The sequence below is a fragment of the Pseudomonas sp. OVF7 genome (genome assembly GCF_030644265.1).
Taxonomy (GTDB): Bacteria; Pseudomonadota; Gammaproteobacteria; order Pseudomonadales; family Pseudomonadaceae; genus Aquipseudomonas; species Aquipseudomonas gorinensis.
In genome coordinates this window covers 6985242-7041125 of sequence record NZ_CP128996.1, presented here as the reverse complement: position 1 = coordinate 7041125, position 55884 = coordinate 6985242, and the positions used below count along the sequence as shown (strand labels likewise).

At 57.2% G+C, this 55884-nt stretch carries 61 protein-coding genes and 4 tRNA genes (2 of these 65 running past the window's edge); 58 read left to right on the top strand and 7 right to left on the bottom strand.

Translation table 11 applies throughout. The annotated features are described in order from the left end of the window. The 51 genes from QU606_RS32145 to bfr all read left to right on the top strand — a co-directional run. On the top strand, nucleotides 1-850 hold the 3' portion of the coding sequence (locus QU606_RS32145) for an acyl-CoA dehydrogenase (protein ID WP_024072659.1). It extends 332 nt beyond the left edge of the window; only the last 850 of its 1182 coding nucleotides appear in the window; its start codon lies beyond the left edge, outside the window; it ends in the stop codon at nucleotides 848-850. A gap of 13 nt (nucleotides 851-863) precedes the next feature. Beyond that, on the top strand, nucleotides 864-2084 hold the full coding sequence (locus tag QU606_RS32140) for a CaiB/BaiF CoA-transferase family protein (RefSeq protein ID WP_069074937.1): 1221 nt from the start codon (nucleotides 864-866) through the stop codon (nucleotides 2082-2084). A 198-nt stretch (nucleotides 2085-2282) separates the two neighbouring features. Beyond that, nucleotides 2283-3242, top strand: coding sequence for a bifunctional biotin--[acetyl-CoA-carboxylase] ligase/biotin operon repressor BirA (birA, locus tag QU606_RS32135; RefSeq protein WP_069077105.1), 960 nt, complete (start codon nucleotides 2283-2285; stop codon nucleotides 3240-3242). Further along, a complete protein-coding gene (locus QU606_RS32130) occupies nucleotides 3232-3981 on the top strand; it encodes a pantothenate kinase (RefSeq protein WP_024077684.1) in 750 nt (249 codons plus the stop codon). Before birA ends, QU606_RS32130 begins: the two co-directional genes overlap by 11 nt. A 7-nt stretch (nucleotides 3982-3988) precedes the next feature. Further along, the gene (locus tag QU606_RS32125; protein WP_024077683.1) at nucleotides 3989-4435 is read left to right on the top strand and encodes a hypothetical protein; all 447 of its coding nucleotides are present in this window, start codon (nucleotides 3989-3991) and stop codon (nucleotides 4433-4435) included. A gap of 142 nt (nucleotides 4436-4577) precedes the next feature. Further along, a tRNA-Tyr gene (locus tag QU606_RS32120) sits at nucleotides 4578-4662 on the top strand. A 24-nt stretch (nucleotides 4663-4686) separates the two neighbouring features. Continuing rightward, nucleotides 4687-4760, top strand: a tRNA-Gly gene (locus QU606_RS32115). A gap of 26 nt (nucleotides 4761-4786) precedes the next feature. Beyond that, nucleotides 4787-4862 (top strand) — tRNA-Thr (locus QU606_RS32110). A 167-nt stretch (nucleotides 4863-5029) separates the two neighbouring features. Next, nucleotides 5030-5105: transfer RNA gene (locus QU606_RS32105), tRNA-Trp, on the top strand. A 45-nt stretch (nucleotides 5106-5150) separates the two neighbouring features. Beyond that, a complete protein-coding gene (gene secE / locus QU606_RS32100) occupies nucleotides 5151-5519 on the top strand; it encodes a preprotein translocase subunit SecE (protein ID WP_003194658.1) in 369 nt (122 codons plus the stop codon). Between the two features lie 9 nt (nucleotides 5520-5528). Further along, entirely contained in the window at nucleotides 5529-6062 is a 534-nt protein-coding gene (gene nusG / locus QU606_RS32095) for a transcription termination/antitermination protein NusG (RefSeq protein ID WP_003176436.1), read from the top strand. Nucleotides 6063-6178: 116 nt separating this feature from the next. Further along, nucleotides 6179-6610, top strand: a complete 432-nt coding sequence (gene rplK, locus QU606_RS32090; RefSeq protein ID WP_003176435.1) for a 50S ribosomal protein L11 — start codon at nucleotides 6179-6181, stop codon at nucleotides 6608-6610. Beyond that, nucleotides 6610-7305, top strand: coding sequence for a 50S ribosomal protein L1 (rplA, locus tag QU606_RS32085; RefSeq protein WP_003232403.1), 696 nt, complete (start codon nucleotides 6610-6612; stop codon nucleotides 7303-7305). The genes rplK and rplA overlap by 1 nt, the downstream gene beginning before the upstream one ends. A 198-nt stretch (nucleotides 7306-7503) precedes the next feature. Continuing rightward, nucleotides 7504-8004, top strand: a complete 501-nt coding sequence (gene rplJ / locus QU606_RS32080) for a 50S ribosomal protein L10 (protein WP_024077682.1) — start codon at nucleotides 7504-7506, stop codon at nucleotides 8002-8004. A 78-nt stretch (nucleotides 8005-8082) separates the two neighbouring features. Then, a complete protein-coding gene (rplL, locus tag QU606_RS32075; protein ID WP_024077681.1) occupies nucleotides 8083-8448 on the top strand; it encodes a 50S ribosomal protein L7/L12 in 366 nt (121 codons plus the stop codon). 220 nt (nucleotides 8449-8668) lie between these two features. Then, nucleotides 8669-12742, top strand: coding sequence for a DNA-directed RNA polymerase subunit beta (gene rpoB / locus QU606_RS32070; RefSeq protein WP_024077680.1), 4074 nt, complete (start codon nucleotides 8669-8671; stop codon nucleotides 12740-12742). Between the two features lie 64 nt (nucleotides 12743-12806). Further along, nucleotides 12807-17006 (top strand): DNA-directed RNA polymerase subunit beta', encoded by a 4200-nt coding sequence (gene rpoC, locus QU606_RS32065; protein ID WP_024077679.1) that lies wholly within the window; start codon nucleotides 12807-12809, stop codon nucleotides 17004-17006. Nucleotides 17007-17223: 217 nt separating this feature from the next. Next, nucleotides 17224-17595: a 30S ribosomal protein S12 gene (rpsL, locus tag QU606_RS32060; RefSeq protein WP_002555494.1), complete on the top strand. Its 372-nt coding sequence runs from the start codon at nucleotides 17224-17226 to the stop codon at nucleotides 17593-17595. 118 nt (nucleotides 17596-17713) lie between these two features. Next, nucleotides 17714-18184 carry a 30S ribosomal protein S7 gene (gene rpsG / locus QU606_RS32055; RefSeq protein WP_002555493.1) on the top strand — a complete coding sequence of 157 codons (471 nt, stop codon included), beginning with the start codon at nucleotides 17714-17716 and terminating at the stop codon, nucleotides 18182-18184. Nucleotides 18185-18214: 30 nt separating this feature from the next. Further along, nucleotides 18215-20320 carry an elongation factor G gene (gene fusA, locus QU606_RS32050; RefSeq protein ID WP_024077678.1) on the top strand — a complete coding sequence of 702 codons (2106 nt, stop codon included), beginning with the start codon at nucleotides 18215-18217 and terminating at the stop codon, nucleotides 20318-20320. Between the two features lie 30 nt (nucleotides 20321-20350). Next, nucleotides 20351-21544 carry an elongation factor Tu gene (gene tuf, locus QU606_RS32045; RefSeq protein ID WP_010566854.1) on the top strand — a complete coding sequence of 398 codons (1194 nt, stop codon included), beginning with the start codon at nucleotides 20351-20353 and terminating at the stop codon, nucleotides 21542-21544. A 156-nt stretch (nucleotides 21545-21700) separates the two neighbouring features. Continuing rightward, nucleotides 21701-22012, top strand: coding sequence for a 30S ribosomal protein S10 (gene rpsJ, locus QU606_RS32040; protein WP_003186070.1), 312 nt, complete (start codon nucleotides 21701-21703; stop codon nucleotides 22010-22012). 81 nt (nucleotides 22013-22093) lie between these two features. After that, nucleotides 22094-22729 (top strand): 50S ribosomal protein L3, encoded by a 636-nt coding sequence (rplC, locus tag QU606_RS32035; RefSeq protein ID WP_007253310.1) that lies wholly within the window; start codon nucleotides 22094-22096, stop codon nucleotides 22727-22729. Between the two features lie 12 nt (nucleotides 22730-22741). Further along, complete coding sequence (gene rplD / locus QU606_RS32030) at nucleotides 22742-23344, top strand: 50S ribosomal protein L4 (protein ID WP_003210082.1); 603 nt, start codon at nucleotides 22742-22744, stop codon at nucleotides 23342-23344. Continuing rightward, nucleotides 23341-23640: a 50S ribosomal protein L23 gene (rplW, locus tag QU606_RS32025; RefSeq protein ID WP_002555488.1), complete on the top strand. Its 300-nt coding sequence runs from the start codon at nucleotides 23341-23343 to the stop codon at nucleotides 23638-23640. The genes rplD and rplW overlap by 4 nt, the downstream gene beginning before the upstream one ends. 14 nt (nucleotides 23641-23654) lie before the next feature. Next, on the top strand, nucleotides 23655-24479 hold the full coding sequence (gene rplB, locus QU606_RS32020) for a 50S ribosomal protein L2 (RefSeq protein WP_003210080.1): 825 nt from the start codon (nucleotides 23655-23657) through the stop codon (nucleotides 24477-24479). Nucleotides 24480-24495: 16 nt separating this feature from the next. Further along, nucleotides 24496-24771, top strand: a complete 276-nt coding sequence (gene rpsS / locus QU606_RS32015) for a 30S ribosomal protein S19 (RefSeq protein WP_003232420.1) — start codon at nucleotides 24496-24498, stop codon at nucleotides 24769-24771. Between the two features lie 11 nt (nucleotides 24772-24782). Beyond that, nucleotides 24783-25115, top strand: a complete 333-nt coding sequence (gene rplV / locus QU606_RS32010) for a 50S ribosomal protein L22 (protein ID WP_003103908.1) — start codon at nucleotides 24783-24785, stop codon at nucleotides 25113-25115. A gap of 13 nt (nucleotides 25116-25128) precedes the next feature. Next, nucleotides 25129-25815 carry a 30S ribosomal protein S3 gene (gene rpsC / locus QU606_RS32005; RefSeq protein WP_003176422.1) on the top strand — a complete coding sequence of 229 codons (687 nt, stop codon included), beginning with the start codon at nucleotides 25129-25131 and terminating at the stop codon, nucleotides 25813-25815. 12 nt (nucleotides 25816-25827) lie between these two features. After that, nucleotides 25828-26241: a 50S ribosomal protein L16 gene (rplP, locus tag QU606_RS32000; RefSeq protein ID WP_003232424.1), complete on the top strand. Its 414-nt coding sequence runs from the start codon at nucleotides 25828-25830 to the stop codon at nucleotides 26239-26241. Beyond that, entirely contained in the window at nucleotides 26241-26432 is a 192-nt protein-coding gene (gene rpmC, locus QU606_RS31995) for a 50S ribosomal protein L29 (RefSeq protein ID WP_002555481.1), read from the top strand. Before rplP ends, rpmC begins: the two co-directional genes overlap by 1 nt. Before the next feature lie 2 nt (nucleotides 26433-26434). Beyond that, a complete protein-coding gene (gene rpsQ / locus QU606_RS31990; RefSeq protein WP_003176419.1) occupies nucleotides 26435-26701 on the top strand; it encodes a 30S ribosomal protein S17 in 267 nt (88 codons plus the stop codon). Nucleotides 26702-26724: 23 nt separating this feature from the next. Then, nucleotides 26725-27093, top strand: coding sequence for a 50S ribosomal protein L14 (gene rplN / locus QU606_RS31985; RefSeq protein WP_002555479.1), 369 nt, complete (start codon nucleotides 26725-26727; stop codon nucleotides 27091-27093). An 11-nt stretch (nucleotides 27094-27104) separates the two neighbouring features. Continuing rightward, entirely contained in the window at nucleotides 27105-27419 is a 315-nt protein-coding gene (rplX, locus tag QU606_RS31980; RefSeq protein ID WP_007896770.1) for a 50S ribosomal protein L24, read from the top strand. A 22-nt stretch (nucleotides 27420-27441) separates the two neighbouring features. Beyond that, nucleotides 27442-27981 carry a 50S ribosomal protein L5 gene (gene rplE, locus QU606_RS31975; protein WP_003194642.1) on the top strand — a complete coding sequence of 180 codons (540 nt, stop codon included), beginning with the start codon at nucleotides 27442-27444 and terminating at the stop codon, nucleotides 27979-27981. A 13-nt stretch (nucleotides 27982-27994) separates the two neighbouring features. After that, entirely contained in the window at nucleotides 27995-28300 is a 306-nt protein-coding gene (gene rpsN / locus QU606_RS31970; protein ID WP_003176414.1) for a 30S ribosomal protein S14, read from the top strand. Nucleotides 28301-28507: 207 nt separating this feature from the next. Further along, entirely contained in the window at nucleotides 28508-28900 is a 393-nt protein-coding gene (gene rpsH / locus QU606_RS31965; protein WP_017848802.1) for a 30S ribosomal protein S8, read from the top strand. Nucleotides 28901-28912: 12 nt separating this feature from the next. After that, nucleotides 28913-29446 carry a 50S ribosomal protein L6 gene (gene rplF, locus QU606_RS31960; RefSeq protein WP_024077677.1) on the top strand — a complete coding sequence of 178 codons (534 nt, stop codon included), beginning with the start codon at nucleotides 28913-28915 and terminating at the stop codon, nucleotides 29444-29446. Between the two features lie 10 nt (nucleotides 29447-29456). After that, on the top strand, nucleotides 29457-29807 hold the full coding sequence (gene rplR / locus QU606_RS31955; protein WP_003186037.1) for a 50S ribosomal protein L18: 351 nt from the start codon (nucleotides 29457-29459) through the stop codon (nucleotides 29805-29807). Between the two features lie 3 nt (nucleotides 29808-29810). Beyond that, a complete protein-coding gene (gene rpsE / locus QU606_RS31950) occupies nucleotides 29811-30311 on the top strand; it encodes a 30S ribosomal protein S5 (RefSeq protein WP_003186035.1) in 501 nt (166 codons plus the stop codon). A 2-nt stretch (nucleotides 30312-30313) separates the two neighbouring features. Continuing rightward, entirely contained in the window at nucleotides 30314-30490 is a 177-nt protein-coding gene (rpmD, locus tag QU606_RS31945; protein WP_003176408.1) for a 50S ribosomal protein L30, read from the top strand. Between the two features lie 3 nt (nucleotides 30491-30493). After that, nucleotides 30494-30931, top strand: a complete 438-nt coding sequence (gene rplO / locus QU606_RS31940; protein WP_003176407.1) for a 50S ribosomal protein L15 — start codon at nucleotides 30494-30496, stop codon at nucleotides 30929-30931. Next, nucleotides 30932-32260 carry a preprotein translocase subunit SecY gene (gene secY / locus QU606_RS31935; RefSeq protein WP_003176406.1) on the top strand — a complete coding sequence of 443 codons (1329 nt, stop codon included), beginning with the start codon at nucleotides 30932-30934 and terminating at the stop codon, nucleotides 32258-32260. Between the two features lie 27 nt (nucleotides 32261-32287). Beyond that, nucleotides 32288-32404, top strand: a complete 117-nt coding sequence (gene rpmJ, locus QU606_RS31930) for a 50S ribosomal protein L36 (RefSeq protein ID WP_002555468.1) — start codon at nucleotides 32288-32290, stop codon at nucleotides 32402-32404. Between the two features lie 129 nt (nucleotides 32405-32533). Beyond that, nucleotides 32534-32890, top strand: coding sequence for a 30S ribosomal protein S13 (gene rpsM / locus QU606_RS31925; RefSeq protein ID WP_024077676.1), 357 nt, complete (start codon nucleotides 32534-32536; stop codon nucleotides 32888-32890). Between the two features lie 30 nt (nucleotides 32891-32920). Then, nucleotides 32921-33310 (top strand): 30S ribosomal protein S11, encoded by a 390-nt coding sequence (gene rpsK, locus QU606_RS31920; RefSeq protein WP_002555466.1) that lies wholly within the window; start codon nucleotides 32921-32923, stop codon nucleotides 33308-33310. 18 nt (nucleotides 33311-33328) lie between these two features. Next, entirely contained in the window at nucleotides 33329-33949 is a 621-nt protein-coding gene (rpsD, locus tag QU606_RS31915) for a 30S ribosomal protein S4 (protein WP_003176404.1), read from the top strand. A gap of 22 nt (nucleotides 33950-33971) precedes the next feature. Continuing rightward, nucleotides 33972-34973, top strand: a complete 1002-nt coding sequence (gene rpoA, locus QU606_RS31910) for a DNA-directed RNA polymerase subunit alpha (RefSeq protein ID WP_003176403.1) — start codon at nucleotides 33972-33974, stop codon at nucleotides 34971-34973. A 41-nt stretch (nucleotides 34974-35014) separates the two neighbouring features. Then, complete coding sequence (rplQ, locus tag QU606_RS31905; RefSeq protein ID WP_007918448.1) at nucleotides 35015-35401, top strand: 50S ribosomal protein L17; 387 nt, start codon at nucleotides 35015-35017, stop codon at nucleotides 35399-35401. Nucleotides 35402-35638: 237 nt separating this feature from the next. Further along, entirely contained in the window at nucleotides 35639-37087 is a 1449-nt protein-coding gene (locus QU606_RS31900; protein WP_150295741.1) for a catalase, read from the top strand. A gap of 155 nt (nucleotides 37088-37242) precedes the next feature. Beyond that, nucleotides 37243-37707, top strand: coding sequence for a bacterioferritin (gene bfr / locus QU606_RS31895; protein ID WP_015886133.1), 465 nt, complete (start codon nucleotides 37243-37245; stop codon nucleotides 37705-37707). Between the two features lie 67 nt (nucleotides 37708-37774). On the opposite strand, the gene uvrA is transcribed toward bfr, so the two are convergent. After that, nucleotides 37775-40609: an excinuclease ABC subunit UvrA gene (gene uvrA / locus QU606_RS31890; protein WP_024077674.1), complete on the bottom strand. Its 2835-nt coding sequence runs from the start codon at nucleotides 40607-40609 to the stop codon at nucleotides 37775-37777. Between the two features lie 178 nt (nucleotides 40610-40787). Here uvrA and QU606_RS31885 point away from each other — a divergent pair, with 178 nt between their 5' ends. Both QU606_RS31885 and QU606_RS31880 read left to right on the top strand, forming a co-directional pair. Beyond that, nucleotides 40788-42182 (top strand): MFS transporter, encoded by a 1395-nt coding sequence (locus QU606_RS31885; protein ID WP_024077673.1) that lies wholly within the window; start codon nucleotides 40788-40790, stop codon nucleotides 42180-42182. Between the two features lie 9 nt (nucleotides 42183-42191). Continuing rightward, entirely contained in the window at nucleotides 42192-42707 is a 516-nt protein-coding gene (locus QU606_RS31880; protein ID WP_003232445.1) for a single-stranded DNA-binding protein, read from the top strand. Between the two features lie 75 nt (nucleotides 42708-42782). On the opposite strand, the gene QU606_RS31875 is transcribed toward QU606_RS31880, so the two are convergent. Beyond that, nucleotides 42783-43691: a LysR family transcriptional regulator gene (locus QU606_RS31875; protein ID WP_277378802.1), complete on the bottom strand. Its 909-nt coding sequence runs from the start codon at nucleotides 43689-43691 to the stop codon at nucleotides 42783-42785. Between the two features lie 117 nt (nucleotides 43692-43808). Between QU606_RS31875 and tam the strand changes: the two genes are divergently transcribed. After that, complete coding sequence (tam, locus tag QU606_RS31870) at nucleotides 43809-44570, top strand: trans-aconitate 2-methyltransferase (protein WP_069077109.1); 762 nt, start codon at nucleotides 43809-43811, stop codon at nucleotides 44568-44570. A gap of 24 nt (nucleotides 44571-44594) precedes the next feature. On the opposite strand, the gene QU606_RS31865 is transcribed toward tam, so the two are convergent. Further along, nucleotides 44595-45158: a cysteine hydrolase family protein gene (locus QU606_RS31865; protein ID WP_102624515.1), complete on the bottom strand. Its 564-nt coding sequence runs from the start codon at nucleotides 45156-45158 to the stop codon at nucleotides 44595-44597. 96 nt (nucleotides 45159-45254) lie between these two features. Here QU606_RS31865 and QU606_RS31860 point away from each other — a divergent pair, with 96 nt between their 5' ends. From QU606_RS31860 to QU606_RS31850, 3 genes are all read left to right on the top strand, one after another. Beyond that, entirely contained in the window at nucleotides 45255-46226 is a 972-nt protein-coding gene (locus tag QU606_RS31860; protein WP_041161034.1) for a GlxA family transcriptional regulator, read from the top strand. A 171-nt stretch (nucleotides 46227-46397) separates the two neighbouring features. Then, nucleotides 46398-47507, top strand: a complete 1110-nt coding sequence (locus QU606_RS31855; RefSeq protein ID WP_304997995.1) for a DUF3182 family protein — start codon at nucleotides 46398-46400, stop codon at nucleotides 47505-47507. Continuing rightward, nucleotides 47497-48252, top strand: coding sequence for a S9 family peptidase (locus tag QU606_RS31850; RefSeq protein WP_024077667.1), 756 nt, complete (start codon nucleotides 47497-47499; stop codon nucleotides 48250-48252). Before QU606_RS31855 ends, QU606_RS31850 begins: the two co-directional genes overlap by 11 nt. A 287-nt stretch (nucleotides 48253-48539) precedes the next feature. On the opposite strand, the gene QU606_RS31845 is transcribed toward QU606_RS31850, so the two are convergent. The 3 genes from QU606_RS31845 to QU606_RS31835 are packed head-to-tail and all read right to left on the bottom strand — an operon-like array spanning nucleotide 48540 to nucleotide 51539. After that, a complete protein-coding gene (locus QU606_RS31845) occupies nucleotides 48540-49496 on the bottom strand; it encodes a lysylphosphatidylglycerol synthase domain-containing protein (protein WP_304997994.1) in 957 nt (318 codons plus the stop codon). Then, nucleotides 49486-50766 (bottom strand): cardiolipin synthase ClsB, encoded by a 1281-nt coding sequence (gene clsB, locus QU606_RS31840; RefSeq protein ID WP_102624513.1) that lies wholly within the window; start codon nucleotides 50764-50766, stop codon nucleotides 49486-49488. The genes QU606_RS31845 and clsB overlap by 11 nt, the downstream gene beginning before the upstream one ends. Continuing rightward, on the bottom strand, nucleotides 50763-51539 hold the full coding sequence (locus QU606_RS31835; RefSeq protein ID WP_304997993.1) for an endonuclease/exonuclease/phosphatase family protein: 777 nt from the start codon (nucleotides 51537-51539) through the stop codon (nucleotides 50763-50765). The genes clsB and QU606_RS31835 overlap by 4 nt, the downstream gene beginning before the upstream one ends. A 426-nt stretch (nucleotides 51540-51965) precedes the next feature. On the opposite strand from QU606_RS31835, the gene QU606_RS31830 reads away from it, so the two are divergent. Next, nucleotides 51966-54071: a mechanosensitive ion channel family protein gene (locus tag QU606_RS31830; RefSeq protein WP_304997992.1), complete on the top strand. Its 2106-nt coding sequence runs from the start codon at nucleotides 51966-51968 to the stop codon at nucleotides 54069-54071. 98 nt (nucleotides 54072-54169) lie between these two features. Here QU606_RS31830 and QU606_RS31825 read toward each other — a convergent pair whose 3' ends face one another. Then, nucleotides 54170-55884, bottom strand: the final stretch of a protein-coding gene (locus QU606_RS31825) for a DEAD/DEAH box helicase (protein ID WP_304997991.1). It continues 2533 nt past the right edge of the window; 1715 of the gene's 4248 nt are visible here — the last part of the coding sequence; its start codon lies beyond the right edge, outside the window; it ends in the stop codon at nucleotides 54170-54172.

Genomic DNA, 55884 nt, shown 5'->3' with positions numbered 1-55884 from the left:
GATCAACGAATTCGGTACAGAAGCGCAAAAACAGAAATACCTGCCGAAGTTGGCCTCTGGTGAATGGATCGGTTGCTTCGGTCTGACAGAGCCCAACCACGGTTCCGACCCGGGCGCGATGATTACACGTGCGCGCAAGGTGGATGGTGGCTACAGCCTGACGGGCGCCAAGATGTGGATCACCAACAGCCCGATCGCCGATGTGTTCGTGGTGTGGGGCAAGGATGATGCGGGGGATATCCGCGGTTTTGTCCTGGAGAAAGGCTGGAAGGGCCTGAGCGCTCCTGCGATTCATGGCAAGGTCGGACTTCGTGCGTCCATTACTGGCGAGATCGTGATGGACAACGTGTTTGTGCCTGAAGAGAACATCTTCCCCGATGTGCGTGGGTTGAAAGGGCCTTTCACTTGCCTGAACTCGGCGCGGTACGGCATCTCCTGGGGGGCCTTGGGCGCGGCCGAGTTCTGTTGGCACACCGCTCGCCAGTACACCCTTGATCGTCACCAGTTCGGTCGTCCGTTGGCGGCGACCCAGTTGATCCAGAAGAAGCTGGCTGACATGCAGACCGAGATCACTTTGGCCCTGCAAGGTTGCCTGCGCCTGGGCCGTATGAAGGATGAGGGCACGGCGGCGGTGGAGATCACATCGATCATGAAGCGCAACTCGTGCGGCAAGTCCCTGGACATCGCGCGCATGGCTCGGGACATGCTGGGTGGCAATGGGATCTCCGATGAGTTTGGTGTGGCGCGTCATTTGGTCAACCTGGAGGTGGTGAACACTTACGAAGGTACCCATGATGTGCACGCCTTGATTCTTGGGCGTGCGCAAACCGGCCTTCAGGCGTTCTATTAATAGGAGCATGGGCATGGGCGCGCTTTCGCACCTGCGGGTACTGGATTTATCGCGAGTCCTGGCGGGCCCTTGGTCCGGGCAGATTCTTGCGGACCTTGGGGCTGAGGTTATCAAGGTTGAGCGGCCGGGTAGTGGCGACGACACGCGGGCCTGGGGGCCGCCCTTCCTTAAGGATGCGTATGGCGAGAACACCAGTGAAGCTGCGTATTACCTCTCGGCTAACCGTAATAAGGAGTCGGTGACTATCGACTTCACGCAGCCGGAGGGGCAGAAGCTGGTACGTGACCTCGCAGCCAAGTCCGATATCCTGATCGAGAACTTCAAGGTGGGTGGTCTGGCGGCTTATGGCCTGGACTATGAGTCGCTCAAGGAGATCAATCCTGAATTGATCTATTGCTCGATCACGGGCTTTGGTCAAACAGGGCCCTATGCGGCTCGGGCTGGTTATGACTTCATGATTCAGGGGCTGGGCGGGCTGATGAGTCTTACCGGTCGGCCAGAAGGCGATGAAGGTGCCGGGCCAGTGAAGGTTGGCGTCGCGCTGACCGACATCCTGACAGGGCTTTACTCGACCGTGGCGATCCTGGCAGCGCTTGCTCATCGGGATCACGACGGCGGTGGCCAGCATATCGATATGGCGCTGCTTGACGTGCAGGTGGCTTGCTTGGCCAATCAGGCGATGAATTACCTGACGACGGGAGTGTCACCCAAGCGCCTGGGCAATGCGCATCCGAATATCGTGCCTTATCAGGATTTCCCAACGGCAGATGGTGACTTCATCCTGACCGTGGGTAACGACGGACAGTTTCGCAAGTTTGCTGAAGTCGCCGGGCAACCGCAGTGGGCGAATGACCCGCGGTTTGCCACTAATCAGGCACGGGTTGCCAACCGCGCGACGCTGATCCCGCTGATTCGCCAGGCGACGGTCTTCAAGACGACGAGTGAGTGGGTATTGCAACTCGAACGGGTGGGGGTTCCGTGTGGGCCAATCAATGATCTGGCGCAGGTGTTTGCTGATCCGCAGGTCAAGGCGCGTGGTTTGGCGATGGCGTTGCCCCATGCGCTGGCAGGGAGTGTGCCTCAGGTTGCCAATCCGATCCGACTCTCCAAGACACCTGTGGAATATCGCAGTGCGCCTCCACTGCTGGGGGAGCATACAGTTCAGGTACTTCAGGAGGTACTGGGATTGGGTCCGGCTAGCGTGGCTGCTTTAAGAGAGGCGGGGGTTATCTAAATAACGCTTCTTCTATATAGGAGCGCCCGGGTCCCATATAAAACAGTTTGGTGGTTTTTTAATCAATGTTAACTAATTGATAAGAAAGCATTGAATGGTTTATCGCTGCTCCCTTCAGTTCAGTCCTGTGTCCGGCCTTTCTATGCAATGACCTTACGCATGGCTATCATGCGTGCCTCATTGTGAGGCGATACTTGCATGCTGACGTTGTTGAAACTACTGAAAGATGGTCGATTCCATTCTGGAGAGGCGCTAGGTGCTGCCCTTGGTATCAGCCGCAGCGCTGTGTGGAAGCAGCTCCAGCATCTCGAGGCCGAGTTAAATCTACCTATTCATAAAGTCCGCGGTCGTGGGTATCAGTTGGCTTCGCCTTTGGTATTTTTGAATGCTGAAGATATCGTTCTGCATGCGGCCTCTTTGCCTTGGCCTGTCCATATTTTCGATTCCATTGACTCTACGAATGCTGAGGCCTTGCGCCTTGTTGAGGCGAACTGCGCGGCACCTTTTATAGTGCTTGCGGAGCAGCAAACAGCAGGTAGGGGAAGGCGAGGTCGTAAGTGGGTTAGTCCGTTTGCGCAAAATATTTATTACAGTGTTGTGTTGCGTATTGAAGGTGGTCTGCGGCAGTTGGAGGGGCTGAGTCTCGTTGTAGGGTTGGCGGTCATGCAGGCTTTGCGTGACGCTGGCGTACAGGGCGCAGCCTTGAAGTGGCCGAATGACGTCTTGGTTGGACAGAAAAAAATTGCCGGCATCTTGCTCGAGTTGGTGGGGGATCCTGCTGATATCTGTCACGTCGTCCTGGGGATAGGCATCAATGTGAATATGCAGAAGGCCGTTGATGTCGATCAGCAATGGACTTCGGTGCAGCTCGAAACGGGTATTCCGATTAATCGTAATTATCTGGTGGCTCAACTGAGTCTGAGGCTGCAAGGCTATTTGCATAAACATATGACTCTTGGTTTTGCTGGGCTCCAGGAGGAGTGGGAGCAGAATCATGCGTGGCAAGGAAGAGCTGTGTCGCTGATCGCCGGTGTCAATCGAATCGAAGGCGTGGTATTAGGCGTCGACCACCAGGGTGCGTTGCGTTTGAGTGTTGATGGCGCTGAGAAAATCTATAGCGGTGGTGAGCTAAGCCTGAGGTTGCGTGATGATTCTTGAACTCGACTGTGGGAATAGCTTTATCAAGTGGCGCGTACTTGATGTGAATAAGGTGGGTGCCTCTGCAGAGGGGGTTGTTGGTTCGGATGTCGCGTTGATTGAGACGCTGGAAGCGCTTCCAGGGTTGTTGCTGACACGCTGTCGAATGGTGAGTGTACGGGCCCCAGAGGAAACCAATAAGCTGATAGCGGCGCTGGAGGAGGCATTCGGCGTTACCGTATGCTGCGCTGTTTCTTCGCGAGAGATGGCTGGAGTGCGTAATGGTTACGAAGATTTCGAGCGTCTCGGGCTTGATCGTTGGTTGGCTATGCTGGGGGGATTCAAATTAGCAGCTGGCCCTTGCCTGGTTCTGGACTTTGGTACTGCGGCTACCGCAGATTTTATCGCTGCGGATGGTGAGCATCTAGGTGGTTTCATTTGCCCGGGCATGCCGCTCATGCGCAACCAGTTGCGTACCCATACCCGCAAGATACGTTACGACGATGCCGCAGCTGAGAGGGCGCTTGAGCGGCTCTCTCCAGGGCGCACGACCGTAGAGGCGGTTGAGCGTGGCTGTACGTTGATGATCAGAGGGTTTGTGCTGACGCAGTTGGAGTTGGCTCGAGCTTATTGGGGTGATGATTTCACTGTGTTTCTCACTGGGGGGGATGCCGACCTGGTCTGGGATGCCGTGCCGCAGGCTCGACTCGTTCCGGACCTGGTGTTTGTCGGCCTTGCAATGGCATGTCCTTTATCCTGAGGTGTTTATGCGTTGGCTGTTTTTGCTATTGCTCGTACTCAATGCTTTCTATTACGTCTGGCATCAGCAGGAGGCTCCTTTGCGCGCAAAGGATGTCACGCCTTTGAGTCTCTACCGAGGCTCGCAGCAAGATATTCGACTACTGAGTGAGTCCGCTGATGCGATGGTCCGGCGTGACCGGGCAAAGACGCCGGATGCACAAAATACCTGTTTATACATAGGCGGTTTTTCTGATCTGCATCAGGCTCAGACTCTCGAGCAGCGTCTGACGAGTCTGGATATAAAGGTCAAGGTTCAATTGTTGAGCGCTTCTGACGCCTCAGGCTATTGGCTTCGGGTGGCCCCTGAGAGTCGTCGCCTGGCTGACGATCTGCCGTTTGAAAACCTTGCTAAGGAATTCAATGAGTTAAAACATAAAATAATGCTGTGCGAAGGCATTGCAACTAGCGAATAGTTTGCATAGAATGGCGCCCGCTTCGCAGTGAAGACCTTTTAGGTCAACAGGGTGAAGCGAACGTCAACGCAGCTAACCTCATATTTTTACTGAGAAAATGCTTGACAGAAGGTCGGCGTAATGTAAAATGCCGGCTCGCTTAGGAGGGGTTCCCGAGCGGCCAAAGGGATCAGACTGTAAATCTGACGTCTACGACTTCGAAGGTTCGAATCCTTCCCCCTCCACCATTTTTAGCGTGAGCTGCAAGCTCCGCGGGTATAGTTTAGTGGTAGAACCTCAGCCTTCCAAGCTGATGATGCGGGTTCGATTCCCGCTACCCGCTCCAAGTTTGCAGGTTGTGCAAGGTGTTTCGCTCTTGTAGCTCAGTTGGTAGAGCACACCCTTGGTAAGGGTGAGGTCAGCGGTTCAAATCCGCTCAAGAGCTCCATATAACAAGGCAGATATGAAAATATCTGCCTTTGTTTTAATGGCTGCCTCGGCTTGATGGCGTCTGGCCTGACCTGGTTTGGTTTTCTTGGTCATTTCAAGTCTCTTGGGGTTGGTTGTTGTAAAGTCTTTTTCAGGCCTGCATAATGGTCGGCCTGATTTTGTTTTAGGTCAGTAGCTCAATTGGCAGAGCGACGGTCTCCAAAACCGTAGGTTGGGGGTTCGATTCCCTCCTGACCTGCCAGATTCACGTGGTGTGTCTGGCTTTCTTTTCACAGGATCTTCATAGATGACTCCTAAGGCTGAAGCTCAAAGCTCTCGTTTCGATCTGGTCAAGTGGCTTGCTGTAGTCGCATTGGTGGTCGTAGGCGTTGTTGGCAATCAGTACTATTCTGCTTCGCCGATCCTGTACCGCGTACTCGCTTTGCTCGCCCTTGCTGCTGTAGCTGCCTTTGTAGGCCTGCAGACTGCCAAAGGCAAGTCTTTCGCGGTCCTGGTAAAGGAAGCTCGCACCGAAATTCGTAAAGTCGTTTGGCCGACTCGCCAAGAAACCACGCAGACCACGTTGATTGTTGTGGCTGTTGTTCTGGTTATGGCGTTGCTGTTGTGGGGGCTTGATTCCCTGCTCGGCTGGCTTGTTTCCTTGATTGTTGGCTAAGGGTGTCCCGTGGCTAAGCGTTGGTACGTTGTGCATGCTTACTCGGGTTACGAGAAGCATGTTATGCGCTCTTTGCTGGAGCGCGTAAAGCTGGCAGGCATGGAAGATGGCTTCGGCGAAATTCTGGTTCCCACTGAAGAAGTGGTTGAAATGCGGAATGGCCAGAAGCGCAAGAGTGAGCGCAAGTTCTTCCCTGGCTACGTGCTGGTTCAGATGGACATGAATGAAGGTACTTGGCACTTGGTCAAGGATACCCCTCGTGTCATGGGCTTTATTGGTGGTACTGCTGATAAGCCTGCTCCGATCACCGACAAAGAGGCAGAAGCGATTCTGCGTCGTGTTGCTGACGGTAGCGACAAGCCCAAGCCGAAGACATTGTTCGAGCCGGGCGAGGTTGTTCGTGTCACCGATGGTCCGTTTGCTGATTTCAACGGTACTGTCGAAGAAGTTAACTACGAAAAGAGCCGGATCCAAGTGGCGGTGCTCATTTTCGGACGCTCTACTCCGGTAGAGTTGGAGTTCAGTCAGGTCGAAAAGGTCTAGCTGAGCAATCATCCCAACCCCGCAGCCTAGGCTGTGGGGTTTTGTCGTCACTGGGATAAACGCGCAAGTAACCGGGGAGCCTTTCGAGGCGTTCGAACCCGTAATTGGAGTGCCTCATGGCCAAGAAGATTACCGCTTACATCAAGCTGCAAGTGAAGGCCGCTCAGGCCAACCCTAGCCCACCCGTCGGTCCTGCTCTGGGTCAGCACGGCGTGAACATCATGGAATTCTGCAAGGCCTTCAACGCCCGTACTCAGGGTCTTGAGCCAGGTCTGCCGACTCCAGTGATCATCACTGTATACAGCGACCGTAGCTTCACCTTCGAAACCAAGTCGACCCCGGCTTCGGTTCTGTTGAAGAAAGCTGCTGGTCTGACTAGCGGTTCCGCTCGTCCGAACACCGTTAAGGTTGGCACCGTGACTCGTGCTCAGCTGGAAGAAATCGCGAAAACCAAAAACGCGGATCTGACAGCAGCTGATATGGATGCAGCCGTGCGTACCATCGCCGGTTCTGCTCGTAGCATGGGCCTTAACGTGGAGGGTGTGTAATGGCTAAGCTGACCAAGCGCCAAAAGGCTATCGCCGGCAAAATCGAAGCAGGCAAGGCCTACAACTTTGTAGACGCTGCTGCCCTGCTGACCGAGCTGTCGACTGTAAAGTTCAGCGAGTCTGTTGACGTTGCTGTGAACCTGGGTGTTGACCCACGTAAATCCGACCAGGTCGTTCGTAGCGCAACTGTGCTGCCACACGGTACTGGCAAGACTGTACGTGTAGCTGTCTTCACCCAAGGTCCGGCAGCTGAAGCTGCTCTGGCCGCTGGTGCCGATCGCGTTGGCATGGATGACCTGGCCGCCGAAATGAAAGGCGGCGACTTGAACTATGACGTCGTTATTGCCTCCCCGGATGCAATGCGCGTTGTAGGTCAGCTGGGTCAGATCCTCGGTCCACGTGGTCTGATGCCTAACCCTAAAGTCGGCACTGTAACGCCAGACGTAGCTACCGCGGTTAAAAACGCCAAGGCTGGTCAGGTTCGTTATCGCACCGACAAAAACGGCATCATTCACACCTCCGTTGGCAAAGTCGGTTTTGATGCCGTCAAGCTGAAGGAAAACGTTGAAGCCCTGATCGCTGATCTGAAGCGTATCAAGCCAGCTTCTTCGAAAGGTATCTACGTCAAGCGCGTTACCCTGAGCACAACTATGGGCCCAGGTCTGGTCATCGACCAAGGCTCGCTGGACGTATAAGACATAAATTGGCACGAGAGATCGTGCCAATTGAAAAATTGGGGTCCCTGCCTGGCGGGGGCTATCCAAGACCGTAGGCGACGCAAGTCTTAAACCTCAAGCCTACGCAGATGGTGCTCCCGGTTCCTTACCGAATCAGACACCAAAACGACATCCGGCTCCGGCCAGATGAAACGGTAACAAGCAGGAGTTAAACCCGTGGCAATTAATCTCGAAGACAAGAAGGCCATCGTCGCTGAAGTCAACGAGGCTGCCAAAGCTGCTCTGTCCGCTGTCGTGGCTGATGCCCGTGGTGTGACAGTAGGCGCTATGACCGGACTCCGTAAAGAGGCTCGTGAAGCTGGCGTATACGTACGTGTTGTACGTAACACCCTGCTCAAGCGCGCAGTTGCTGACACTGAATACAGTGTTCTCAATGACGTGTTCACCGGCCCGACTCTGATTGCGTTCTCCAAAGAGCATCCAGGCGCTGCTGCCCGTTTGTTCAAAGAGTTCGCCAAGAGTCAGGAAAAGTTCGAGATCAAGGCAGCTGCGTTCGAGGGCAAGTTCCTCGCAGCTAACCAAATCGACGTACTGGCAACACTGCCGACCCGCAACGAAGCTATTTCGCAGTTGATGAGCGTGATTCAAGGCGCCACCAGCAAGCTGGCTCGTACTCTGGCTGCAGTTCGCGAGCAAAAAGAAGCTGCCGCAGCCTAAGGCTGAGCATTTTCTCTCGCGTATTTTTGTTTATTTCGATGGCCGCGTAGGCCGTCCCCCAATTCAGGAAATACAGTAATGTCTATCTCCCAAGAAGATATCCTCAACGCCGTAGCTGAAATGTCGGTTCTGCAGGTTGTTGAGCTGATCAAAGCTTTCGAAGAAAAATTCGGCGTTTCCGCAGCTGCTGCTTCCGCTGGTCCAGCTGTTGCTGCTGTCGCTGCTGAAGAGCAAACCGAATTCAACGTCATGCTGCTGGAAGCTGGCGAGAAGAAAGTAAACGTGATCAAGGCAGTTCGTGAACTGACCGGTCTGGGCCTGAAAGAAGCCAAGGCTGTAGTTGACGGCGCTCCTGCAATGGTTCTGGAAGCTGTTGCTAAAGACGCAGCTGACAAAGCCAAAGCAGCACTGGAAGAAGCAGGCGCTAAAGTCGAGCTGAAGTAAGCATCGACCTTGCGTCTCCAGCCCAAGCGTTAAGCTGAAGGCTGATGGCTGGTGGCTCTTGCCACCGGCCTTTTTCCGTTCTTGGCTGTCGACTCGGTCGCCGCCATTAACGCGCTGTAGCCACCCGAAGCGGTGGTGCAAACCATGGGGTTTGCAAGATTTTCTGGCTGCTCCCGTCGGGAGGGGCCAAACAAGCAGGTGACCAAGCTGGGGAACGCTGATGGCTTACTCATATACTGAGAAAAAACGTATCCGCAAGGACTTTAGCAAGTTGCCGGACGTCATGGATGTCCCGTACCTTCTGGCTATCCAGCTGGATTCGTATCGTGAATTCTTGCAGGCGGGAGCGACCAAAGATCAGTTCCGCGACGTGGGCCTGCATGCGGCCTTCAAATCCGTTTTCCCGATCATCAGCTACTCCGGCAATGCTGCGCTGGAGTACGTGGGTTATCGCCTGGGCGAACCGGCATTTGATGTCAAAGAATGCGTGTTGCGCGGTGTTACGTACGCCGTACCTTTGCGGGTAAAAGTCCGTCTGATCATTTTCGACAAAGAATCGTCGAACAAAGCGATCAAGGACATCAAAGAGCAAGAAGTCTACATGGGCGAAATCCCATTGATGACTGAAAACGGTACCTTCGTTATCAACGGTACCGAGCGTGTTATCGTTTCCCAGCTGCACCGTTCTCCGGGCGTGTTCTTCGACCACGACCGCGGCAAGACGCACAGCTCCGGCAAACTCCTGTACTCCGCGCGGATCATTCCGTACCGTGGTTCGTGGTTGGACTTCGAGTTCGACCCGAAAGACTGCGTGTTCGTGCGTATCGACCGTCGTCGCAAGCTGCCAGCCTCGGTATTGCTGCGCGCGCTTGGCTACACCACTGAGCAAGTGCTGGACGCTTTCTACACCACCAACGTATTCAGCCTGAAGGATGAAACCCTCAGCCTGGAGCTGATTGCTTCGCGTCTGCGTGGTGAAATTGCTGTTCTGGACATCCAGGATGAAAAGGGCAAGGTCATTGTTGAGGCTGGCCGTCGTATTACTGCGCGCCACATCAACCAGATCGAAAAAGCCGGTATCAAGTCGCTGGACGTGCCTTTGGACTACGTCCTGGGTCGCACGACCGCCAAGGTCATCGTTCACCCAGCCACAGGCGAGATCCTGGCTGAGTGCAACACTGAGCTGAACACCGAAATCCTGGCAAAAATCGCCAAGGCCCAGGTCGTTCGCATCGAGACTTTGTACACCAACGATATCGACTGCGGTCCGTTCGTTTCCGACACCCTGAAGATCGACTCCACCAGCAACCAATTGGAAGCGCTGGTCGAGATCTATCGCATGATGCGTCCTGGCGAGCCACCAACCAAAGACGCTGCCGAAACCCTGTTCAACAACCTGTTCTTCAGCCCTGAGCGCTATGACCTGTCTGCGGTCGGCCGGATGAAGTTCAACCGTCGTATCGGTCGCACCGAAATCGAAGGTTCGGGCGTGCTGTGCAAGGAAGACATCGTTGCGGTCCTGAAGACTCTGGTCGACATCCGCAACGGTAAGGGCATCGTTGATGACATCGACCACCTGGGTAACCGTCGTGTTCGCTGCGTAGGCGAAATGGCCGAGAACCAGTTCCGCGTTGGCCTGGTGCGTGTTGAGCGTGCGGTCAAAGAGCGTCTGTCGATGGCTGAAAGCGAAGGCCTGATGCCGCAAGACCTGATCAACGCCAAGCCAGTGGCTGCGGCGGTGAAAGAGTTCTTCGGTTCCAGCCAGCTCTCGCAGTTCATGGACCAGAACAACCCGCTCTCCGAGATCACCCACAAGCGCCGTGTTTCCGCACTGGGCCCGGGCGGTCTGACCCGTGAGCGTGCAGGTTTTGAAGTTCGTGACGTACACCCGACTCACTATGGTCGTGTATGCCCGATCGAAACGCCGGAAGGTCCGAACATCGGCCTGATCAACTCCCTGGCGGCCTATGCGCGCACCAACCAGTACGGTTTCCTTGAAAGCCCGTACCGCGTGGTGAAAGACGCCCTGGTCACCGACGAGATCGTATTCCTGTCCGCCATCGAAGAAGCTGATCACGTGATCGCTCAGGCTTCGGCCACGATGAACGACAAGAAAGTACTGATTGACGAGTTGGTAGCTGTTCGTCACTTGAACGAGTTCACCGTCAAGGCGCCGGAAGACGTCACCTTGATGGACGTATCGCCGAAGCAGGTAGTCTCGGTTGCTGCGTCGCTGATCCCGTTCCTGGAGCACGATGACGCCAACCGTGCGTTGATGGGTTCTAACATGCAGCGTCAAGCTGTACCTACACTGCGTGCCGACAAGCCGCTGGTGGGTACCGGCATGGAGCGTAACGTAGCTCGTGACTCCGGCGTTTGCGTCGTGGCTCGTCGTGGCGGCGTGATCGACTCCGTTGATGCCAGCCGTATCGTGGTTCGTGTTGCTGATGACGAAGTTGAAACTGGCGAAGCCGGTGTCGACATCTACAACCTGACCAAATACACCCGCTCGAACCAGAACACCTGCATCAACCAGCGTCCGCTGGTGCGTAAGGGTGATCGCGTTCAGCGTAGCGACATCATGGCCGACGGCCCGTCCACCGACATGGGTGAACTGGCGCTGGGCCAGAACATGCGCATTGCGTTCATGGCATGGAACGGCTTCAACTTCGAAGACTCCATCTGCCTGTCCGAGCGTGTTGTTCAAGAAGACCGCTTCACCACGATCCACATCCAGGAACTGACCTGTGTGGCGCGTGATACCAAGCTTGGGCCAGAGGAAATCACTGCAGACATCCCGAACGTGGGTGAAGCTGCACTGAACAAACTGGACGAAGCCGGTATCGTTTATGTAGGTGCTGAAGTTGGCGCGGGCGACATCCTGGTTGGTAAGGTCACTCCGAAAGGCGAGACCCAACTGACTCCGGAAGAGAAGCTGTTGCGTGCCATCTTCGGTGAAAAAGCCAGCGACGTTAAAGACACTTCCCTGCGCGTACCGACCGGTACCAAGGGTACTGTCATCGACGTACAGGTCTTCACCCGTGACGGCGTTGAGCGTGATGCTCGTGCACTGTCCATCGAGAAGACCCAGCTCGACGAGATCCGCAAGGACCTGAACGAAGAGTTTCGTATCGTTGAAGGCGCAACCTTCGAGCGTCTGCGTTCCGCCCTGGTAGGTCACAAGGCTGAAGGTGGTGCGGGCCTTAAGAAAGGTCAGGACATCACCGACGAAGTGCTCGACGGTCTTGAGCACGGCCAGTGGTTCAAACTGCGCATGGCTGAAGATGCTCTGAACGAGCAGCTCGAGAAGGCCCAGGCCTATATCGTTGATCGCCGCCGTCTGCTGGACGACAAGTTCGAAGACAAGAAGCGCAAACTGCAGCAGGGCGATGACCTGGCTCCAGGTGTGCTGAAAATCGTCAAGGTTTACCTGGCAATCCGTCGTCGCATCCAGCCGGGCGACAAGATGGCCGGTCGTCACGGTAACAAGGGTGTGGTCTCCGTGATCATGCCGGTTGAAGACATGCCGCACGATGCCAATGGCACCCCGGTCGACGTCGTCCTCAACCCGTTGGGCGTACCATCGCGTATGAACGTTGGTCAGATCCTCGAAACCCACCTGGGCCTCGCGGCTAAAGGCCTGGGTGAGAAGATCAACCGTATGATCGAAGAGCAGCGCAAGGTTGCTGACCTGCGTAAGTTCCTGCACGAGATCTACAACGAGATCGGCGGTCGCAAAGAAGAGCTGGACACTTTCTCCGACCAGGAAATCCTGGATCTGGCGAAAAACCTGCGCGGCGGCGTTCCAATGGCTACCCCGGTGTTCGATGGTGCCAAGGAAAGCGAAATCAAGGCCATGCTCAAACTGGCAGACCTGCCAGAGAGCGGCCAGATGCAGCTGTTCGACGGCCGTACCGGCAACAAGTTTGAACGCCCGGTTACTGTTGGCTACATGTACATGCTGAAGCTGAACCACTTGGTAGACGACAAGATGCACGCTCGTTCTACCGGTTCGTACAGCCTGGTTACCCAGCAGCCGCTGGGTGGTAAGGCTCAGTTCGGTGGTCAGCGTTTCGGGGAGATGGAGGTCTGGGCACTGGAGGCATACGGTGCTGCTTACACTCTGCAAGAAATGCTCACAGTGAAGTCGGACGATGTGAACGGTCGGACCAAGATGTACAAAAACATCGTGGACGGCGATCACCGTATGGAGCCGGGCATGCCCGAGTCCTTCAACGTGTTGATCAAAGAAATTCGTTCCCTCGGCATCGATATCGATCTGGAAACCGAATAACACGTGACGCGAATCGAGAGCGGGGTTGTTTAGCCCGCTCTCTGCTCCGCCAGGAGGAAAGGCCTTGAAAGACCTACTGAATTTGCTGAAAAACCAGGGTCAAGTCGAAGAGTTCGACGCCATCCGTATTGGGTTGGCATCGCCTGAGATGATCCGTTCGTGGTCGTTCGGTGAAGTTAAAAAGCCGGAAACCATCAACTACCGTACGTTCAAACCTGAGCGTGACGGCCTGTTCTGCGCCAAGATCTTTGGCCCGGTAAAGGATTACGAGTGCCTGTGCGGTAAGTACAAGCGCTTGAAGCACCGTGGTGTGATCTGCGAGAAGTGCGGCGTTGAAGTTGCATTGGCCAAGGTTCGTCGTGAGCGCATGGCGCACATCGAGCTGGCTTCGCCGGTTGCCCACATCTGGTTCCTGAAATCGCTGCCGTCCCGTATCGGCTTGCTGATGGACATGACCCTGCGTGATATCGAACGCGTTCTCTACTTCGAGAGCTATGTCGTTATCGATCCAGGCATGACCACCCTTGAAAAAGGTCAGTTGCTGAACGACGAGCAGTACTTCGAAGCGCTGGAAGAGTTCGGTGACGATTTCGATGCCCGCATGGGTGCCGAAGCGGTCCGTGAATTGCTGCACGCTATCGACCTGGAGCACGAGATTGGTCGCCTGCGTGAAGAAATTCCGCAAACCAACTCCGAAACCAAGATCAAGAAGCTGTCCAAGCGTCTGAAGTTGATGGAGGCCTTCCAAGGTTCCGGCAACTTGCCAGAGTGGATGGTGCTGACCGTCCTGCCGGTTCTGCCGCCAGACCTGCGTCCGCTGGTGCCGTTGGATGGTGGTCGTTTCGCGACGTCCGACCTCAACGATCTGTATCGCCGAGTGATCAACCGTAACAACCGCTTGAAGCGCCTGCTTGATCTGTCCGCTCCGGACATCATTGTGCGCAACGAAAAGCGTATGTTGCAGGAAGCGGTCGATGCCCTGCTGGACAACGGTCGTCGTGGCCGCGCTATCACCGGTTCCAACAAGCGTCCTCTGAAATCCTTGGCTGACATGATCAAGGGTAAGCAAGGTCGTTTCCGTCAGAACTTGCTCGGTAAGCGTGTTGACTACTCCGGTCGTTCGGTAATTACCGTAGGCCCGACCCTGCGTCTGCACCAGTGCGGTCTGCCTAAGAAGATGGCTCTCGAGCTGTTCAAGCCGTTCATTTTCGGCAAGCTGGAAATGCGCGGTCTCGCGACCACCATCAAAGCGGCCAAGAAAATGGTCGAGCGCGAACTGCCAGAGGTCTGGGACGTTCTTGCTGAAGTGATTCGCGAACACCCGGTTCTCCTCAACCGTGCACCGACCCTTCACCGTCTGGGTATCCAGGCGTTTGAACCGGTACTGATCGAAGGTAAGGCTATCCAGCTGCACCCTCTGGTCTGTGCTGCGTACAACGCCGACTTCGACGGTGACCAAATGGCCGTGCACGTACCGCTGACACTGGAAGCCCAGTTGGAAGCGCGTGCGTTGATGATGTCGACCAACAACATCCTGTCGCCAGCCAACGGTGAGCCAATCATCGTTCCGTCGCAGGACGTTGTATTGGGTCTGTACTACATGACGCGTGAAGCGATCAACGCCAAGGGCGAAGGTCGTGTGTTCGCTGACCTGCAGGAAGTTGACCGTGTGTTCCGTGCCGGCGAAGCCGCACTGCACGCCAAGGTCAAGGTGCGGATCAACGAAACCGTCAACGACCGTGACGGCGGCAGCGTGACCAACACCCGTATCGTCGACACCACTGTCGGTCGTGCGCTGTTGTATCAAGTTGTGCCAAAAGGTCTGTCGTACGACGTCGTCAACCTGCCGATGAAGAAAAAGGCGATCTCCAAGCTGATCAACCAGTGCTACCGCGTGGTTGGTTTGAAAGAGACCGTGATCTTCGCTGACCAGTTGATGTACACCGGTTTTGCTTACTCGACTATTTCCGGCGTTTCCATCGGTGTTAACGACTTCGTTATCCCGGATGAAAAAGCTCAGATCATCGGCGCTGCTACCGATGAAGTGAAAGAGATCGAAAGCCAATACGCCTCCGGCCTGGTAACCCAGGGCGAGAAGTACAACAAAGTGATCGACCTTTGGTCCAAAGCCAACGACGAAGTGTCGAAGGCAATGATGGCTAACCTCTCGAAAGAGAAGGTTATTGACCGTCATGGTGTGGAAGTCGACCAAGAGTCGTTCAACTCGATGTACATGATGGCCGACTCGGGTGCGCGGGGTTCTGCTGCGCAGATCCGTCAGCTCGCCGGTATGCGTGGCCTGATGGCCAAGCCGGACGGTTCCATCATTGAGACGCCGATTACCGCGAACTTCCGTGAAGGTTTGAGCGTACTTCAGTACTTCATCTCGACTCACGGTGCTCGTAAAGGTCTGGCGGATACCGCGTTGAAAACCGCTAACTCCGGTTACCTGACTCGTCGTCTGGTAGACGTGGCGCAAGACTTGGTTGTGACTGAAGTCGACTGCGGCACCGAACACGGTCTGCTGATGACTCCGCACATCGAAGGCGGTGACGTTGTTGAGCCGTTGGGTGAGCGCGTACTGGGTCGAGTCATCGCCCGTGACGTATTCAAGCCAGGTACCGAGGAAATTATCGTTCCTGCTGGCACCCTGGTAGATGAGAAGTGGGTCGAGTTCATCGAGCTCAACAGCATCGACGAAGTGATCGTTCGCTCGCCGATCAGCTGCGAAACCCGCTATGGCATTTGCGCCAAGTGCTACGGCCGTGACTTGGCTCGTGGTCATCAGGTGAACATCGGTGAAGCGGTCGGCGTTATCGCTGCCCAGTCCATCGGTGAGCCGGGTACCCAGCTGACCATGCGTACGTTCCACATCGGTGGTGCGGCAAGCCGGACCTCCGCAGCCGATAGCGTTCAGGTGAAGAATGGCGGTACCGTCCGTCTGCACAACCTGAAGCACGTTGAGCGAGTGGATGGTCACCTGGTTGCCGTGTCCCGTTCCGGTGAGCTGGCAATCGCTGATGACTACGGTCGTGAGCGCGAGCGCTACAAGCTGCCGTACGGTGCTGTGATTTCGGTTAAAGAGGGTGACAAGGTCGACGCTGGCGCAATCGTGGCCAAGTGGGATCCGCACACTCACCCAATCGTTACCGAAATGAAAGGTACCGTGACCTACGTGGGCATGGAAGAAGGCATCACGATCAAGCGTCAGACTGACGAATTGACCGGTATGACCAACATTGAAGTACTCGACGCGAAAGATCGTCCAGCTGCCGGTAAAGACATCCGTCCTGCCGTGAAGATGGTTGATGACAACGGTAAGGATCTGTTGCTGCCAGGCACTGACGTAATCGCTCAGTACTTCCTGCCAGCCAACGCCCTGGTCGGTGTAGCGGATGGTGCGAAGATCGCGATCGGTGATGTTATCGCGCGTATCCCGCAAGAAACTTCGAAGACCCGTGACATCACCGGTGGTCTGCCGCGTGTTGCCGACTTGTTCGAAGCTCGTCGTCCGAAAGAAGCGTCGATTCTGGCTGAAGTCAGCGGCACCATCGCGTTCGGTAAAGAGACCAAGGGCAAGCGTCGTCTGGTCATTACCCCGAACGACGGTAGCGATCCGTATGAAGAGCTGATTCCGAAGTGGCGTCACCTGAACGTCTTCGAAGGCGAACAGGTAAACCGCGGCGAAGTTATCTCTGACGGTCCAAGCGATCCACACGACATCCTGCGTCTGCTGGGTGTAAGTGCGCTGGCCAAGTACATCGTTAACGAGATCCAGGACGTTTACCGCCTGCAAGGCGTGAAGATCAACGATAAGCACATCGAGACCATCCTGCGTCAGATGCTGCGTAAAGTTGAAATCGCTGAATCCGGCGATTCCAGTTTCATCAAGGGCGACCAGATGGAACTGACTCACGTGCTGGTAGAGAACGAGCGCTTGAGCGCGGAAGACAAGTTTGTTTCCAAGTTCACTCGCGTGCTGCTGGGTATCACCAAGGCGTCGTTGTCCACTGAGTCGTTCATCTCGGCGGCCTCCTTCCAGGAGACCACTCGCGTACTGACCGAAGCAGCGGTAACCGGCAAGCGCGATTACCTGCGTGGCCTGAAAGAAAACGTGGTTGTGGGTCGACTGATCCCGGCCGGTACCGGTTTGGCTTACCACAGCGAGCGTAAGCGCCGCCGTGAAGCTGACAAGCCGCTGCGCGTAAGCGCCAGTGAAGTGGAAGCTGCACTGACCGAAGCACTGAACTCAAGCGGTAACTGAGTTCAGCGATAAATAAGTCCGGGCCCTGGCAGCCCCCATTCGTCGGATCGAGGCAGTATTGCCCCGGTTCGATGAGAGGGGACGTCGGGGCCTTGCCTTGACTGGGGGCAAGATCCTCTTTAGACTCTTGTACCCCTAAATTTGGCGGGAATTCGTTCCTGCCATTTTGCTTTTCTTGTAAGACAATAGCGTCGCAAGACAACAGTGGAGCTAGTAGATGGCAACTATCAACCAGCTGGTACGTCAGCCGCGTAAGCGTATCGTCGAGAAATCCGACGTGCCTGCGCTGCAGAACTGCCCGCAACGTCGTGGCGTATGCACTCGCGTGTATACCACTACGCCGAAAAAACCTAACTCGGCACTGCGTAAAGTATGCCGTGTGCGTCTGACCAACGGTTTCGAGGTTTCCTCGTACATCGGTGGTGAAGGCCACAACCTGCAAGAGCACAGCGTGGTACTGATCCGCGGCGGTCGTGTAAAAGACTTGCCAGGTGTTCGTTACCACACCGTACGCGGCTCCTTGGATACTTCCGGCGTTAAAGGTCGTAACCAGGGTCGTTCGAAGTACGGTACCAAGAAGCCTAAGTAGTAGCGGCTTTTTGCAAAACTGAATCATCTTATTTTCTGAGTCGATAAGAGTAAGGTCGGAGGCGCCCCTGAAGGGCACCAATTCCGAGCGAACCTGAAGACCGTTTGAGGGCTTATCCATGCCAAGAAGACGCGTAGCAGCCAAGCGCGAAGTGCTTGACGATCCAAAATACGGAAGCCAGATCCTGGCCAAGTTCATGAACCACGTGATGGAAAGCGGCAAGAAAGCCGTTGCCGAGCGTATCGTTTATGGCGCGCTGGAAAAGGTTAAAGAACGCAAGAACAGCGACCCCCTGGAAATCTTCGAGAAAGCTCTCGACGCCATCGCTCCGCTGGTCGAAGTGAAGTCGCGCCGTGTAGGCGGTGCTACTTACCAGGTTCCGGTTGAAGTTCGTCCGTCCCGTCGTAATGCTCTGGCAATGCGCTGGTTGGTAGACTTCGCCCGTAAGCGCGGCGAGAAGTCTATGGCTCTGCGTTTGGCTGGCGAACTGTTGGACGCTGCTGAAGGCAAAGGCGCTGCAGTTAAGAAGCGTGAAGACGTGCACCGTATGGCTGAAGCTAACAAAGCTTTCTCGCACTACCGCTTCTAAATCCAGCGTCACTAATTTTGCGAGGGCTTTATGGCTCGTACTACACCGATTAATCGCTACCGTAACATTGGTATCGTTGCTCACGTGGATGCTGGTAAAACCACCACCACCGAGCGCGTCCTTTTTTACACTGGCAAAAGTCACAAGATGGGCGAGGTGCATGACGGCGCCGCGACCACAGACTGGATGGTTCAGGAGCAGGAGCGTGGTATTACCATTACTTCTGCTGCTATTACCGCCTTCTGGAAAGGTTCCGAGAAGCAGTACAAGGACGAGCACCGCTTCAACGTTATCGATACCCCAGGCCACGTAGACTTCACTATTGAAGTTGAGCGTTCCCTGCGCGTACTCGACGGCGCTGTCGTTGTGTTTTGCGGTACCTCGGGTGTTGAGCCTCAGTCGGAAACCGTATGGCGTCAAGCCAACAAGTACGGCGTTCCACGTCTTGTTTATGTAAACAAGATGGACCGTGCTGGTGCCAACTTCCTGCGCGTGATCGGTCAGATCAAGCAGCGTCTGGGTCACACTCCGGTGCCTATCCAATTGGCTATCGGTTCCGAAGATAACTTCCAGGGTCAGATCGATCTGATCGCCATGGAAGCTGTCTACTGGAACGACGCTGACAAAGGTATGGTCCCTGTTCGCAAGCCTATCCCTGCAGAACTGCAGGAACTGGCTGACGAGTGGCGCAACAACATGGTGGAGGCTGCGGCCGAAGCCAGCGAAGAGCTGATGAACAAGTACCTCGAAGGTGAAGAACTCACCAACGTGGAAATCAAGGCTGCTCTGCGTCAGCGTACTATTGCTGGCGAGATCGTCTTGGCTGTTTGCGGTTCCTCGTTCAAGAACAAGGGTGTTCCCCTGGTTCTCGATGCTGTGATCGACTACCTGCCGGCTCCAACCGACATTCCTGCTATCAAGGGTACTAACCCTGATAACGAGGAAGAAGAGATGGAGCGTCATGCAGACGACAGCGAGCCTTTCTCGGCCCTGGCGTTCAAGATCGCTACCGACCCATTCGTGGGTACCTTGACCTTCGTCCGCGTTTACTCGGGCGTGTTGGCCTCCGGCGACGGCGTGATCAACTCGGTTAAAGGTAAGAAAGAGCGCGTGGGTCGTATGGTGCAAATGCACGCAAACGCCCGTGAAGAGATCAAGGAAGTGCGCGCTGGTGACATCGCGGCCTTGATCGGCATGAAGGACGTCACCACTGGTGAGACTTTGTGCGACGCTGCTAAGCCAATCATCCTGGTTCGCATGGACTTCCCGGAGCCGGTTATTTCGGTTGCCGTAGAGCCTAAGACCAAGGATGACCAGGAAAAAATGGGTATCGCTCTGGGCAAGCTTGCTCAGGAAGATCCATCTTTCCGCGTCAAGACTGATGAAGAGACTGGTCAAACGATCATCTCCGGCATGGGCGAGTTGCACCTGGACATCCTGGTTGACCGGATGCGCCGTGAGTTCAACGTCGAAGCCAACATCGGTAAGCCTCAGGTTTCCTATCGTGAGCGCATCACGAAGAACTGTGAAATCGAAGGCAAGTTCGTTCGTCAATCCGGCGGTCGTGGTCAGTTCGGTCACTGCTGGATCCGTTTTGCTCCTGCTGACGAAGGTCAAGAAGGTCTGCAATTCGTGAACGAAGTAGTTGGTGGTGTTGTTCCTAAGGAATACATCCCGGCTATCCAGAAGGGTATCGAAGAGCAGATGAAGAACGGTGTTGTTGCCGGCTATCCGCTGATCGGCCTGAAAGCAACCGTTTTTGACGGTTCTTACCACGACGTCGACTCCAACGAGATGGCGTTTAAGGTGGCTGCTTCCATGGCAACCAAGCAACTGGCCCAGAAGGGCGGTGGTGAGTTGCTTGAGCCAATCATGGCGGTAGAAGTTGTTACACCTGAAGACTATATGGGTGATGTCATGGGCGACCTTAACCGTCGTCGCGGCATGATCTTGGGTATGGAAGACACGGTTTCCGGCAAAGTGATTCGCGCCGAGGTTCCGTTGGGTGAGATGTTCGGTTATGCGACCGACGTTCGCTCCATGTCCCAGGGTCGCGCAAGCTACTCTATGGAATTCAAAAAATACAACACAGCTCCGGCGCACATCGCTGAAACTGTATCCAAAAAACAAGGCTGATTCAGTCCTTTAGGCAAGGAGTTAATTGTCGTGGCTAAAGAAAAATTTGATCGTTCCCTACCGCACGTCAACGTTGGCACCATCGGTCACGTTGACCACGGTAAAACCACTCTGACTGCTGCTCTGACTCGCGTTTGCTCCGAAGTATTCGGTTCCGCAATCGTTGATTTCGATAAAATCGACAGCGCACCAGAAGAAAAAGCTCGTGGTATCACCATCAACACCGCGCACGTTGAGTACAACTCTTCGATCCGTCACTACGCTCACGTTGACTGCCCAGGTCACGCTGACTATGTGAAGAACATGATCACCGGTGCTGCCCAGATGGACGGCGCTATCCTGGTTTGCTCGGCCGCTGATGGTCCGATGCCACAAACCCGTGAGCACATCCTGCTGTCCCGTCAGGTTGGCGTTCCGTACATCGTGGTTTACCTGAACAAGGCTGACCTGGTAGACGACGCTGAGCTGCTGGAACTGGTTGAGATGGAAGTGCGCGATCTGCTGAGCACTTACGACTTCCCAGGCGACGACACTCCGATCATCATCGGTTCTGCTCGTATGGCTCTGGAAGGCAAAGACGACAATGAAATGGGCACCACGTCCGTTAAGAAACTGGTTGAGACTCTGGACAGCTACATCCCAGATCCAGTTCGCGTTATCGACAAGCCATTCCTGATGCCGATCGAAGACGTATTCTCGATCTCTGGTCGTGGTACTGTTGTTACCGGTCGTATCGAGCGCGGTATCGTTAAGGTTCAAGATCCACTGGAAATCGTTGGTCTGCGTGACACTACCGTCACCACCTGCACCGGTGTTGAAATGTTCCGTAAACTGCTCGACGAAGGTCGTGCAGGCGAGAACTGCGGCGTTCTGCTGCGTGGTACCAAGCGTGACGACGTTGAGCGTGGCCAGGTTCTGGTTAAGCCAGGTTCGGTTAAGCCGCACACCAAGTTCGAAGCTGAAGTGTACGTGCTGAGCAAAGAAGAAGGCGGTCGTCACACTCCGTTCTTCAAAGGCTACCGTCCACAGTTCTACTTCCGTACTACTGACGTGACTGGTAACTGCGAACTGCCGGAAGGCGTTGAAATGGTAATGCCAGGCGACAACATCAAAATGGTTGTCACTCTGATCAAAACCATCGCAATGGAAGACGGTCTGCGCTTCGCTATTCGTGAAGGCGGCCGTACCGTTGGTGCTGGCGTTGTAGCTAAAATCATCGAGTAAGCTCTTTTTGAGTTAGCTCCGATGCTTTGAGAAAGCCCCCGCTCAGCGGGGGCTTTTTTATTGGGTTGACACCTACTGGGGGCGTCTATAGAATTGCGCCTCCTTTTAACGGGCGTATTGCGCCCGGTGGGAATAGCAGCCGGAGTCTGAAATCCAATGCAAAATCAGCAAATCCGTATCAGGTTGAAGGCTTTTGACCATCGCCTGATCGACCAATCCACCCAGGAAATCGTGGAAACCGCGAAACGTACTGGTGCACAAGTGCGTGGTCCAATTCCACTGCCTACCCGTAAAGAGCGGTTCACCGTTCTGGTCTCCCCGCACGTCAACAAAGACGCGCGTGACCAGTACGAGATCCGTACTCATAAGCGCGTACTGGACATCGTCCAGCCAACGGATAAAACCGTTGATGCACTTATGAAGCTTGATCTGGCGGCCGGTGTGGAAGTACAGATCAGCCTCGGCTAAGACTTGGGTCTTAGTCGTGTAACGCTCTGAAATGGGCGGCCATAGCGGGTGAAAGCCCCGTACACTCATGAGGTTTACAACATGACTATTGGTGTAGTCGGTCGTAAATGCGGTATGACCCGTATTTTCACCGAAGAAGGTGTCTCCATTCCGGTCACGGTCATTGAGATCGAGCCGAATCGCGTCACCCAGTTCAAAACTGAAGAAACCGATGGCTATCGTGCAGTGCAAGTCACTGTCGGCGAGCGTCGTGCTTCGCGCGTGACTGCTGCTCAAGCAGGTCACTTCGCTAAAGCAAACGTTGCAGCTGGTCGTACTGTTATGGAGTTCCGTCTTGAAGAAGGCGACTACCAGGCAGGCGATCTGATCAACGCTGAAATCTTCGCCGCTGGTCAACTGGTTGATGTAACCGGTCAGTCCAAAGGTAAAGGCTTCCAGGGTACGATCAAGCGTTGGAATTTCCGTGGCCAAGACAACACTCACGGTAACTCCGTTTCCCACCGCGTCCCGGGCTCTATTGGCCAGTGCCAGACTCCTGGTCGTGTATTCAAGGGCAAAAAAATGTCCGGTCATATGGGCGCTGAGCGCGTGACCGTGCAGTCCCTCGAAGTAGTGCGCGTCGACGCTGAACGCAATCTGTTGTTGGTCAAGGGTGCTGTTCCTGGCGCTACTGGCGGCAACCTGGTTGTACGTCCAGCGGCCAAGGCTCGCGGTTAAGGGGAAGCTGACATGCAATTAAATGTAAATGACGCTCAAGCGATCGAAGTTTCCGAACTGACATTTGGCGGCGAATTCAACGAGACGCTGGTTCACCAAGCAGTCGTGGCCTACATGGCCGGCGGCCGTCAAGGTAGCAAGCAGCAAAAGACCCGTTCCGACGTTCGTGGTGGCGGTAAGCGCCCTTGGCGTCAGAAAGGTACTGGCCGTGCTCGTGCCGGTACTATCCGTAGCCCAATCTGGCGTGGCGGCGGTACCACTTTCGCAGCTCGTCCGCAGGATCACACTCAGAAGCTCAACAAGAAGATGTATCGCGCAGCACTGCGCTCCATCCTTGCTGAACTCGTGCGTACTGATCGTCTGGTCGTGGTCCAGGACTTCGCTGTTGAAGCGCCGAAAACCAAAGATCTGCTGAACAAGCTGAACGGCATGGGCCTGACTGACGTCTTGATCGTGTCTGAAGCTGTTGATCAGAACCTGTACCTGGCTGCTCGCAACCTGCCACACGTTGATGTACGTGACGTGCAAGGTTCCGATCCAGTTAGTCTGATCGCATACGACAAGGTGTTGATCACCGTGTCGGCCGTGAAGAAATTCGAGGAGCTGCTGGGATGAACCAGGAACGCGTATTTAAAGTTCTGCTTGGCCCGCACGTTTCCGAAAAGGCTACGGTTCTGGCTGACAAGAAAGGCCAGTTCGTTTTCAAGGTTGCGACTGACGCAACCAAGCTGGAAATCAAGAAGGCCGTCGAAAGCCTGTTCAGCGTGAAAGTAGAGCGTGTTACTACCCTGAATGTTCTGGGTAAGAGCAAGCGCACTGCTCGCGGTCTGGGCAAGCGTAATGACTGGAAGAAGGCAGTTATCTCCCTTCAACCAGGCCAAGATCTCGATTTCAGCAGCAGTGCTGAGTAAGGAAGGGGTGCATCATGGCAATCGTTAAATGCAAACCGACTTCCCCTGGCCGCCGTTTTGTGGTCAAGGTGGTCAACCAGGAGCTGCATAAAGGCGCTCCTCACGCACCGCTGCTCGAGAAGAAATCGAAGACTGGTGGTCGTAACAACAATGGTCGTATTACCACTCGTCACATCGGTGGTGGCCATAAGCAGCATTATCGTCTGGTCGACTTCCGTCGCAACGACAAAGATGGCATCGCTGCCACTGTCGAGCGTATCGAATACGATCCAAACCGTACTGCTCACATCGCTCTGCTGCTGTACGCAGATGGCGAGCGTCGCTACATCATCGCCCCTAAAGGCGTGAGCGCTGGCGACCAGCTGATCGCAGGTGCCTTGGCACCGATCAAGCCGGGCAACGCTCTGCAACTGCGCAACATTCCAGTTGGTAGCACCGTACACGGCATCGAATTGAAGCCAGGTAAAGGCGCGCAAATCGCTCGTTCCGCTGGTGCTTCGGCTCAGCTGATCGCTCGTGAAGGTGTCTACGTGACCCTGCGTCTGCGTTCTGGTGAGATGCGTAAAGTGCTGGCTGAATGCCGCGCGACCCTGGGTGAAGTCTCGAACTCCGAGCACAGCCTGCGTTCGCTGGGTAAAGCTGGTGCCAAACGCTGGCGTGGCGTTCGCCCAACCGTTCGTGGTGTTGCCATGAACCCGGTTGACCACCCACACGGTGGTGGTGAAGGTCGTACCTCTGGTGGTCGTCATCCGGTATCGCCATGGGGCTTCCCGACTAAGGGCGCGAAGACTCGTGGTAATAAGCGTACCGACAAAATGATCGTCCGTCGTCGCAAGTAAATAGAGGGATACGACAGTGCCACGTTCTCTGAAAAAAGGTCCTTTTATTGATCTTCACCTACTGAAGAAGATCGAAGTGGCGGCGGAAAAGAACGATCGCAAACCAGTTAAGACCTGGTCGCGTCGTTCGATGATCCTGCCACAAATGGTCGGTTTGACCATCGCAGTACACAACGGTCGTCTGCACGTCCCAGTTCTCGTTAACGAAGACATGGTCGGCCACAAACTAGGCGAGTTTGCCGGTACCCGCACTTATCGTGGGCACGTGGCAGACAAGAAAGCCAAGCGTTAAGGGGTAAGGAAATGGAAGTAGCCGCTAAGTTGTCGGGCGCTCGAATCTCCGCCCAGAAAGCCCGCTTGGTCGCCGACCAGATCCGCGGGAAGAAGGTGGGCGAAGCGCTCAACCTGTTGGCTTTCAGCAGTAAGAAAGCCGCCGAGATCATGAAGAAAGTGCTGGAGTCGGCCGTAGCCAACGCCGAGCATAACGAAGGCGCAGACGTTGATGACCTAAAGGTCAGCACCGTTTTCGTCAACGAAGGGCGTTCGCTGAAGCGTATCATGCCGCGTGCCAAAGGCCGTGCTGATCGCATCGTCAAGCGGTCTTGCCATATCACTGTCAAGGTTGCTGACAAGTAACGGAGTCGAAGAGATGGGTCAGAAAGTACATCCCATTGGCATTCGCCTGGGAATCGTCAAGGAGCACACCTCCGTCTGGTACGCAGACGGTCGGACTTATGCGGACTATTTGTTCGCTGATCTGAAGGTGCGTGAGTATCTCCAAGACAAACTAAAAAGCGCGTCCGTAAGCCGTATCGATATCCATCGTCCGGCGCAAACTGCACGTATCACCATCCACACCGCTCGTCCAGGTATCGTTATCGGGAAGAAAGGTGAAGATGTTGAGAAACTGCGTCAGGACCTGACCAAGCAAATGGGTGTGCCTGTGCACATCAATATCGAAGAGATCCGCAAGCCGGAGCTCGACGGTATGCTGGTTGCGCAGAGCGTAGCTCAGCAGCTGGAGCGTCGCGTAATGTTCCGTCGCGCTATGAAGCGCGCTGTACAGAACGCCATGCGCATTGGTGCCAAAGGCATCAAAATCCAAGTGAGCGGTCGTCTCGGCGGTGCTGAAATCGCACGTACTGAATGGTATCGCGAAGGTCGTGTGCCGTTGCACACCCTGCGTGCCGACATCGACTATGCCAACTACGAAGCTCACACCACTTACGGTGTGATCGGTGTAAAGGTTTGGATCTTCAAAGGCGAAGTAATTGGTGGTCGCCAAGAAGAACTGAAACCACAAGCACCAGCGCCTCGTAAAAAAGCTGCTAAGTAAGGGGTACGCCAAATGTTGCAACCAAAGCGTACGAAGTTCCGCAAGCAGATGACAGGCCACAACCGTGGTCTGGCTCAGCGCGGTAGCAAAGTCAGCTTCGGCGAATTCGCGCTGAAGTCTGTAGCTCGTGGTCGTCTCACCGCTCGTCAGATCGAGTCAGCGCGTCGTGCTCTGACCCGTCACGTAAAACGTGGCGGCAAGATCTGGATCCGTGTATTCCCGGACAAGCCGATTTCCAAAAAGCCCCTCGAAGTTCGGATGGGTAAAGGTAAGGGTAACGTGGAATACTGGGTAGCCCAGATTCAGCCAGGCAAAGTCCTGTATGAAATCGAGGGTGTAACTGAAGAGCTGGCGCGTGAGGCTTTTGCCCTGGCTGCTGCAAAGCTGCCGCTCGCCACCGCCTTTGTTAAACGGACGGTGATGTGATGAAAGCGAATGAACTTCGTGAAAAATCCGCACAGCAGCTGAACGAGCAACTGCTCGGCCTGCTGCGCGACCAGTTCAATCTGCGTATGCAGAAAGCAACTGGCCAGTTGGGGCAGTCTCATCTGCTCTCGCAAGTTAAGCGTGACATTGCTCGCGTGAAGACTGTGCTCAACCAGCAGGCAGGTAAGTGATCATGGCTGAAGCCGAAAAGACTGTCCGTACGCTGACTGGCCGTGTTGTCAGCGACAAGATGGACAAAACCATCACCGTTCTGATCGAGCGTCGCGTTAAGCACCCGATCTACGGTAAATATGTTAAGCGTTCGACTAAGCTGCACGCGCACGACGAAACCAATCAGTGCCATATCGGCGACAAAGTCACTATTCGTGAAACTCGTCCGCTGGCCAAGACTAAGTCTTGGGCACTGGTTGATGTTCTCGAACGCGCTGTGGAAGTCTAAGGACTAGGGGTCGGAGAAATTATATGATTCAGACTCAATCCATGCTCGATGTGGCCGATAACAGCGGCGCTCGCCGTGTTATGTGCATCAAGGTGCTGGGTGGCTCCCATCGTCGTTACGCTGGTATCGGTGACATCATCAAAGTTACCGTCAAGGAAGCAATTCCTCGCGGTAAAGTGAAAAAAGGCCAAGTGATGACTGCTGTTGTAGTCCGCACTCGTCACGGCGTACGTCGTGCAGATGGCTCCATTATCCGCTTTGATGGCAACGCTGCTGTTCTTCTGAACAACAAGCAAGAGCCGATCGGCACCCGTATCTTTGGGCCAGTGACCCGTGAACTTCGTACTGAGAAGTTCATGAAGATCGTCTCGCTCGCCCCAGAAGTGCTGTAAGGAGATCCGACATGCAAAAGATTCGTCGTGACGACGAGATCATCGTGATCGCCGGCAAAGACAAAGGTAAGCGCGGTAAGGTGCTGAAGGTTCTCGCTGACGACCGTCTGGTCGTTGGTGGTCTGAACCTGGTCAAGCGTCATACCAAGCCTAACCCGATGTCGGGCGTACAGGGCGGTATCGTCGAGAAAGAAGCGCCATTGCACGCTTCTAACGTCGCCATCTTCAACGGCGAAACCAACAAGGCTGATCGTGTTGGTTTCAAAGTAGAAGACGGTAAGAAAATTCGTGTCTTCAAGTCGACCCAAAAAGCGGTTGATGCTTGAACACTGCTAGGTAGATAAGACCATGGCACGACTACAAGAGATTTACCGGAAGGAAATCGCCCCCAAGCTTAAGGAAGAACTTAAGCTCGGGAACGTGATGGAAGTTCCGCGCGTTACCAAAATCACCCTGAACATGGGTCTGGGCGAAGCGATCGGCGACAAAAAAGTCATCGAGCACGCTGTTGCTGACCTGGAAAAGATCACCGGTCAAAAAGTCGTTGTGACTTACGCTCGGAAATCCATCGCTGGCTTTAAAGTCCGTGAAGGTTGGCCGATCGGCGTCAAAGTGACTCTGCGCCGTGAGCGTATGTACGAATTCCTGGATCGTCTGCTGTCGATCTCCCTGCCTCGGGTTCGCGACTTCCGCGGCCTGAATGCCAAGTCCTTCGATGGTCGTGGTAACTACAGCATGGGCGTGAAAGAGCAGATCATTTTCCCGGAAATCGACTACGACAAGATCGATGCTCTCCGCGGTCTGGACATCACCCTGACCACCACTGCCAAGAACGATGATGAAGGTCGCGCCCTGTTGCGTGCTTTCAAATTCCCGTTCCGCAACTGATTGGAGTAGGACCATGGCCAAGATGAGCATGAAAAACCGCGAGCTGAAACGTCAGCTCACGGTTGCCAAGTACGCCAAGAAGCGTGCAGCACTGAAAGCAATCATCGTTGATCTGAACGCAAGTCCAGAAGCGCGTTGGGAAGCTACAGTTGCTCTGCAGAAGCAGCCACGTGACGCAAGCGCCTCGCGCATGCGTAACCGCTGCCGCCTGACTGGTCGTCCACACGGCGTTTACCGCAAGTTCGGCCTCGGCCGTAACAAACTGCGTGAAGCGGCAATGCGTGGCGACGTACCTGGTCTGGTTAAAGCCAGCTGGTAAGTACTTTCAAAGTCCGGGTGGTCGGGATCGCAAGATACTGACCGCCGGTACCTTGAATCTGGAACAAGCCCCTTTTGGGGCTTGTTTCATTTCCGGAGTGTGTCTAGAATACCCGGCTCGCCTGAGCCCGTGTTTTCTATGCCCGGAGATACTCGGCGACATATGTAGCCGTAAGGCTAATTTTTTTGTATTAGGAGCGTCTAGCCCATGAGTATGCAGGACCCGTTAGCGGACATGCTAACTCGTATCCGTAATGCCCAGATGGCTGAAAAGTCCGTCGTAAGCATGCCATCTTCCACGTTGAAGGTAGCTGTTGCCAAAGTCCTGAAAGACGAAGGCTACATTGCGGGTTATCAGATCAGCAGCGAAATCAAGCCACTGCTGTCCATCGAGCTGAAGTACTTCGAAGGCCGTCCGGTCATCGAGGAAGTGAAGCGCGTTAGCCGTCCAGGCCTGCGTCAGTACAAGTCCGTTGAGGATCTGCCGAAAGTTCGTGGCGGTCTTGGCGTGTCTATCGTCTCCACCAACAAAGGTGTGATGACGGATCGTGCTGCGCGCGCTGCCGGTGTCGGCGGCGAAGTTCTTTGCACTGTGTTCTAAGGGGGGATAAGCATGTCTCGCGTCGCTAAGAACCCCGTTAAGCTGCCAGCCGGTGTCGAAGTCAAATTCGCAGGCCAACAGCTTTCGGTGAAGGGTGCCAAGGGTACTCTTGAACTGAACATCCATTCGTCCGTTGAGATCGTTGAAGAAGCTGGTGAGCTGCGTTTCGCTGCTCGCAATGGCGATCAACAAACTCGCGCAATGGCCGGTACCACGCGTGCGTTGGTAAACAACATGGTCCAAGGCGTAAGCCAAGGCTTCGAGCGTAAGCTCCAGCTGGTCGGTGTTGGTTACAAAGCGCAAGCAAAAGGCTCGGTTTTGAACCTGGCCCTTGGCTTCTCGCACCCAGTGGATTACGAACTGCCGGAAGGCATCACCGCTGAGACTCCTAGCCAGACCGATATCCTGATCAAGGGCATCGATAAGCAGCTGGTAGGTCAGGTGGCCGCTGAGATCCGCGACTTCCGTCCACCAGAGCCGTACAAAGGCAAAGGTGTGCGCTACGCGGACGAAGTCGTCCGTCGTAAAGAAGCCAAGAAGAAGTAGGGCATAGCAAATGACCGACAAAAAAGTTACTCGACTGCGTCGCGCTCGCAAAGCACGCCTGAAAATGCACGAACTAGAAGTCGTGCGTCTCTGCGTGTTCCGCTCGTCGCAGCACATCTACGCCCAGGTCATCTCGGCCGACGGCAACAAAGTCCTGGCCAGCGCCTCGACTTTGGATAAAGAACTGCGTGATGGTGCCACTGGCAACATCGACGCGGCCACAAAGGTTGGCCAGCTGGTCGCTACGCGTGCTAAGGCCGCTGGCGTCTCGCAAGTGGCTTTCGACCGCTCTGGCTTCAAGTACCACGGCCGCGTTAAAGCGCTGGCTGATGCTGCTCGTGAAGCTGGGCTGGAGTTCTAAGTTATGTCAAATAACGACCAAAAGCGCGACGAAGGCTACATTGAGAAGCTGGTTCAAGTTAACCGCGTAGCCAAAACCGTTAAAGGCGGCCGTATCTTCACTTTCACCGCGTTGACCGTGGTTGGTGATGGTAAAGGGCGTGTTGGCTTCGGCCGTGGCAAGTCACGTGAAGTGCCTGCTGCGATCCAGAAGGCAATGGAAGCTGCTCGTCGCAACATGATTCAAGTTGACCTGAACGGCACCACTCTGCAGTACGCAATGAAGTCTGCTCATGGCGCTTCGAAGGTGTACATGCAGCCTGCTTCTGAAGGTACCGGTATCATCGCTGGCGGCGCTATGCGTGCTGTCCTCGAAGTTGCTGGCGTTCAGAACGTTCTGGCCAAGTGCTACGGCTCGACTAACCCGGTAAACGTGGTTCACGCCACTTTCAAAGGTTTGAAAGCTATGCAATCTCCTGAATCCATTGCCGCCAAGCGTGGCAAAAGCGTCAAGGAGATCTTCTGATCATGGCTACCGTTAAAGTAACGCTGATCAAAAGCATGACCGGCCGCATCCCTAACCACAAATTGTGCGTTAAGGGTTTGGGTCTGCGTCGCATCGGTCACACTGTAGAAGTCCAGGATACTCCCGAGAATCGCGGGATGATCAACAAGGCTTACTACATGCTGCGTGTCGAGGGTTAATCGATGAAACTCAATGATCTGAGTCCAGCGCCGGGTTCCCGTCGCGAAAAGCATCGTCCGGGCCGTGGTATCGGTAGCGGTTTGGGTAAGACTGGTGGCCGTGGCCACAAAGGTCAAACCTCCCGCTCCGGTGGCACCATTGCTCCAGGCTTTGAAGGCGGTCAACAGCCGTTGCATCGTCGCCTGCCTAAGTTCGGTTTCGTTTCCCTGAAGGCCATGGACCGCGCAGAAGTGCGTCTGTCCGAGCTGGCTAAAGTGGAAGGCGACATCGTTACTGTGCAGACCCTGAAAGATGCCAACGTGATCAACGTCAACGTACAGCGTGTGAAAATCATGCTGTCCGGTGAAGTGACTCGCGCTGTCACTATCGGCAAGGGAATCGGCGCCACCAAAGGTGCGCGTTCGGCTATCGAAGCAGCTGGCGGCAAGTTCGAGGAATAAATGGCTAAGCAAGGTGCTCTCTCAGCGCTCGGCAAAGGCGGTATGTCTGAACTTTGGGCTCGTCTGCGTTTTCTGTTCCTGGCGATTATCGTCTACCGAATAGGCGCACACATCCCGGTTCCAGGTATCAATCCGGACCGACTCGCAGACCTGTTTCGACAGAATGAGGGGACCATTCTTAGCTTGTTCAACATGTTTTCTGGCGGCGCGCTGGAACGGATGAGCATTTTTGCACTGGGGATCATGCCGTACATCTCGGCATCGATCATCATGCAACTGATGACAGCCGTCAGCCCGCAGCTGGAGCAGTTGAAGAAGGAAGGTGAAGCTGGCCGTCGCAAGATTAGCCAGTACACCCGCTACGGCACTGTCATCCTCGCCCTGGTTCAAGCTATCGGCATGTCCGTTGGCCTGGCGGGGCAGGGTGTTGCGTTCACTGGTGACTTTGGCTTCCATTTCGTCGCGGTATCCACGTTTGTGGCTGGTGCGATGTTCATGATGTGGCTGGGTGAGCAGATTACTGAGCGTGGTGTTGGCAACGGTATCTCGATGTTGATTTTCGCAGGTATCGTCGCCGGTCTTCCGAGAGCAATCGGGCAGTCTTTCGAGTCTGCACGTCAGGGTGATATCAACATTTTCGCCTTGGTTGCCATCGGTTTGCTGGCAGTAGCGATTATCGGTTTTGTGGTGTTCATTGAGCGTGGCCAGCGTCGTATTGCTGTTCACTACGCCAAGCGTCAGCAGGGCCGCAAGGTTTTTGCTGCGCAGACCAGCCACTTGCCGCTGAAAGTGAATATGGCCGGTGTTATTCCGGCAATCTTCGCGAGCAGCATCTTGCTGTTTCCGGCTTCGTTGGGTACCTGGTTTGGTCAGTCTGAAAATATGGGCTGGCTGCAGGACCTCTCTCAGTCGATCGCTCCTGGTCAGCCGTTGAATATTCTGCTGTTTAGTGCAGGGATTATTTTCTTCTGCTTCTTCTATACGGCGTTGATGTTCAATCCGAAAGACGTAGCGGAAAACCTGAAGAAGTCCGGTGCCTTTATTCCGGGCATCCGTCCAGGTGAGCAGTCTGCACGCTACATTGATGGCGTTCTGACTCGTTTGACCCTGTTCGGTGCTCTATATATGACGGCCGTCTGCTTGTTGCCCCAGTTCCTGGTGGTTGCAGCAAACGTTCCGTTCTACCTTGGCGGGACCTCGTTGCTGATCGTGGTCGTGGTTGTGATGGACTTCATGTCCCAAGTACAATCGCACCTCGTTTCGCACCAGTACGAATCCCTGATGAAGAAAGCCAACCTGAAGGGTTACGGCAGCGGCATGTTGCGCTGAGTACCCATAAGGTTCGAGGAGTTGGTGATGAAAGTTCGTGCATCGGTGAAAAAGCTGTGCCGTAACTGCAAGATTATTCGCCGCGAAGGTGTTGTTCGAGTAATTTGCAGCGCGGAACCGCGTCACAAACAGCGCCAAGGCTGAGTGTGATCCGCTTGAAGCCCGGCAGCTAGTGCGCTGCCGGGTTGATTATTTGTTATTACAGCGATATTATCTCGCGCCCTATTTCTTGGCTTCCGGGGCGTAGGTAGCTGTCAATTGGAGTCCCACTGAATGGCCCGTATTGCAGGCGTTAACATTCCAGATAACAAGCACACTGTTATCTCGCTGACCTACATCTATGGTGTTGGTCGCACTACTGCGCAGAAAATTTGCGCAGTTGCTGGGGTAAACCCAGCCGCTAAGATCAAGGATCTGAGCGACGAGCAGATTGAATTGCTGCGTGGCGAAGTGGCGAAGTTCACCACTGAAGGTGACCTGCGTCGCGAAATCAACATGAAAATCAAGCGTTTGATGGACCTCGGTTGCTATCGCGGTCTGCGTCATCGTCGTGGTCTTCCAGTACGCGGTCAGCGTACCAAGACTAACGCGCGTACCCGTAAAGGTCCGCGTAAGCCGATCCGCAAGTAATCGCCCCAGCGAATCGACAGGAAAATTATCATGGCAAAACCTGCTGCTCGTCCTCGTAAAAAAGTTAAAAAGACAGTGGTTGATGGCATCGCCCACATCCATGCATCTTTTAACAACACCATCGTGACCATCACCGACCGTCAAGGTAACGCGCTTTCTTGGGCTACCTCCGGTGGTTCGGGTTTCCGCGGTTCCCGCAAGTCCACCCCGTTTGCTGCTCAAGTAGCTGCTGAACGTGCTGGTCAAGCTGCGCTGGAATATGGCCTGAAAAACCTCGACGTTAACGTCAAAGGTCCAGGTCCAGGTCGTGAGTCTGCTGTCCGTGCTTTGAACGGCTGTGGCTATAAGATCGCCAGCATCACCGACGTGACGCCAATCCCGCACAACGGGTGCCGTCCGCCGAAGAAGCGCCGCGTGTAATCCAGGAGATTGTAAAGAATGGCTCGTTACATTGGTCCAAAATGCAAACTCGCTCGTCGCGAAGGCACCGATCTCTTCCTGAAGAGCGGCGTGCGCGCGATCGAATCGAAGTGCAACATCGAAGCAGCACCTGGTATCCACGGCCAACGCCGCGGTCGCCAGTCCGATTACGGCACCCAACTGCGTGAAAAGCAGAAGGTCCGTCGTATCTACGGCGTTCTCGAGCGTCAGTTCAGCGGCTACTACAAAGAAGCTGCTGGCAAGAAAGGTGCAACCGGTGAAAACCTGCTGCAACTGCTCGAATGCCGTCTGGACAACGTTGTATACCGTATGGGCTTTGGTTCTACTCGTGCCGAATCCCGTCAGCTGGTATCGCACAAGTCGATCAGCGTTAACGGCCAGACCGTAAATGTTCCGTCCTACCAGGTTCGTGCTGGTGACGTGGTCGCAGTTCGCGAGAAAGCAAAAAACCAACTTCGCATTGTCCAAGCTCTCGATCTGTGTGCCCAACGTGGCCGCGTAGAATGGGTAGAAGTAGACACTGAGAAGAAGTCGGGCGTTTTCAAGAACGTTCCAGCTCGCAGTGATCTGTCCGCCGACATCAACGAAAGCCTGATTGTCGAGCTCTACTCCAAGTAAGGGCTAGAAAATAGGTGCATCCATGCAGATTTCGGTAAATGAGTTCCTGACACCCCGCCATATTGATGTGCAGGTTGTCAGTCCAACCCGCGCCAAGATCACTCTCGAGCCTCTCGAGCGTGGTTTTGGCCACACCCTGGGCAACGCGCTGCGCCGCATCCTGTTGTCCTCAATGCCCGGCTGTGCAGTAGTCGAGGCCGAGATTGACGGTGTGCTCCACGAGTACAGCGCCATCGAAGGTGTACAGGAAGACGTAATTGAAATCCTGTTGAACCTTAAAGGTCTGGCTATCAAGCTGCACGGCCGTGACGAAGTTACGCTGACCTTGTCGAAGAAGGGTTCGGGGGTGGTTACCGCTGCCGATATTCAGCTGGATCATGATGTCGAGATCGTTAACCCCGATCACGTAATCGCTAACCTGGCGTCTAACGGCGCCCTGAACATGAAGCTCACTGTAGCTCGTGGTCGTGGTTATGAACCGGCCGACTCGCGTCAGAGCGATGAAGACGAAAGCCGCAGCATTGGTCGCTTGCAGCTTGACTCTTCGTTCAGCCCGGTTCGCCGTATCGCATACGTGGTGGAAAACGCCCGTGTCGAGCAGCGTACTAACCTGGACAAGCTGGTTATTGATCTGGAAACCAACGGTACTCTGGATCCTGAAGAGGCTATCCGCCGCGCTGCAACCATTCTGCAACAGCAGTTGGCTGCGTTCGTCGACCTCAAAGGTGACAGCGAACCAGTGGTAATCGAGCAGGAAGACGAGATCGATCCGATCCTGCTTCGCCCGGTTGACGATCTGGAACTGACTGTACGTTCGGCTAACTGCCTTAAGGCGGAAAACATTTACTACATCGGCGACCTGATTCAGCGTACCGAAGTAGAACTGTTGAAGACTCCGAACCTGGGCAAGAAATCCTTGACTGAAATCAAGGACGTTCTGGCCTCCCGCGGTCTGTCCCTCGGCATGCGCCTCGACAACTGGCCGCCTGCAAGTCTTAAGAAGGACGACAAGGCGACTGCCTGATCGTCGTAATCACCGAACGTGAGTTTGGTAAGGAATGAACCATGCGTCATCGTAAAAGTGGTCGTCACCTGAGCCGTACCAGCTCGCACCGCAAGGCCATGTTCCAAAACATGGCGGTGTCGCTGTTCGAGCACGAGCTGATCAAAACTACACTGCCGAAAGCTAAAGAACTGCGTCGCGTTGCTGAGCCGCTGATCACTTTGGCTAAGACAGACAGCCTGGCTAACCGCCGTCTGGCTTTCGACCGTACTCGTTCGAAAGCTATCGTTGGTAAGCTCTTCAACGACCTGGGCAAGCGTTATGCTACCCGTGAGGGTGGCTACCTGCGCATCCTCAAGTGCGGTTTCCGCACTGGCGACAACGCGCCTATGGCGTACGTCGAGTTGGTTGATCGTGCTACTGCCGGCGAAGCTGTAAGCGCCGAGTAAGACGACAGTCTGTAACGAAGAACCGGGCCTAGTGCCCGGTTTTTTGTGCGCGCGACAAAAGCGCGATATGTACAAGTTTCCTGCTGTGGCGTTGGGCACTATGGGGCTTGGATTGTTGGTAGAAATTTTCTATTGAGGCTCACAATTTAATGAATTTGTAGCCGTCATGTTGATGATTAATACTTCCTCCAAGCCGATTAGCCTGTAGTTCCAAGTCCGACCAGAGGAAAATTGAACATGAGCCAGAACAAAATCCTTACCACCGCCAGCGGTGCACCCGTTGCGGACAACCAGAATTCCCGTTCCGCCGGCCCACGAGGCCCGTTGCTGCTCGACGACTTTCACCTGATCGAGAAGCTCGCCCACTTCAACCGTGAAAATATTCCAGAGCGTCGCGTGCACGCCAAGGGTTCGGGCGCCTACGGTACCTTCACGGTCACTCGAGACATCACTCAATACACCAGTGCCAAGCTGTTCGAGGCAGTGGGCAAGCAAACCCCGACGTTCCTGCGGTTCTCCACGGTAGGTGGTGAGCGTGGTTCGGCTGACACTGAACGTGATCCACGTGGTTTCGCCTTGAAGTTCTACACCGAAGAAGGCAACTGGGACATCGTCGGTAACAACACCCCGGTGTTCTTCATCCGCGATCCGTTGAAATTCCCTGACTTCATTCACACCCAAAAGCGCCTGCCGCAAAGCAACTTGAAGAGCGCGCAGATGATGTGGGACTTCTGGTCGCACTCTCCAGAGGCGCTGCATCAGGTCACTATCCTGTTTTCGGACCGAGGCATTCCTGATGGCTACCGTCACATGCATGGCTTCGGCAGTCACACCTACAGCCTGATTAATGCCAAGGGTGAGCGTCACTGGGTCAAGTGGCACTACAAAACCAAGCAGGGCATCAAGAACCTGGCGCCGGCAGAAGCAGCGCGGCTGGCAGGTACCGATCCTGATTATGCACAGCGTGATCTGTTCGGTGCGATCGAGCGCGGTGACTTCCCGAAATGGCGTGTGTGCATTCAGATCATGACCGAGGCCCAGGCCAACGCTCATTACGAGAACCCTTTTGACGTGACCAAGACCTGGTCGCAGAAGGAATTCCCATTGATTGAAGTCGGTGAATTGGAGCTCAACCGCAACCCGCAGAACTACTTCGCCGAAGTAGAACAAGCAGCGTTCGGTCCAAGCAACATGGTGCCAGGTGTTGGTCTGTCTCCAGACCGTATGCTTCAGGGACGTGTCTTCGCTTATGCAGATGCTCACCGCTACCGCGTCGGTACCAATCATCAGCAACTGCCGGTAAACGCCCCACGTAGCCCGGTGAACAGCTATCAGCGTGATGGTTCGATGGCATTCGGCAGTAATGGTGGCGCGGCTCCTAACTACGAGCCAAACAGCTACGCTGACGCACCGAAGCAAGCACCACAATACGCTGAGCCTGCCTTGGCCCTGAGCGGTGCGGCGGATCGTTACGATCACCGCGAAGACACCGACTATTACAGCCACGCCGGCGCGTTGTTCCGCCTGATGAATGATGAGCAGAAAGCGTTGCTCACCAGCAACATCGCCGGAGCCATGGCCGGTGTTTCCAGCGATGTCGTCCAGCGCCAATTGCAGCACTTTTTCAAGGCTGATCCTGCTTATGGAGAAGCAATCGCAAAGGCGCTCGGTGTATCGCTTAACTGACTCTAAACGATAAGCAGAACCGCCCTCATTTGGGCGGTTTTTGCGTTAATTCGACCACTTTTCTCAGTAAATCTGCACTTTTCTGCTGTTGATCCCGTGACCTGGGAGTCATCATGGTTCAAACTACAGACTTTCAAGCAGGGAGATGTAGGGCGATGCAAGGTCACCCCGACGTAATCGATTACCTCAACACGTTGCTGACGGGCGAACTGGCTGCTCGTGACCAATATTTCATCCATTCGCGCATGTATGAAGACTGGGGCTTTACCGAGCTCTATGAGCGTATCAATCACGAAATGGAAGAAGAGGCACAGCACGCCGACGCACTGATGCGCCGTATCCTGATGCTCGAAGGCACGCCACGTATGCGTCCCGATGACCTTGATGTGGGCACCACGGTGCCTGACATGCTCGCTGCCGACCTGCGCCTCGAGTACAAGGTGCGTGCCGCGCTCTGCAAGGGCATCGAGCTCTGCGAGCAGCACAACGACTATGTCACCCGGGAAATCCTGCGGGTGCAGTTGAATGACACCGAAGAAGATCACACCTATTGGCTGGAAAAGCAGTTGGGCCTGATCAAGTTGGTTGGCTTGGAGAATTACCTGCAATCGCAGTTCTGATTCCCGGCTACAAAAAAGCCCCCGTCACTGCTGAAGTGACGGGGGCTTTTTTATCGGGCTTGATAAATCAGGCCCGGTCGCGCGCCAGCAAGGGCTTGAGATAGTAACCCGTGTGGGACTGTGGCATTTCGGAGACCTGCTCCGGCGTGCCCACCGCAATGATCTGGCCACCCTTGGAGCCGCCTTCCGGGCCGAGGTCAACCAGCCAGTCGGCCGTCTTGATCACATCCAGATTGTGCTCGATCACCACCACGGTGTTGCCGTGGTCGCGCAGGCGATGCAAGACATCCAGCAACTGTTGAATATCCGCGAAATGCAGGCCGGTAGTTGGCTCATCCAGGATATACAAGGTCTTGCCGGTATCGCGCTTGGACAGCTCGCGAGACAGCTTCACCCGTTGCGCTTCACCACCGGATAGAGTGGTCGCGGACTGCCCAAGTTTGATATAGGACAAGCCCACATCCATCAGCGTTTGCAGCTTGCGCGCCAGCGCCGGGACCGCATCGAAGAACACCCGCGCTTCCTCGATAGTCATTTCCAGGGTTTCGTGGATGCTCTTGCCCTTGTACTTGATCTCCAGGGTTTCGCGGTTGTAGCGCTTGCTCTTGCACACATCGCACGGCACATAGATGTCTGGCAGGAAGTGCATCTCCACCTTGATCAAGCCATCACCCTGGCATGCTTCGCAGCGCCCGCCTTTGACGTTGAACGAGAACCGGCCAGGCCCGTAGCCCCGCGAGCGAGATTCCGGAACGCCAGCGAACAGTTCGCGAATCGGCGTGAACAGCCCTGTGTAGGTTGCCGGATTGGAGCGTGGTGTGCGGCCAATCGGGCTCTGGTCGATATCGACCACTTTGTCCAGGTGCTCCAGGCCCTTGATGCTGTCGTGTGCCGCCGCTTCCAGGGTGGTCGCGCCGTTCAGGGCGGTGGCACTCAGTGGGAACAGGGTGTTGTTGATCAGCGTGGATTTGCCTGAGCCGGAAACACCGGTTACGCACGTCAGCAAGCCCAGGGGAATTTCCAGGTCGACATTGCGCAAGTTGTTGCCCCGCGCGCCCTTGAGGTGCAATGCCATCTTCTTGTTACGTGGCGTACGCTTGGCTGGCACTTCAATCTTCACTCGGCCAGACAGGTACTTGCCGGTCAACGAGTCAGGGTGAGCCATGACTTCGGCGGGCGTGCCCTCGGCGACAATATGACCGCCATGCACGCCAGCCCCAGGGCCGATATCGACTACGTAGTCCGCCAGGCGGATAGCGTCTTCATCATGCTCGACCACAATCACCGTGTTGCCGATATCCCGAAGGTGCTTCAAGGTGCCCAGGAGACGATCATTGTCGCGCTGGTGCAGACCGATCGACGGCTCATCGAGGATGTACAGCACACCCACCAGGCCGGCGCCAATCTGGCTGGCCAGGCGAATCCGCTGGGCTTCGCCGCCTGACAGCGTATCGGCGCTGCGATCCAGCGATAGGTAGTCCAAGCCAACGTTGACCAGGAACTGCAGGCGCTCGCGGATTTCCTTGAGGATCTTGTCGGCAATTTCCCCACGGCGCCCGGTCAGCTTGAGTGTACCGAAGTACTCGCATGCATCGCCGATTGGCAGGTTGGTGACTGCCGGCAGCGTCTTCTCGCCAACCCACACATGCCGCGCCTCACGGCGCAGGCGAGTGCCGCGGCAATCCGGGCAGGGTTGAGTGCTGAGGAACTTCGCCAGTTCTTCGCGCACGCTCGCCGATTCAGTCTCGCGGTAGCGCCGCTCCAGGTTCGGCACGATGCCTTCGAACGGGTGGGAGCGCTTGACGATATCGCCACGGTCGTTCAGGTATTTGAAATCGACGTTCTGCGAGCCACTGCCATTGAGGATGACTTTCTGCTGTTCTGCCGACAGTTGATTGAATGGCACTTCAAGGCTGAACTTGTAGTGGGACGCCAGCGACCCCAGCATCTGGAAGTAGTAGACGTTACGTCTGTCCCAGCCGCGTATCGCGCCCTCCGCCAATGTCAGCTCCCCGTTAACCAGGCGCTTGATGTCGAAGAATTGCTTCACGCCCAGGCCATCGCAGGTCGGGCAGGCGCCGGCCGGGTTGTTGAAGGAGAACAGCTTGGGTTCCAGCTCGCTGATGGCATGGCCACAGATCGGGCAGGCAAAGCGCGCGGAGAAGATGATCTCTTCGCCCGGCTCGTCATCCATCGGCGCCACTAGGGCTATACCGTCTGCCAGCTTCAACGCAGTCTCGAACGATTCTGCCAGACGCTGCTGCAGGTCGGCCCGCACTTTGAAGCGGTCGACCACCACATCGATCGAGTGCTTCTTCTGCTTGTCGAGCTTCGGCGCTTCGTCCAGTTCGTAGAGCTTGCCGTTGATGCGTGCGCGCACAAAGCCCTGCGCACGCAGCTCTTCGAATACGGAAAGGTGTTCGCCCTTGCGTTCGCGAATCACCGGCGCCAGCAGCATCAGCTTGGCGCCTTCCGGTTGGGCCAGCACCAGGTCGACCATCTGGCTGACGGTCTGGGCTTCCAGTGGAATGTCGTGGTCCGGGCAACGGGGAATGCCCACCCGCGCGTACAGCAGGCGCAGGTAGTCGTAGATTTCGGTGATGGTGCCCACGGTGGAGCGCGGGTTGTGGGACGTCGACTTCTGTTCGATGGAAATCGCCGGCGACAGGCCTTCAATGGTGTCGACGTCGGGTTTTTCCATCATCGACAGGAACTGGCGGGCATAGGCCGACAGCGATTCCACATAGCGACGCTGACCTTCGGCATACAGCGTGTCGAACGCCAGGGAAGATTTGCCGGAGCCGGACAAGCCGGTGATGACGATCAATTTGTCCCGGGGCAGGGTCAGGTCGATGTTCTTCAGGTTGTGGGTTCTAGCCCCACGAATCAGGATCTTGTCCAAGATGGCCTCGCACGGCGGGCGTAAATAATGCAGGAGTATACGGCTAAAGACTGGATGAATATACACTGTCAAAGTGCCGGGTGCAGCCTTACATGAAAGCTGCGCGGCAAAGCGCCGCATATACCCTCTCAATCGATGGGACTGGTAGAATCGCCGCCGGTTCACACGAGGTTTTTCCATGCACGATCCCCACAGCGAACGCATGAGTAGCGGCGAGACCCGAGCAGCAAGCGGTCTGGCCCTGGTGTTCGCCTTCCGTATGCTTGGCATGTTTATGGTGTTGCCAGTGCTGGCGACCTATGGAATGGATCTCGCAGGAGCGACCCCCGCCTTGATCGGCCTGGCCATTGGCGCCTATGGCCTGACCCAGGCGATTTTCCAGATTCCATTCGGCATCATTTCCGACCGTATTGGCCGCCGCCCTGTGATTTACCTGGGGCTGATCGTGTTCGCTCTCGGCAGCGTGCTCGCGGCCCAGTCGGATTCGATCTGGGGCGTGATCGCCGGACGTATCCTGCAGGGGGCCGGGGCAATTTCCGCAGCGGTCATGGCCTTGCTGTCCGACCTCACCCGCGAGCAACACCGCACCAAGGCCATGGCCATGATCGGCATGACCATCGGTCTGTCGTTCGCCGTGGCGATGGTGGTCGGCCCGTTGCTGACGCGCGCCTTTGGCTTGCACGGCTTGTTCCTGGCCACCGGCGGCATGGCGTTGTTCGGGATCGTGATCGTGGCCTTCATGGTGCCGCGCTCCACCGGCACGTTGCAGCACCGTGAGTCGGGCGTCGCCCGCAAGGCCCTGTTGCCGACACTCAAGCATCCGGATTTGCTGCGCCTGGATTTAGGTATCTTCGTATTACACGCAATGCTGATGTGCAGTTTCGTCGCCTTGCCCCTGGCCCTGGTGCAAAAAGCCGGGTTGCCCAAGGAGCAGCACTGGTGGGTCTACCTGACTGCCCTCCTGATTTCGTTCTTCGCCATGATCCCCTTCATCATCTACGGCGAGAAGAAACGCAAAATGAAACGAGTTTTACTCGGCGCCGTCGCGACGCTGATGCTCACTGAGCTATTCTTCTGGCAGTTCGGCGACAGCCTGCGGGCACTGGTAATCGGTACGGTGGTGTTCTTCACCGCATTCAACCTGCTGGAGGCCTCGTTGCCTTCGCTGATCAGTAAAGTTTCACCGGCCGGTGGCAAGGGCACGGCAATGGGGGTGTACTCCACCAGCCAGTTCCTTGGTTCTGCACTGGGCGGCATCATGGGTGGCTGGATGTTCCAGCACGGCGGTTTGTCGGTTGTGTTCCTGGGATGTGCCGGGCTGGCTGCACTTTGGCTGGCCTTTGCTGTTACCATGCGCGAACCTCCCTACGTCACAAGTCTGCGTTTGCCGCTATCGCCCGAGGCGATCCGTGAAAGCGGTCTGGTAGAGCGCCTCAAGGCCGTCGTTGGGGTAACCGATGCAGTCGTGGTTGCTGAAGAAGCAGCCATTTACATCAAATTGGACACCGAATTATTGGATCGCGCGACGCTCGAGCAACTGGTCAACCCAGTGCCGACAGCGCGCCCAGCTTAGGAGAACGTTATGGCCCGTGGGGTTAACAAAGTCATATTGGTCGGTACATGCGGCCAGGATCCCGAAGTTCGCTACTTGCCTAACGGTAATGCCGTGACCAACCTGAGTCTGGCGACCAGCGAACAGTGGACCGACAAGCAGACCGGCCAGAAGGTCGAGAAGACCGAATGGCACCGCGTGTCGATGTTCGGAAAGGTGGCAGAGATCGCCGGTGAGTACCTGCGCAAAGGCTCGCAGGTCTACATCGAAGGCAAGCTGCAAACCCGCGAGTGGGAAAAAGACGGTATCAAGCGTTACACCACTGAAATCGTGGTCGACATGCAAGGCACCATGCAACTGCTGGGCGGCCGACCACAGGGTGACCAACAGGGCCAGGGCGGCATGTCCAACTCGGCACCGCGCCCACAGCAGTCCCGTCCGCAGCCAAGCCAGCAGCCACAACGTGAGTCGCGCCCAGCGCCACAACAGGCCGCTCCGCAACCGGCTCCGGATTTCGACAGCTTTGATGACGATATCCCGTTCTAAGGTCGCAGACCCGCAACGAGCGATACTCAAGAACCCCCGCTGGCGCAGGCCGCGGGGGTTTTTTATGGCTGTTGATCAGGCGTCTGTTGCCGCCGTGGTCAGCACCATGTCCTTGAAGCGCCGCAATACGGCCGAGTCATCACCGGCTCGCGTCGCCAGGTGGAGCGGCGCCACCAGGTTCCGGCAATCCGTCAGTGGTCGATAGACGATGCCGTCTCCACGCAGCCGTTGCATCGACGCCGGCACGATGGATACGCCAAGGCCCGCTGCCACCAGGCTCAAGGTTGCTGTCATGCGCGGCGCTTCCTGCACCACTTGCGGGCTGAACCCCGCTTCACGGCAGGCCACCAGGATCGCGTCATACAAACCCAACCCCACGCGCCGTCGATAGAGTACGAAGGACTCAGTAGCCAGTGCCGCCAAAGGCAGGGGGGAGGCGGCGTCGAGTGCCAGGGGATGATCGGTGGGCAGTGCCAACAACATGGGCTCCACGAGGATCGGTTGGTCCTGCAGCGATTGAATCCCGCTGAGCGGTGAGCGGATAAAGGCTGCGTCGAGTTTTTCATGCACCAGCGCATCCAGCAGTTCGCCGGTACCTGCTTCCTCCAGCACCACCGAGACGCCCACGAAGGTTTCGCGAAACAGCCGCAGCACACTGGGCACGAATGGGTGCAGGGCGGCCGAACTGGTAAACCCGATGGCCAGCCGTCCGCGCTCACCTCGGGCAGCGCGACGCACGACCTCCGCCACACCGTCGACACGTGCCAAGACCTCGCGCGCTTCCTCCAGCAACGCCAGCCCGGCAGGGGTTGGGCGCACGCCACGGGGCAGGCGTTCCATCAGCACAACGCCCAGCTCGGCCTCAAGGCTTTGCAGCAGTCGCGTCAGCGGTGGCTGCTGCATCCCCAAACGTTCCGCCGCGCGGGTGATATAGCCTTCTTCGGCAATGGCGACAAAGGCTCTGAGTTGGCGCAACTCCAACATAGGGATACTTTTCAGGTATGGGAGGTCGTCAATCCTGGCATTTGTTCTCATGGCTCACAAGATTTAGGCTGTCTTCACCCTTTAAAAAGCCGCCTCTAAAAAAGAAGGAAAGCCGCGATGACCTGGTCTGCCAAGCAATACACGATGTTTGAACAACAGCGCACTCGCCCGGTTCGTGACTTGGTCGCGGCCATTCCCAATACCGAGGTGCGCACCGCTGTCGACTTGGGCTGTGGCCCCGGTAACTCGACTGAAGTGCTGGCCGGGCGTTTCCCGCAAGCGCAGGTCACCGGCATGGACAGCTCCGATGACATGCTGGTCGACGCCCGTAAACGCCTGCCGGGGCTGAACTTCGAACGGGCGGATATCGGTGCCTGGAGCCCCGAGCAGGCCTTCGACGTCATCCTGGCCAACGCCTCCCTGCAATGGCTGCCCGATCACGCCACGCTCTACCCGCACCTGGTCAACCAACTGACGCCCGGTGGCACGCTGGCGGTGCAAACCCCGGACAACCTTGATGAGCCTGCCCACCGGCTGGCACGAGAGGTATCGGCAGATGGCCCCTGGTCCGCGAAGATCGGTGCGGTTAAACACAATGAGCGGCACACCGCGAGCTACTACTACGAGCTACTCAGCCAACACTGCAGCGTCGTCGACGTGTGGCGCACCACCTACCTGCATCCGTTGGCGGATCATGCGGCGGTGGTGGAGTGGTTTAAAGGTTCTGCATTGCGGCCATTTCTTGCGCCGTTGAGCGACGGGGAAAAGGCCGCATTCCTACGGGAATACCAGGCACGGATTACGCAGGCTTACCCAGCCCTGGGCGATGGCACCGTGCTGCTGCCGTTTCCGCGCCTGTTCGTCATCGCCACGCGCTGAAGCCAGCAGCATACGGGGGGGCGGTCACGCGGCCGCCGTTTGTGTCTTGAGGTATTCATCCGCCGACACCACGCCTGCATAGCCGAATGCCAGCGATGCCATATAAGCGTCATGCACCTGCGCCGCCGGGATGACTTTGCCATTGAATTCCAGGTCGCGGGTGGCGCAGGCGTCATGGATCAGCGTGACCTTGTAGCCCAGGTCCGCCGCCGCTCGCACCACCGCATCGATGCACATGTGGCTCATGCTGCCGACCACCACCAGTTCGGTAATGCTGCGTTGTTCCAACAGCTCACGCAGGTTGGTTTCACGGAACGCATTCACGAAATGCTTCAGTACCACTGGCTCATTGCCCTCGTTCAACACCTTGGGGTGCAAGTGCGCCCCCTCGGAGTTCGGTGTAAAGAAGGGAGCATCCTGCGAGGTGAACTCATGGCGCACATGTATCACCGCATCCCCCACCTGGCGAAAGGCCTGGAGCACCTGTGCAGCCTTGTCCGCCGCGGCTTCCACGCCGCTGAGCGGCCACTTGCCCTGGGGGAAGTAGTCGTTCTGGATATCGATTAGGATGAGTGCTTGCTTGGCCATGGGTGTTGCCTCGTGATGGGTTGATGGGGCCAGTATCTTAGCTGGCGCCGCTGCCGAGGATTGGCTGCACCGACAATAACAGGGGGAAAACTGACAATGGCCGTGGAACGCTCGATCGTCGAGCTGGGTGTATTGATCTATCAAGGGGCGCAATTGGCTGCGGTGCATGGCTTGACCGACCTGTTCGGTGTGGCCAACCGGATCGCCGCCGAGCATCAATCCGCGCAACTGCCGCTGCTGCGGGTCAGCCACTGGCAGGTGGATGCCCAGGGTACCCCCGCGCGGGTATTCGACAGCCACCCCGGCCCTGACCTGCCGCTGATGGCCGTGCTGGTGCCGCCCTCGATTGGCGAGTTCACCGACGAGCAAGCGCCGCCCGCGTTACTGGCGTGGATTCGCCAGCAACACGCGGCGGGCACGGTTCTTGGTGGCGTGTGCATTGGTTCGATCATGCTGGCGCGTAGTGGCCTGCTGGACGGGCGCAGCGCCACCACGCATTGGTCCTCCGCCACATCCTTCGCCGCTCGTTACCCAGCCGTACGCCTGGAAGCGGATAAACCGATTGTCGATGACGGCGACCTGATCACGACCGCCGGGCTGATGGCCTGGTCCGAACTGGGCCTGCGCCTGGTTGACCGCACCATGGGCCCGAGCATTGCGGCCCAGACCGCCCGGTTCCTGGTGATCGCGCACAGTGACAGCGCCAGCCACTGCGGCAGCAACTTTGCGCCGATTCTCGGGCACGGCGACAGCGCGATCCTCAAGGTGCAGCACTGGTTGCAGGCCAGTGGTGCGGTGGATGTCAGCGTGGCGGCAATGGCCCAGGAGGCGGGTCTGGAAGAGCGTACATTCCTGCGGCGCTTTCGCGGCGCAACAGGGTTGAAGCCCACCGAATACTGCCAGCACTTGAGGGTCGGCAAGGCTCGGCAGATGCTGGAGTTCACCAACGGCACCATCGACCATATCGCCTGGACCGTGGGTTATCAGGACCCCAGTGCCTTTCGCGCCACCTTCAAGAAAATCACCGGCCTGGCCCCCAGTGATTACCGCAGCCGGTTTGGGGTGTGAATCGTGCAGAACGCCGCGTCCATCCGCGGCTGTCGTGCAGAATCAAACAGGCCAACTGCCATCGCTTTTCAGCTAACCACTTGATTTCCACGCCATCGCCTTGAGCCAGGCCTTGGCTTGATCCCTGCAACAGTGTCTGCACACACATGGCGGGACAATCAAGGGGGACGCATGACCCCAACGCAGCGCAAAAAGCTGGTCGTTGCCCATTCCACGCGGGAGGGCGCGCCCCAGCATGAAGTCGAAACCAATCGCGCCCTGGCGCGCTGGCTGGCGCAGATCCTCGGCCTCAAGTTTGGCGGCAGCTACGACCCCAACCGGCACGCTGGGCGTGATCTGTATGTGCTGCCCACCCAAACCCTGGTCGGCCCGGACCAGGCTCGCCCATTCGGTATTAGTGGCCCTGACGACCTGTGGGGCGGCTATGTCGATCACGACTTCATCTGTACCAAGGCGATCAGTCACGGCGTGTTGGGCCCCGAAGCCGTCGCCCCGGAGGGCTGGTCGACGTTATTTGGTGAGCGCGTGCGCGATGTGGTGTTGGACGGCCTGAGCGTGTTTGCCCTCAAGGATGCGCGGGAAGCTGCGACACGCCTGCTCTACAGTGGGCCGATCCGGTTGAAACCTGTGCACGCCAGCGCCGGGCGTGGCCAGCAAGTGATCCGCAGCCTGGATGAGTTCGACGCGTTGCTGGCGCGCCCCGAAGCGGCGCAGCTATTCGACGACGGTGTGGTATTGGAACAGGACCTTCAGGATGTGGTCACTCATAGTGTGGGCCAGAGTTTCATCGGCGCGCACCGGTTCAGCTATTGCGGCGAGCAATACTTGACCCAGGACGGGCGGGGTGAAGAGGTCTACGGTGGCTCGAACCTGATCGTGGTCCCGGGTGACTACGACGACCTGCTCCAACTCGACCTGTCCGACGACGTACGCCTGGCCATCCGGCAAGCCCAGGTCTTCGACGCCGCCGCGCTTGAGGCCTACCCTGGTTTTTATGCCTCACGGCGCAACTACGACATCGCCCAGGGCGTGGACAGCAACGGCCAGCGTCGCAGCGGTGTACTTGAACAGTCCTGGCGCATGGGCGGGGCCAGCAGCGCGGAAGTCGCGGCGCTGCAAAGCTTCATCAATCACCCGGGCCTTAAAGCCATTCATGTGTCCTCGGTAGAAACCTACGTGGACCAGCCACTGCCGGCGGATGCCATCGAGGTTTACCGCGGCCCGGCCGAAAACAGCGACTTTCTTCTCAAGTACGTGACGGTTAAACCTTATGACGGCTAGAAGCGAAAGCATTGCGATCGACATCGACGGCGAACAGATGAGCGGCACGTTCTTGAGCCCCAAGTCCAAAGTGCCTGGGGTGTTGTTCGTGCACGGCTGGGGCGGTAGCCAGGAGCGTGATCTGGAACGGGCCAAAGGCATCGCCGGCCTGGGCTGCGTGTGCCTGACCTTCGACCTGCGTGGCCATGCGGGCACTGGCATTCCGTTGTCCCGCGTGACCCGCGAAGACAACTTGCGCGACCTGTTGGCCGCCTACGACCGCCTGCTGTCGCACCCGGCCATCGACACCTCGGCGGTGGCGGTGGTGGGCACCAGTTACGGCGGTTACCTCGCCGCCATTCTGACGTCGTTGCGCCCGGTGCGCTGGCTGGCGCTGCGCGTGCCGGCACTGTACCGCGACCAGGAATGGCTCAAGCCCAAGCGCGATTTGGACAAGGCGGACCTGATGGATTACCGCAGTACGCTGGTGCACGCGCAAACCAACCGCGCCTTGCATGCCTGCGCGCAATTTACCGGCGATGTGCTGATCGTCGAATCGGAAACCGACGACCATGTGCCCCACGCGACCATCATGAGCTACCGTGCGGCGTGCCAGCGGACACACTCCCTGACCCACCGCATCATCGACGGCGCCGACCACGCCCTGAGTGACCCAGTCTCCCAGCAGGCCTACACCTCGATCCTGGTGGACTGGATCACCGAGATGGTGGTGGGCGAACGGTTGAGCATCATCCAGTCCCAATAGCCTGGCGCCCGCGAATTGGGCGCTCTGTAACCAGCGGGCTTGCCCTAATGCCGTTCAGTTAAGGCTTTTTTGTAGGAGCGAGCTTGCTCGCGAAGCACTCACAGGCGCCGCGTTCATTCAGGAAACACGCGTTATCGTTGACGTTTTTCGCGAGCAAGAACTAGGCGTCCCCCTCGCTCCTACAGAAGGCGATGTACGCTTAACTGAACGGCATTAGGACTTGCCCCGCGTTGGGCTGCGTAGCAGCCCCAAAACCAGCCGCTGAGGAGTGCCTGATCCTCCGCCTGTCAAGCCGCTGCCTTCTTCACCCGCAACGCCTTGGCCTTGGCTTCCACCGCGAGGTACATCACCAGCGCAATCAGCAACGGCAAGATAAAGTAGATCGCCCGATACGCAATCAACCCGGCGAGCAAGCTGCCCCGCGACGCCTCATGCTGCAACAGCGCAATAAACACCGCCTCCAGCACCCCAAGCCCGGCAGGGATATGGGTCACCACCCCGGCAATCGCACTGATCAGCAACACCCCCAGCACCAACGGGTAGTCCAGCTTCGCCGGCAGCAGGGTGAAAATCACCGCCGCCATCAATGACCAATTCAACGCACCGAGCGCCAGTTGCAAACACGCCATGCGCAGCGACGGCAGGTTGATCTCGATACCGCGAATCGACCACGCGCGTTTTGTCGAAAACTGGCAGGCCACCAAGTAGCCCAGGCTCGCCAGCACCAGCAATACTCCGACACCTTGCAGGGCGCCGCTGCTGAGCTTCCAGCCCGGTGGCATTGTCACCAACCCGCTGCTGAACACGACGCCGGCCAGTGCCATATAGCCGAACCAATTGGTCGCCAGGCTCAAGCCGAGGATCTTGGCAATATTGCCGGTGCTTACCCCCAGGCGCGAATACAGGCGGTAACGCATGGCGATACCACCGACCCACGCACTCAGGTTGAGGTTGAACGCATAGCTGATGATCCCCACCGGCAGGATCTGCTTCCAGCGCAGGGGCTGGCGGATGTAGGTGCGGCCGATCAGGTCGAAGCAGGCGTACACGATAAAACTGCACAACGTCAGCGTGCCGGCGATCAGCAAGGTGCGTAGCTTGAAGTCGCCCAAGGTCTGGAACACTTCGCTCCAGTCGATGCGCCGGGCGAGCAGGGTGAACAACACGATCAGCAAGAGGAAGAACGCGACAGTCAGCGGCTTCTTCCAGCGTGTAAAACGCGAGCGGTTGGCTTCAGCGGTCATGGGCCCGACTCTCAAAGGGTTTCAAACGCGGTTTGTGCGCCGGCAGCCAGCCCGTCAACGCCGGGAAATGGCGCATCACATGGAACACCAGGAAACCCACGGTCAAGCGCCAGAGCCACAGGCGCGGCGTGCGGTTTTCCGGCATGGTCTGGCAATGGTGCTTGCTGAGCACTTCGAGGCGTTCGTACAGCTGCTGGTTGAATGCCCGGTCGCGAATCAGCACATTGGCTTCCAGGTTCAGCGACAGGCTCAGCGGGTCCAGGTTGCTGGAACCCACGGTGCTCCAGTCGTCATCCACCAGCGCCACCTTGCCGTGCAGCGGGCGCTGGCAATACTCGTGGATCACCACGCCGTCCTTGAGCAGGTAGTCGTAGAGCATGCGCGCCGCCAGCTTGGCCAGCAGCACATCGGGCTGGCCCTGCATGATCAATTGCACGTGCACGCCCCGCCGCGCGGCGTTGCGGATCTCGCGCAGCAAGCGGTAGCCGGGGAAGAAGTAGGCATTGGCGATCACCGCGCGGCGCTGGGCTTTACTCAGGGCGTGGATATAAGCCTCTTCGATGTCATCGCGGTGCTGCACGTTATCGCGATAAATCAGGCGCACCAGGCCGTCGCCGTCTGCCGAGGTCCACGGTGAGGGGCGCCGGTCGCGGCGTCGCCAGCCGCGGCGGCTGCGTACTTTTCGGCCGCTTTGGGCCAGGGCAAAGTGATGCAGGTCGGCGACCGCCGGGCCGACCACCTGCACCGCGTAATCCTGCTTGGCCTCGGGGCCGTAGTCGCCCAAGTGGTCGGCAGAGAAGTTGATCCCGCCGATAAACCCCACGCGCGCATCCACCACTACGATCTTGCGGTGCAAGCGGCGGAACCAATTGGTGCGAATGCCGAGGGTCTTGGACGCCGGGTCGAACATCTGCACTATCACCCCGGCTTCGGCCAACTCAGCGAGGAAGGCCGGGCTCAGCTCGCCGCAGCCAAACCCGTCAAGGCTGGCGACGACTTTGACGCCGCGCCGTGCCGCATCGACCAGGATGTCCCGTAGCTCATGGCCAACCTTGTCTTCGAACAGGATGAAGGTTTCCAGCAGGATTTCCCGCTGGGCCTGGCGCATGGCGTCGAACACTTTCGGGAAGTAGGCCTCGCCGTTTTCCAGCAACTCGATCTGGTTGCCGCTCTGCCAGCCGTAATCCAGGTCCCGCGCCGAGGCTTCGTCCGGTGGCTGGTCGGTAGCGATATGGGCGACGGCGACTTTTTCCAGTGGGGCACTGTTCATAGCTCGATCCCCACTGACAGGGGCGCGTGGTCTGACAAATGCGACCAGGGGCGGCTGTTCAACACCTGGGGCGCATGCGCCTTCACATTGCGCACATAGATTCGATCCAGGCGCAGCAGGGGCAGGCGCGCGGGGAAGGTGCGCGGTGGTTTGCCATGGGCCTCGGTAAACACTTCGCGCAGGCCGCAATGGCGCAGGTCGGCGCGCAGGCGCCAGTCGTTGAAGTCGCCGGCGACGATCAGCGGTGCATCGGCGGGAATCTGCGCCACGCGCTCGGCGATCAGGCGCAGTTGCTGCTGGCGATGTTTTTCCTGCAAGCCCAGGTGCACGCAAATGGCATGCAGTTCCTTCTCCTGCCCGGGCAAGCGCATCACGCAATGCAGCAGCCCGCGACTTTCATGGCCGCTCTGGGAGATGTCGAGATTGTCGTAGCGCACGATCTGGAACTTCGACAGCAGCGCATTACCGTGATCGCCATCGGGGTACACCGCATTGCGTCCATAGGCGTACTGCGGCCAGATGCTGTCGGCGAGGAACTCGTACTGCGGCATCGCCGGCCAGTTGCTATAGCGCTTGGGGTGGCGTTCGTGGGTGCCGTGGATTTCCTGCAGGAACACGATGTCGGCCGCCACACTGCGTACCGCCTCGCGTAATTCCGGCAGGATGAAGCGCCGGTTGAGGGCGGTGAAGCCCTTGTGGGTATTGACCGTCAGCACGCGAAAACGGGTGATGGTGGTGGTGGGTGTCGGGGGGATCAGTTCCGAGTGAGTCATGCCAATCCCTCAGGTATCAGTCGTCTCCGGGAGGCGTTGCGTGACGCAATCAACCACGCGCGTTGCCGCCTGTAGTGCCCGCCGGAAATGCCGATATGAATCGCCGCCATGTTTGCTCCCGTGGATGTAGGGTCGAGTGACCTCCGTTTTGGGATGACTGCGATATTTGCGCGAAAGTTTCCGTGGGCCTACAGGCGGTACCCATCCCGGAAAGGCGCGCGGGTTGCCAGTGCGAGCAAGGCCATGGGCATGGCTGCAACTCCGGTGGGTTTCACTCCGGCGTGCAGCGGCTGGGTGTGACTTGTGCGGAAAAGGTGGAGAACGGCATTTGATCTTTGCCTATAGGGCAAAGATGTCGACACAGGGGAACGATCAGGATTCAAACCCGTCAGTTCCTTACAGACCCTTCTGAAGGAGCTCGGAGTTTTGCTGAATCTCAAGACTGCATTACTGCTCGGCGCGCTGTTGTTTTGCACCAGTGGCGCACTGCAAGCCGCGGCCTCCGCGCCTGAAGCCGAAGCGCCGGCCAAGCCGGAGTTGCTGGTCGAAGGCGGATTGCTCGGCGCCATCAGCTCCAGCATGGATGATGTGCAGCAGAAGCTCGATCTCAACCAGAACCTGATAGATGCGTGGCGGCTGCGTGCCGACCGCGCCGCGGATGAAGTCGGGCGCCTGGTGAACCAGACGGCGCAGCGTTCGCCGTGGAGCGTGGCCGGGGATTTCCTGTTGCTGTCCGGGGTGTGGATCGGCGCCTTCGCGTTGTTGACGCTGCTTGGGCGTTTTATCGTGCGGCGCCTTGGGCGGCGCACGTTCTTTGAGCAGCGTGGGCGGCTGCGTGCGGTGCTCGGGTATGTGCTGCCCTATACGATTCCCGCGCTGATCTGCCTGCCGCTGACCCTCTACTTCAGCCACTTCCTCCCCACCTCGATCGGCCGCGCGCTGGCGCTGTGTTTTGCCTACGCCACCAGTAGCGGCATCTTCTCCACCTCCATGCTGCTGTGCGTCATCGTCATGTTCAACGTCGGCCACAAGCGCCCGGCGGTGCAGATTATTCGCGACTACTGCCCCAAGCCGCTGTTCCTGATTGGCTTTCTCGCCGCCCTCAGCGACGCCCTGACCAGCCCGCAAATCGCCCGTCAGTTGGGCGGCAATATCACCAGCAGTATTGCGGTGTTGACCGGGTTGTTGGCGGCAGTGATTTTCGCTGTGCTGGTGATACGCCTGCGGCGCCCGGTCGCGCATCTGATCCGCAATCGGCCCCTGGCCCAGCGTCTGAAGCATCCCGCGTTGCAGCAGTCGCTACGGGTGTTTTCCGGGCTGTGGTACTGGCCGATCCTGTTGATGGTGTTGGTCTCGGCGATCAACCTGATCGGTGCCGGCGACGACAATCAAAAAGCCCTGCGTTGCGCGCTGTTTACCACGATCCTGCTGATCGGCACGGTATTCCTCAGCACCGTGCTGCAGCACCTGTTCAAATCCCGTAGCCAGTTGGCGATCCAGCGCAGCAGCGCCTACAAGGAGCGCTTCCTCAGCCTGTTGCACGCGATCTTGCGCATCATCATGGCCATCGCGTTTATCGAAATCCTCGGGCGTATCTGGGGGGTGTCGCTGTTCGAATTTGCCCAGCGCAACTCGGTGGGGCGCGCCATCAGTGATTCCCTGAGCAGCATCGGCCTGATCCTGCTGATGACCTGGCTGTTCTGGGTGGTGCTCGACACGGCGATCCAGGAAGCCTTGAAACCGCCGCTAAACAAACGCTCCAGCCGCCAGCCCAGTACGCGGGTGAAAACCATCCTGCCCCTGCTGCGCAATGCGGTGAAAATCATATTGGTGGTGATCTGCGCGATCACCACCATGGCTAACCTCGGTATCAATGTCGCGCCGCTGCTGGCGGGGGCCGGGGTGGTGGGGCTGGCAATTGGTTTTGGCTCGCAGCAACTGGTGCAGGATGTGATCACCGGCCTGTTCATCATCATCGAAGACACCCTGTCGATTGGCGATTGGGTGGTGCTCGACTCCGGTCACGCGGGCACTGTCGAAGGCCTTACCATTCGTACTCTGCGCCTGCGCGACGGCAAGGGTTTCGTGCACTCGGTGCCGTTCGGGCAGATCAAGGCGGTCACCAACCAATCGCGGCAATTTGCCTATGCGTTCTTCTCCGTGCAGTTCACCTACGACACCGATGTGGATAAGGCCGTGGAGCTGATCCGCGAAGCCGGGCAGTCGATCCGGGATGACGTGTTCCTCAAGTACAACCTGCAAGGGCCGCTGGAGGTGTTCGGCGTCGACAAGATGGACCTCAACGGCGTGGTGCTCACGGCGCAGTTCCGTACCGTGTCGGGCGGGCAATATGCGGTGAGCCGTGCGTTCAACCAGCGTTTGAAAAAGCTTGTGGATAACTGTGATGAGGTGCACTTCGCGCAAACTTATCCACAGCAGGTTTTGCTGCCGAAGCGTACATCCCAGGTGGATGAGCCGGATGAAGAGGTGCCGGCGTCGGTGGTGTTGACGGAGCAGCCCAGGTCTCAATGAGGGAGGACTGTTCTGGCCTCATCGGGGGCAAGCCCCCTCCCACATTTGATTGTGTTCACAGATCAAGCTGGGGGAGGGGCCTTCAAAGTCACTATGACTCAATGCCTGATCAACTTCTCCAGCACCGCCTGCTGATCCACCTCCAACAACACCTGCTGCTTGCCGGCGACCATCACCGCCGCTGGCAACCCGTCCCGGTACACAAGCCGATTCCCACTCACCGCCGGCACCTTGCTGCCCGGCAACAGCGTGCCCACCAGGTTCAACGGGTCGGCGCCGCACACTGCGATCAAGCTACCGTCATGGGGCCGCCGCCGCACTTCGCGCAGTAACGGGATCGCCTCCGGCAAGGCAAACTGTTCCCCGGCCAAGCCACTGACAAACCGTCCGCCGCGAATCTCACCCCGCGCCTCGAGCCGATGGAACGTGCGCAGCAATTCGCGCCAGCTCGGCAACCAATCCGCCTCGCGCTCCAGCAATCGCCAGAACACCACGCCATAACGCCGCAGCAGGGTCATCGCCACATGTTCCAGCGTCTCGGCGGAGTGCGGTGCGGCCGCTTCCGGCGGGCGCCGAATCAGCGCCCAACGCCCGGCATCGTCCATCCCGCCAACCAATGCGCCGCGCCCACGTCGGCTGCTGCGCGCCTGGCGTTTACTGGCGGGCGTGGTCAGCGCGCGCAGCCCGGCAAAACTGTCGGCATTGACCAGGCCGGCGCCGACCAATTCCTGTAGGGCGCCTTCCAGTTCGCTGCGCAGCAGATGGGCTTCGTGCACCAGTTCGTCGAAAAACAGCGCGCCGTGTTCGCGCAGGGCCAAGTGGACTTTTTGTGCCTTGGGCGACAACGTCGTGCTGTCCGTCTGTTCGGTCAGCCCGCTCCATAGCGGTACCTGGCTGCGCGGCAACAGCACTACCGGGGTGCTGCGCAACGCCATGGCGCCGGGTTTATTGCTCAGGCGTATCCACACCAGCCTGCCGCTGCGGCAGAGGTCATCGAGCCAGGTGGGAGTGTAATCCTTGATCCGCGCACTGAGCAGGTCACTGTCCCAGGCCGAGGCGGCCGCCGCGTAGCCTTCGAACTGCCCGACAATCTGGGGCAACACTGCGCTGCCCTGGCCGCGGGTGCTGTTGGACAGGTGCTGCCAATCGAACAGAAAGCGCATGAAATCCTGCAACGCCACCGGCTCTATTTCCCGGCGCAGGCGCTTGACCGTGTAGCGATGAATCCGCGCGAGCAAGTGCCGTTCGCACCATTGTTCTTCGCCGATGCCGGGACTGAAGTGCCCGCGCAGCACGTAGCCTTCTTGCTCCAGGCGTGCCAGGGCCTGGGCGATGTCGGCCACCGGCAGGCCGAGGGGCGCGGCAATTTCGATCAGCGTCAGCGGGCCGAAGCCAGCCAGGCGCGCGCGCAGCAGTTCCACCAGCGCGTCATCGTGAGTCCAGGGCTCATCGAACCCCGGTAGCAGCGGCAGGTGGTTGGGATAAATCGTCTGCACGCAACTCAAGCGCTCCACGGCCACCCAAAGACCGTTCGACAAACAATAAGCGCGGCCACACTTGGCCAAGGCATGCAGCCACTGCGCCCACTGTGGCGTGACTTCGTGGCTGGCGATGCACGCCAGGCTCATCAACGCCTCATGCATTTCATCCAGGCCCTGGGGCGCCGGCCAGGCTTCTTCGCGCACGCCGTCGATGGCCTGCGCGTCCAGCGCACCGAGGTCGTCGGTGCTTTGCGGGTCGCTCCAGCGCCGGTTGAGTACGGCCTGGGTGCGGCGTTCTTCCAGCGGGGCATCGTCGAGAAAGGTGTAGGGGC

Coding starts and splice junctions, on each gene's coding strand:
- QU606_RS32140 (WP_069074937.1), top strand. CDS start 864: ATGGGCGCGCTTTCGCACCTGCGGGTACTGGATTTATCGCGAGTCCTG.
- birA (WP_069077105.1), top strand. CDS start 2,283: ATGCTGACGTTGTTGAAACTACTGAAAGATGGTCGATTCCATTCTGGA.
- QU606_RS32130 (WP_024077684.1), top strand. CDS start 3,232: ATGATTCTTGAACTCGACTGTGGGAATAGCTTTATCAAGTGGCGCGTA.
- QU606_RS32125 (WP_024077683.1), top strand. CDS start 3,989: ATGCGTTGGCTGTTTTTGCTATTGCTCGTACTCAATGCTTTCTATTAC.
- secE (WP_003194658.1), top strand. CDS start 5,151: ATGACTCCTAAGGCTGAAGCTCAAAGCTCTCGTTTCGATCTGGTCAAG.
- rplK (WP_003176435.1), top strand. CDS start 6,179: ATGGCCAAGAAGATTACCGCTTACATCAAGCTGCAAGTGAAGGCCGCT.
- rplA (WP_003232403.1), top strand. CDS start 6,610: ATGGCTAAGCTGACCAAGCGCCAAAAGGCTATCGCCGGCAAAATCGAA.
- rplL (WP_024077681.1), top strand. CDS start 8,083: ATGTCTATCTCCCAAGAAGATATCCTCAACGCCGTAGCTGAAATGTCG.
- rpoB (WP_024077680.1), top strand. CDS start 8,669: ATGGCTTACTCATATACTGAGAAAAAACGTATCCGCAAGGACTTTAGC.
- rpsL (WP_002555494.1), top strand. CDS start 17,224: ATGGCAACTATCAACCAGCTGGTACGTCAGCCGCGTAAGCGTATCGTC.
- rpsG (WP_002555493.1), top strand. CDS start 17,714: ATGCCAAGAAGACGCGTAGCAGCCAAGCGCGAAGTGCTTGACGATCCA.
- fusA (WP_024077678.1), top strand. CDS start 18,215: ATGGCTCGTACTACACCGATTAATCGCTACCGTAACATTGGTATCGTT.
- rpsJ (WP_003186070.1), top strand. CDS start 21,701: ATGCAAAATCAGCAAATCCGTATCAGGTTGAAGGCTTTTGACCATCGC.
- rplC (WP_007253310.1), top strand. CDS start 22,094: ATGACTATTGGTGTAGTCGGTCGTAAATGCGGTATGACCCGTATTTTC.
- rplD (WP_003210082.1), top strand. CDS start 22,742: ATGCAATTAAATGTAAATGACGCTCAAGCGATCGAAGTTTCCGAACTG.
- rplW (WP_002555488.1), top strand. CDS start 23,341: ATGAACCAGGAACGCGTATTTAAAGTTCTGCTTGGCCCGCACGTTTCC.
- rplB (WP_003210080.1), top strand. CDS start 23,655: ATGGCAATCGTTAAATGCAAACCGACTTCCCCTGGCCGCCGTTTTGTG.
- rplV (WP_003103908.1), top strand. CDS start 24,783: ATGGAAGTAGCCGCTAAGTTGTCGGGCGCTCGAATCTCCGCCCAGAAA.
- rpsC (WP_003176422.1), top strand. CDS start 25,129: ATGGGTCAGAAAGTACATCCCATTGGCATTCGCCTGGGAATCGTCAAG.
- rplP (WP_003232424.1), top strand. CDS start 25,828: ATGTTGCAACCAAAGCGTACGAAGTTCCGCAAGCAGATGACAGGCCAC.
- rpmC (WP_002555481.1), top strand. CDS start 26,241: ATGAAAGCGAATGAACTTCGTGAAAAATCCGCACAGCAGCTGAACGAG.
- rpsQ (WP_003176419.1), top strand. CDS start 26,435: ATGGCTGAAGCCGAAAAGACTGTCCGTACGCTGACTGGCCGTGTTGTC.
- rplN (WP_002555479.1), top strand. CDS start 26,725: ATGATTCAGACTCAATCCATGCTCGATGTGGCCGATAACAGCGGCGCT.
- rplX (WP_007896770.1), top strand. CDS start 27,105: ATGCAAAAGATTCGTCGTGACGACGAGATCATCGTGATCGCCGGCAAA.
- rplE (WP_003194642.1), top strand. CDS start 27,442: ATGGCACGACTACAAGAGATTTACCGGAAGGAAATCGCCCCCAAGCTT.
- rpsN (WP_003176414.1), top strand. CDS start 27,995: ATGGCCAAGATGAGCATGAAAAACCGCGAGCTGAAACGTCAGCTCACG.
- rpsH (WP_017848802.1), top strand. CDS start 28,508: ATGAGTATGCAGGACCCGTTAGCGGACATGCTAACTCGTATCCGTAAT.
- rplF (WP_024077677.1), top strand. CDS start 28,913: ATGTCTCGCGTCGCTAAGAACCCCGTTAAGCTGCCAGCCGGTGTCGAA.
- rplR (WP_003186037.1), top strand. CDS start 29,457: ATGACCGACAAAAAAGTTACTCGACTGCGTCGCGCTCGCAAAGCACGC.
- rpsE (WP_003186035.1), top strand. CDS start 29,811: ATGTCAAATAACGACCAAAAGCGCGACGAAGGCTACATTGAGAAGCTG.
- rpmD (WP_003176408.1), top strand. CDS start 30,314: ATGGCTACCGTTAAAGTAACGCTGATCAAAAGCATGACCGGCCGCATC.
- rplO (WP_003176407.1), top strand. CDS start 30,494: ATGAAACTCAATGATCTGAGTCCAGCGCCGGGTTCCCGTCGCGAAAAG.
- secY (WP_003176406.1), top strand. CDS start 30,932: ATGGCTAAGCAAGGTGCTCTCTCAGCGCTCGGCAAAGGCGGTATGTCT.
- rpmJ (WP_002555468.1), top strand. CDS start 32,288: ATGAAAGTTCGTGCATCGGTGAAAAAGCTGTGCCGTAACTGCAAGATT.
- rpsM (WP_024077676.1), top strand. CDS start 32,534: ATGGCCCGTATTGCAGGCGTTAACATTCCAGATAACAAGCACACTGTT.
- rpsK (WP_002555466.1), top strand. CDS start 32,921: ATGGCAAAACCTGCTGCTCGTCCTCGTAAAAAAGTTAAAAAGACAGTG.
- rpsD (WP_003176404.1), top strand. CDS start 33,329: ATGGCTCGTTACATTGGTCCAAAATGCAAACTCGCTCGTCGCGAAGGC.
- rpoA (WP_003176403.1), top strand. CDS start 33,972: ATGCAGATTTCGGTAAATGAGTTCCTGACACCCCGCCATATTGATGTG.
- rplQ (WP_007918448.1), top strand. CDS start 35,015: ATGCGTCATCGTAAAAGTGGTCGTCACCTGAGCCGTACCAGCTCGCAC.
- QU606_RS31900 (WP_150295741.1), top strand. CDS start 35,639: ATGAGCCAGAACAAAATCCTTACCACCGCCAGCGGTGCACCCGTTGCG.
- bfr (WP_015886133.1), top strand. CDS start 37,243: ATGCAAGGTCACCCCGACGTAATCGATTACCTCAACACGTTGCTGACG.
- QU606_RS31885 (WP_024077673.1), top strand. CDS start 40,788: ATGCACGATCCCCACAGCGAACGCATGAGTAGCGGCGAGACCCGAGCA.
- QU606_RS31880 (WP_003232445.1), top strand. CDS start 42,192: ATGGCCCGTGGGGTTAACAAAGTCATATTGGTCGGTACATGCGGCCAG.
- QU606_RS31875 (WP_277378802.1), bottom strand. CDS start 43,691: ATGTTGGAGTTGCGCCAACTCAGAGCCTTTGTCGCCATTGCCGAAGAA.
- tam (WP_069077109.1), top strand. CDS start 43,809: ATGACCTGGTCTGCCAAGCAATACACGATGTTTGAACAACAGCGCACT.
- QU606_RS31865 (WP_102624515.1), bottom strand. CDS start 45,158: ATGGCCAAGCAAGCACTCATCCTAATCGATATCCAGAACGACTACTTC.
- QU606_RS31860 (WP_041161034.1), top strand. CDS start 45,255: ATGGCCGTGGAACGCTCGATCGTCGAGCTGGGTGTATTGATCTATCAA.
- QU606_RS31855 (WP_304997995.1), top strand. CDS start 46,398: ATGACCCCAACGCAGCGCAAAAAGCTGGTCGTTGCCCATTCCACGCGG.
- QU606_RS31850 (WP_024077667.1), top strand. CDS start 47,497: ATGACGGCTAGAAGCGAAAGCATTGCGATCGACATCGACGGCGAACAG.
- QU606_RS31845 (WP_304997994.1), bottom strand. CDS start 49,496: ATGACCGCTGAAGCCAACCGCTCGCGTTTTACACGCTGGAAGAAGCCG.
- clsB (WP_102624513.1), bottom strand. CDS start 50,766: ATGAACAGTGCCCCACTGGAAAAAGTCGCCGTCGCCCATATCGCTACC.
- QU606_RS31835 (WP_304997993.1), bottom strand. CDS start 51,539: ATGACTCACTCGGAACTGATCCCCCCGACACCCACCACCACCATCACC.